Annotated in this window: 60 protein-coding genes and 2 tRNA genes (1 of these 62 only partly in view); 14 read left to right on the forward strand and 48 right to left on the reverse strand. The window is 66.2% G+C overall.

Annotated features, from left to right (window positions below):
* Positions 1–328: 328 nt before the first annotated feature.
* Positions 329–595, reverse strand: coding sequence for a hypothetical protein (locus tag ABD719_RS06625; protein ID WP_344692599.1), 267 nt, complete (start codon positions 593–595; stop codon positions 329–331).
* Between the two features lie 74 nt (positions 596–669).
* Entirely contained in the window at positions 670–930 is a 261-nt protein-coding gene (locus tag ABD719_RS06630) for a hypothetical protein (protein WP_344692600.1), read from the reverse strand.
* 178 nt (positions 931–1,108) lie between these two features.
* Between ABD719_RS06630 and ABD719_RS06635 the strand changes: the two genes are divergently transcribed.
* Complete coding sequence (locus ABD719_RS06635; RefSeq protein ID WP_344692601.1) at positions 1,109–4,135, forward strand: TonB-dependent receptor; 3,027 nt, start codon at positions 1,109–1,111, stop codon at positions 4,133–4,135.
* Between the two features lie 87 nt (positions 4,136–4,222).
* Positions 4,223–4,621, forward strand: coding sequence for an MAPEG family protein (locus ABD719_RS06640; RefSeq protein ID WP_344692602.1), 399 nt, complete (start codon positions 4,223–4,225; stop codon positions 4,619–4,621).
* Positions 4,622–4,627: 6 nt separating this feature from the next.
* On the opposite strand, the gene ABD719_RS06645 is transcribed toward ABD719_RS06640, so the two are convergent.
* The 8 genes from ABD719_RS06645 to ABD719_RS06680 form a co-directional block, all read right to left on the reverse strand.
* Positions 4,628–5,410, reverse strand: coding sequence for a metallophosphoesterase family protein (locus ABD719_RS06645; protein WP_344692603.1), 783 nt, complete (start codon positions 5,408–5,410; stop codon positions 4,628–4,630).
* Between the two features lie 46 nt (positions 5,411–5,456).
* Positions 5,457–6,551, reverse strand: a complete 1,095-nt coding sequence (locus ABD719_RS06650) for a catalase family protein (protein WP_344692604.1) — start codon at positions 6,549–6,551, stop codon at positions 5,457–5,459.
* A gap of 27 nt (positions 6,552–6,578) precedes the next feature.
* Positions 6,579–7,388 (reverse strand): PIG-L family deacetylase, encoded by an 810-nt coding sequence (locus tag ABD719_RS06655; RefSeq protein WP_344692605.1) that lies wholly within the window; start codon positions 7,386–7,388, stop codon positions 6,579–6,581.
* Complete coding sequence (locus tag ABD719_RS06660; protein ID WP_425567125.1) at positions 7,385–8,683, reverse strand: Xaa-Pro dipeptidase; 1,299 nt, start codon at positions 8,681–8,683, stop codon at positions 7,385–7,387. Before ABD719_RS06660 ends, ABD719_RS06655 begins: the two co-directional genes overlap by 4 nt.
* A 64-nt stretch (positions 8,684–8,747) precedes the next feature.
* Entirely contained in the window at positions 8,748–10,151 is a 1,404-nt protein-coding gene (locus tag ABD719_RS06665) for a hypothetical protein (protein WP_344692606.1), read from the reverse strand.
* Between the two features lie 363 nt (positions 10,152–10,514).
* Positions 10,515–11,909, reverse strand: coding sequence for a dihydrolipoyl dehydrogenase (gene lpdA, locus ABD719_RS06670; RefSeq protein WP_344692607.1), 1,395 nt, complete (start codon positions 11,907–11,909; stop codon positions 10,515–10,517).
* Between the two features lie 39 nt (positions 11,910–11,948).
* Positions 11,949–12,362, reverse strand: coding sequence for an acyl-CoA thioesterase (locus ABD719_RS06675; RefSeq protein ID WP_192123638.1), 414 nt, complete (start codon positions 12,360–12,362; stop codon positions 11,949–11,951).
* Between the two features lie 8 nt (positions 12,363–12,370).
* A complete protein-coding gene (locus ABD719_RS06680) occupies positions 12,371–13,747 on the reverse strand; it encodes a pyruvate dehydrogenase complex dihydrolipoamide acetyltransferase (RefSeq protein WP_344692608.1) in 1,377 nt (458 codons plus the stop codon).
* Positions 13,748–13,881: 134 nt separating this feature from the next.
* Here ABD719_RS06680 and ABD719_RS06685 point away from each other — a divergent pair, with 134 nt between their 5' ends.
* Together ABD719_RS06685 and ABD719_RS06690 are read left to right on the forward strand one after the other, a co-directional pair.
* Positions 13,882–14,337 carry a universal stress protein gene (locus ABD719_RS06685; RefSeq protein WP_344692609.1) on the forward strand — a complete coding sequence of 152 codons (456 nt, stop codon included), beginning with the start codon at positions 13,882–13,884 and terminating at the stop codon, positions 14,335–14,337.
* A gap of 125 nt (positions 14,338–14,462) precedes the next feature.
* Entirely contained in the window at positions 14,463–16,970 is a 2,508-nt protein-coding gene (locus tag ABD719_RS06690; protein WP_344692610.1) for a PhoX family protein, read from the forward strand.
* 153 nt (positions 16,971–17,123) lie between these two features.
* Here ABD719_RS06690 and ABD719_RS06695 read toward each other — a convergent pair whose 3' ends face one another.
* The 29 genes from ABD719_RS06695 to rpsL form a co-directional block, all read right to left on the reverse strand.
* The gene (locus tag ABD719_RS06695; protein ID WP_344692611.1) at positions 17,124–17,939 is read right to left on the reverse strand and encodes a PEPxxWA-CTERM sorting domain-containing protein; all 816 of its coding nucleotides are present in this window, start codon (positions 17,937–17,939) and stop codon (positions 17,124–17,126) included.
* Positions 17,940–18,035: 96 nt separating this feature from the next.
* Positions 18,036–18,560, reverse strand: coding sequence for a methylated-DNA--[protein]-cysteine S-methyltransferase (locus ABD719_RS06700; RefSeq protein ID WP_344692612.1), 525 nt, complete (start codon positions 18,558–18,560; stop codon positions 18,036–18,038).
* A 5-nt stretch (positions 18,561–18,565) separates the two neighbouring features.
* Complete coding sequence (locus tag ABD719_RS06705; RefSeq protein ID WP_344692614.1) at positions 18,566–19,210, reverse strand: adenylate kinase; 645 nt, start codon at positions 19,208–19,210, stop codon at positions 18,566–18,568.
* Positions 19,211–19,237: 27 nt separating this feature from the next.
* Complete coding sequence (secY, locus tag ABD719_RS06710; RefSeq protein ID WP_344692616.1) at positions 19,238–20,602, reverse strand: preprotein translocase subunit SecY; 1,365 nt, start codon at positions 20,600–20,602, stop codon at positions 19,238–19,240.
* 181 nt (positions 20,603–20,783) lie between these two features.
* Positions 20,784–21,326 (reverse strand): 50S ribosomal protein L15, encoded by a 543-nt coding sequence (gene rplO / locus ABD719_RS06715; protein ID WP_344692617.1) that lies wholly within the window; start codon positions 21,324–21,326, stop codon positions 20,784–20,786.
* A 95-nt stretch (positions 21,327–21,421) separates the two neighbouring features.
* Positions 21,422–21,598, reverse strand: a complete 177-nt coding sequence (gene rpmD / locus ABD719_RS06720) for a 50S ribosomal protein L30 (RefSeq protein WP_192123658.1) — start codon at positions 21,596–21,598, stop codon at positions 21,422–21,424.
* 6 nt (positions 21,599–21,604) lie between these two features.
* Positions 21,605–22,411 carry a 30S ribosomal protein S5 gene (gene rpsE / locus ABD719_RS06725; RefSeq protein WP_244646339.1) on the reverse strand — a complete coding sequence of 269 codons (807 nt, stop codon included), beginning with the start codon at positions 22,409–22,411 and terminating at the stop codon, positions 21,605–21,607.
* A 2-nt stretch (positions 22,412–22,413) separates the two neighbouring features.
* A complete protein-coding gene (rplR, locus tag ABD719_RS06730) occupies positions 22,414–22,764 on the reverse strand; it encodes a 50S ribosomal protein L18 (RefSeq protein WP_192123661.1) in 351 nt (116 codons plus the stop codon).
* Positions 22,764–23,297: a 50S ribosomal protein L6 gene (gene rplF / locus ABD719_RS06735; RefSeq protein ID WP_344692618.1), complete on the reverse strand. Its 534-nt coding sequence runs from the start codon at positions 23,295–23,297 to the stop codon at positions 22,764–22,766. The genes rplR and rplF overlap by 1 nt, the downstream gene beginning before the upstream one ends.
* Positions 23,297–23,692 (reverse strand): 30S ribosomal protein S8, encoded by a 396-nt coding sequence (rpsH, locus tag ABD719_RS06740; RefSeq protein WP_055845506.1) that lies wholly within the window; start codon positions 23,690–23,692, stop codon positions 23,297–23,299. The genes rplF and rpsH overlap by 1 nt, the downstream gene beginning before the upstream one ends.
* A gap of 9 nt (positions 23,693–23,701) precedes the next feature.
* The gene (rpsN, locus tag ABD719_RS06745) at positions 23,702–24,007 is read right to left on the reverse strand and encodes a 30S ribosomal protein S14 (RefSeq protein WP_192123671.1); all 306 of its coding nucleotides are present in this window, start codon (positions 24,005–24,007) and stop codon (positions 23,702–23,704) included.
* A gap of 55 nt (positions 24,008–24,062) precedes the next feature.
* The gene (rplE, locus tag ABD719_RS06750; protein ID WP_344692619.1) at positions 24,063–24,647 is read right to left on the reverse strand and encodes a 50S ribosomal protein L5; all 585 of its coding nucleotides are present in this window, start codon (positions 24,645–24,647) and stop codon (positions 24,063–24,065) included.
* Complete coding sequence (gene rplX, locus ABD719_RS06755) at positions 24,640–24,957, reverse strand: 50S ribosomal protein L24 (RefSeq protein ID WP_192123675.1); 318 nt, start codon at positions 24,955–24,957, stop codon at positions 24,640–24,642. The genes rplE and rplX overlap by 8 nt, the downstream gene beginning before the upstream one ends.
* Complete coding sequence (gene rplN, locus ABD719_RS06760) at positions 24,957–25,325, reverse strand: 50S ribosomal protein L14 (protein ID WP_192123677.1); 369 nt, start codon at positions 25,323–25,325, stop codon at positions 24,957–24,959. Before rplN ends, rplX begins: the two co-directional genes overlap by 1 nt.
* Before the next feature lie 154 nt (positions 25,326–25,479).
* Positions 25,480–25,752: a 30S ribosomal protein S17 gene (gene rpsQ / locus ABD719_RS06765; protein ID WP_344692620.1), complete on the reverse strand. Its 273-nt coding sequence runs from the start codon at positions 25,750–25,752 to the stop codon at positions 25,480–25,482.
* Positions 25,753–25,764: 12 nt separating this feature from the next.
* Positions 25,765–25,968 (reverse strand): 50S ribosomal protein L29, encoded by a 204-nt coding sequence (gene rpmC, locus ABD719_RS06770; protein ID WP_192123681.1) that lies wholly within the window; start codon positions 25,966–25,968, stop codon positions 25,765–25,767.
* Complete coding sequence (rplP, locus tag ABD719_RS06775; RefSeq protein ID WP_192123683.1) at positions 25,968–26,402, reverse strand: 50S ribosomal protein L16; 435 nt, start codon at positions 26,400–26,402, stop codon at positions 25,968–25,970. Before rplP ends, rpmC begins: the two co-directional genes overlap by 1 nt.
* A gap of 15 nt (positions 26,403–26,417) precedes the next feature.
* Positions 26,418–27,125, reverse strand: coding sequence for a 30S ribosomal protein S3 (rpsC, locus tag ABD719_RS06780; protein ID WP_192123685.1), 708 nt, complete (start codon positions 27,123–27,125; stop codon positions 26,418–26,420).
* Positions 27,125–27,502 (reverse strand): 50S ribosomal protein L22, encoded by a 378-nt coding sequence (gene rplV / locus ABD719_RS06785; RefSeq protein ID WP_192123693.1) that lies wholly within the window; start codon positions 27,500–27,502, stop codon positions 27,125–27,127. The genes rpsC and rplV overlap by 1 nt, the downstream gene beginning before the upstream one ends.
* The gene (gene rpsS / locus ABD719_RS06790; protein ID WP_192123695.1) at positions 27,502–27,777 is read right to left on the reverse strand and encodes a 30S ribosomal protein S19; all 276 of its coding nucleotides are present in this window, start codon (positions 27,775–27,777) and stop codon (positions 27,502–27,504) included. Before rpsS ends, rplV begins: the two co-directional genes overlap by 1 nt.
* A gap of 3 nt (positions 27,778–27,780) precedes the next feature.
* Entirely contained in the window at positions 27,781–28,620 is an 840-nt protein-coding gene (gene rplB, locus ABD719_RS06795) for a 50S ribosomal protein L2 (RefSeq protein ID WP_056530742.1), read from the reverse strand.
* A gap of 4 nt (positions 28,621–28,624) precedes the next feature.
* Complete coding sequence (locus ABD719_RS06800) at positions 28,625–28,936, reverse strand: 50S ribosomal protein L23 (RefSeq protein ID WP_192123697.1); 312 nt, start codon at positions 28,934–28,936, stop codon at positions 28,625–28,627.
* Entirely contained in the window at positions 28,929–29,555 is a 627-nt protein-coding gene (gene rplD, locus ABD719_RS06805; protein ID WP_344692621.1) for a 50S ribosomal protein L4, read from the reverse strand. Before rplD ends, ABD719_RS06800 begins: the two co-directional genes overlap by 8 nt.
* Before the next feature lie 3 nt (positions 29,556–29,558).
* The gene (gene rplC, locus ABD719_RS06810; protein WP_344692622.1) at positions 29,559–30,293 is read right to left on the reverse strand and encodes a 50S ribosomal protein L3; all 735 of its coding nucleotides are present in this window, start codon (positions 30,291–30,293) and stop codon (positions 29,559–29,561) included.
* Positions 30,294–30,539: 246 nt separating this feature from the next.
* Positions 30,540–30,848, reverse strand: coding sequence for a 30S ribosomal protein S10 (gene rpsJ, locus ABD719_RS06815; RefSeq protein WP_066776796.1), 309 nt, complete (start codon positions 30,846–30,848; stop codon positions 30,540–30,542).
* Positions 30,849–31,046: 198 nt separating this feature from the next.
* Positions 31,047–32,240, reverse strand: coding sequence for an elongation factor Tu (gene tuf, locus ABD719_RS06820; protein WP_192124284.1), 1,194 nt, complete (start codon positions 32,238–32,240; stop codon positions 31,047–31,049).
* 85 nt (positions 32,241–32,325) lie between these two features.
* Positions 32,326–34,422, reverse strand: a complete 2,097-nt coding sequence (gene fusA, locus ABD719_RS06825) for an elongation factor G (protein ID WP_192123703.1) — start codon at positions 34,420–34,422, stop codon at positions 32,326–32,328.
* Between the two features lie 98 nt (positions 34,423–34,520).
* A complete protein-coding gene (rpsG, locus tag ABD719_RS06830) occupies positions 34,521–34,991 on the reverse strand; it encodes a 30S ribosomal protein S7 (protein ID WP_192123705.1) in 471 nt (156 codons plus the stop codon).
* Positions 34,992–35,041: 50 nt separating this feature from the next.
* The gene (gene rpsL, locus ABD719_RS06835; protein ID WP_069206815.1) at positions 35,042–35,413 is read right to left on the reverse strand and encodes a 30S ribosomal protein S12; all 372 of its coding nucleotides are present in this window, start codon (positions 35,411–35,413) and stop codon (positions 35,042–35,044) included.
* Between the two features lie 265 nt (positions 35,414–35,678).
* Between rpsL and ABD719_RS06840 the strand changes: the two genes are divergently transcribed.
* From ABD719_RS06840 to ABD719_RS06850, 3 genes are all read left to right on the forward strand, one after another.
* Positions 35,679–35,755 (forward strand) — tRNA-Trp (locus tag ABD719_RS06840).
* Between the two features lie 251 nt (positions 35,756–36,006).
* Positions 36,007–37,347, forward strand: a complete 1,341-nt coding sequence (locus ABD719_RS06845; protein WP_344692623.1) for an MFS transporter — start codon at positions 36,007–36,009, stop codon at positions 37,345–37,347.
* A 40-nt stretch (positions 37,348–37,387) separates the two neighbouring features.
* On the forward strand, positions 37,388–38,533 hold the full coding sequence (locus ABD719_RS06850) for a glycoside hydrolase family 68 protein (RefSeq protein WP_344692624.1): 1,146 nt from the start codon (positions 37,388–37,390) through the stop codon (positions 38,531–38,533).
* 14 nt (positions 38,534–38,547) lie between these two features.
* Here ABD719_RS06850 and ABD719_RS06855 read toward each other — a convergent pair whose 3' ends face one another.
* From ABD719_RS06855 to pgsA, 5 genes are all read right to left on the reverse strand, one after another.
* Complete coding sequence (locus ABD719_RS06855) at positions 38,548–39,573, reverse strand: LacI family DNA-binding transcriptional regulator (protein ID WP_344692625.1); 1,026 nt, start codon at positions 39,571–39,573, stop codon at positions 38,548–38,550.
* Between the two features lie 209 nt (positions 39,574–39,782).
* Positions 39,783–42,200 carry a zinc-dependent metalloprotease gene (locus ABD719_RS06860; RefSeq protein WP_344692626.1) on the reverse strand — a complete coding sequence of 806 codons (2,418 nt, stop codon included), beginning with the start codon at positions 42,198–42,200 and terminating at the stop codon, positions 39,783–39,785.
* 77 nt (positions 42,201–42,277) lie between these two features.
* Positions 42,278–42,730 (reverse strand): molybdenum cofactor biosynthesis protein MoaE, encoded by a 453-nt coding sequence (locus tag ABD719_RS06865; RefSeq protein ID WP_344692627.1) that lies wholly within the window; start codon positions 42,728–42,730, stop codon positions 42,278–42,280.
* Positions 42,727–42,984: a molybdopterin converting factor subunit 1 gene (gene moaD, locus ABD719_RS06870; protein WP_344692628.1), complete on the reverse strand. Its 258-nt coding sequence runs from the start codon at positions 42,982–42,984 to the stop codon at positions 42,727–42,729. The genes ABD719_RS06865 and moaD overlap by 4 nt, the downstream gene beginning before the upstream one ends.
* 5 nt (positions 42,985–42,989) lie before the next feature.
* Positions 42,990–43,541, reverse strand: coding sequence for a CDP-diacylglycerol--glycerol-3-phosphate 3-phosphatidyltransferase (gene pgsA, locus ABD719_RS06875; RefSeq protein ID WP_344692629.1), 552 nt, complete (start codon positions 43,539–43,541; stop codon positions 42,990–42,992).
* Between the two features lie 119 nt (positions 43,542–43,660).
* On the opposite strand from pgsA, the gene ABD719_RS06880 reads away from it, so the two are divergent.
* The 4 genes from ABD719_RS06880 to ABD719_RS06895 all read left to right on the forward strand — a co-directional run bounded on the left by ABD719_RS06880 (position 43,661) and on the right by ABD719_RS06895 (position 47,376).
* Entirely contained in the window at positions 43,661–44,959 is a 1,299-nt protein-coding gene (locus ABD719_RS06880) for an MFS transporter (RefSeq protein WP_344692630.1), read from the forward strand.
* 114 nt (positions 44,960–45,073) lie between these two features.
* Positions 45,074–46,183 (forward strand): DUF47 family protein, encoded by a 1,110-nt coding sequence (locus ABD719_RS06885; RefSeq protein WP_344693069.1) that lies wholly within the window; start codon positions 45,074–45,076, stop codon positions 46,181–46,183.
* A gap of 13 nt (positions 46,184–46,196) precedes the next feature.
* On the forward strand, positions 46,197–47,198 hold the full coding sequence (locus ABD719_RS06890; protein ID WP_344692631.1) for an inorganic phosphate transporter: 1,002 nt from the start codon (positions 46,197–46,199) through the stop codon (positions 47,196–47,198).
* A gap of 101 nt (positions 47,199–47,299) precedes the next feature.
* Positions 47,300–47,376, forward strand: a tRNA-Pro gene (locus ABD719_RS06895).
* Positions 47,377–47,694: 318 nt separating this feature from the next.
* Here the strand turns inward: ABD719_RS06895 and ABD719_RS06900 are convergent.
* The gene (locus ABD719_RS06900; protein ID WP_344692632.1) at positions 47,695–49,122 is read right to left on the reverse strand and encodes a phospholipase D-like domain-containing protein; all 1,428 of its coding nucleotides are present in this window, start codon (positions 49,120–49,122) and stop codon (positions 47,695–47,697) included.
* Positions 49,123–49,228: 106 nt separating this feature from the next.
* On the opposite strand from ABD719_RS06900, the gene dinB reads away from it, so the two are divergent.
* Positions 49,229–50,317 (forward strand): DNA polymerase IV, encoded by a 1,089-nt coding sequence (gene dinB / locus ABD719_RS06905; RefSeq protein ID WP_344692633.1) that lies wholly within the window; start codon positions 49,229–49,231, stop codon positions 50,315–50,317.
* Positions 50,318–50,323: 6 nt separating this feature from the next.
* Here the strand turns inward: dinB and ABD719_RS06910 are convergent, their stop codons facing one another.
* The 3 genes from ABD719_RS06910 to glmU all read right to left on the reverse strand — a co-directional run bounded on the left by ABD719_RS06910 (position 50,324) and on the right by glmU (position 54,577).
* Positions 50,324–52,153: a putative bifunctional diguanylate cyclase/phosphodiesterase gene (locus ABD719_RS06910; RefSeq protein ID WP_344692634.1), complete on the reverse strand. Its 1,830-nt coding sequence runs from the start codon at positions 52,151–52,153 to the stop codon at positions 50,324–50,326.
* Between the two features lie 47 nt (positions 52,154–52,200).
* The gene (locus ABD719_RS06915; RefSeq protein ID WP_344692635.1) at positions 52,201–53,118 is read right to left on the reverse strand and encodes an ROK family protein; all 918 of its coding nucleotides are present in this window, start codon (positions 53,116–53,118) and stop codon (positions 52,201–52,203) included.
* Positions 53,119–53,191: 73 nt separating this feature from the next.
* Complete coding sequence (gene glmU / locus ABD719_RS06920; protein ID WP_344692636.1) at positions 53,192–54,577, reverse strand: bifunctional UDP-N-acetylglucosamine diphosphorylase/glucosamine-1-phosphate N-acetyltransferase GlmU; 1,386 nt, start codon at positions 54,575–54,577, stop codon at positions 53,192–53,194.
* 62 nt (positions 54,578–54,639) lie between these two features.
* On the opposite strand from glmU, the gene ABD719_RS06925 reads away from it, so the two are divergent.
* Positions 54,640–55,326, forward strand: coding sequence for an HAD hydrolase-like protein (locus ABD719_RS06925; RefSeq protein WP_344692637.1), 687 nt, complete (start codon positions 54,640–54,642; stop codon positions 55,324–55,326).
* Positions 55,326–55,545, forward strand: the start of a protein-coding gene (locus tag ABD719_RS06930; RefSeq protein ID WP_344692638.1) for a sensor histidine kinase. The gene runs 998 nt beyond the window's last position; the window shows 220 of its 1,218 coding nt (coding positions 1–220); the start codon lies at positions 55,326–55,328; its stop codon lies off the right edge, out of view. The genes ABD719_RS06925 and ABD719_RS06930 overlap by 1 nt, the downstream gene beginning before the upstream one ends.

Below are 55,545 nucleotides of genomic sequence, written 5' to 3' on the forward strand. Positions count from 1 at the left end.
GAAGCGCAGCCATCGCACCGGTGTTCGTGTTGACGGACATTGCCATGTGAAATCTTCCTTCTGGAAAGAACGGCTGCTTCTGCGGCCGTGGACCAAACCGGCGGTCCCCCGGCGCGTCGCCTCAAAGGCAACCCGCGCTTCCTTCATGGCGCCATTTCCCTAACAACGGGCAAACACCGGCGTTTTATTGATGGTTAACAACCCATCAATGATGCTTTCTGTAACTTTAACCATTTGGAAAAAGCAACACTCTCGACTGTGAATACGATATGCTGCCCCCCTGTCAGACGAACATAACTATACGCACTCCTGACAAGCCATGCGTCGATCATTCGTCCTCGGAGACGGCCCGTTCCGTCATCTCCATGAACGCCCGGGCTGCGTCCCGATCTGCCGGGTCTGCAAACGCGACATCGAGATCGGGTGCGGCGCCCAGCATGAACATCAGGGTCCATAGCGCAAAACAACGCGACCGGTCCCTTTCCAGCCCGAGATCGACCCGCATATGCTCAAGTCCCGCGGCGAGCGCCGCCGGTGGCACGACGTTCAGGTCGGCAGTGCCGAAATAGCGGCGGATCTGGTCATCGAGGTTCATCCGCCCGGCCTAGCCGATCGCGGCCGGGCCGCAAAAACGACGGTGACGCCGTCGTCCTGACGACCGCGCGATCATTACCGCGTTCCAAATCCGGCCGAATGGCGGTTGCCGTCGTCATTACGATCGCGCCCGGCAAGCACGTTTTCCAATTCGGCGATCGTATGCGGCACATCGAGATGCTGCCCGCCCAGATACAGGCGAAGTCCTTCGCCTTCCGGCACCGCATGCGTCAATTTATCGATATCGACCAATGCCTTGCCCGCAGGCAGCATCTCGATTTGTAGGAAGCGCATCGCCGTTCTTCCTGACATCGGACAGCCGTTACGGCCGTCCATCAACTGTCGAACGTCTGTCATCGCCGTATAGCTTCATCATCAGCCACCGCGACGTTTATGCATCACCGCTCAAATTGCGTGACAGCCTATCATATGCCGAGTTGTCGTTCCTGATCGCCTGTGCCTATCATGCGATGAACGGTGTCGGAAAAGCATCGGTACACAGGAGGAGGACTTCATGGCTGGCCTACACGCCTATCGCCCATACATGCTTGGCAGCGTATCGCTGACCGGCCTGATGGTTGCACTGATCTCACCGATGCCAGCGCTGGCCATGGTGTTGCAAGACACCGCCCAGGCTGCCCCCGCCCGACAACCGACGCCGCAGCCTGGTGGCGCCGTCCCGGCCAACACGGAAGGGCCAACGACCGATCCCAGCGGCAGCGCCGGCAATCCCCAGACGGTGGACGCGGCCGCGACCGGCGAAGGCCCGGACATCATCGTCACCGGCTTCCGGGCCAGCCTGAACAGCGCGCTCAACGCCAAACGCAATGAAACCTCGGCGATCGACGTCATCAAGGCGGAGGATATCGCCGACTTCCCCGACAACAATCTTGCCGAATCGCTTCAGCGCGTACCCGGTGTGTCGATCAACCGTGTCGGCGGCGAGGGACGCGCGATCACGGTGCGTGGCCTGTCGGGCAGTTTCACCCGCGTGCGTGTGAACGGGATGGAGGCACAGGCGATCTCGGGCGCGACCACTTCCGATCGCGGTATTAACACCGGCCGCGGCTTTGATTTCAACGTGTTTGCGTCCGAGCTGTTCAACAATCTCGTCGTCCGCAAGACCGCTGATGCCGAGACGATCGAGGGATCGCTGGGCGCGACCGTCGACCTGAACGTCGCGCGCCCGTTCGATTACAAGGAACCCACGCTCGTGCTGAGCGCACAGGCGGGGTACAACTCGCTGGCGAAGAACGTCGATCCGAAGCTGACCGGCGTCGCCTCGCGCACCTGGGATACGGGGATCGGCCGGATCGGTGCGTTGGTGTCTGCGGCGTTCAGCAAGCGACGTTACTACGAGGATCAGTTCGGATCGGGTGGCTGGAACCCGGCGACGACGGATGGCGGCTTCTGCTCGCCGGTCGGGGTGACACCGGTATCGCCCGCGCTCAATGCCGCGCAGGGCACCGATGCCGCCAATTGTGCGACCGGCGTGGCGCGACCGGCGGCGGGCGATCCGTTGTACGGGCAGGTCAATCGTTCCACCGTCTTCCTGCCGCGCCTGCCCCGATACGGCCGGTTCAACCACAACCAGCAGCGGCTGGGGGTGACCGGATCGCTGCAATGGGAGCCGACCGACGGGGTGGAGATCGGTGTCGACGCGCTGTTCTCCGACTTCAAGGTGAAGCGCGAGGAGAACTGGCTGGAAGGCTTCTCCTTCGCCCGCGCGATCGCCTCACCCAATTTCGGCAAGCCGCAGACCGCGATCCGCGAGGCGGTGTTGCACCCGGCGGGAACCAGCGGCACGCAGGGGATCAATTTCGGCCAGCAGGTGTCCGACATCGCTTACGGCGTGTTTGACGGCGTCGATGTGCGGTCGGATACGCAACATGACCGGTTCCGCAGCAAATTCAGCCAGTACACGCTGCACGGCAAGTTCGACATCACCGACAATCTGGTCGGCTCCGCGCTGCTCGGCATCGCGAAGACCGACTTCAGGCAACAGGATCAGACGACTTTCCTGTTCGGGCGTAACAACACTCGCCAGACGATCGATTTCCGCGACAGCCGCAATCAGCCGACGATCGGCTTCGGCTTCGACGTGACCGATCCATCGCAGTTCACGCTGGCGCCGGGCAGCGCCGAAATCCGTGCCACGCCGTCGACGCTCGACAACAAGAACCGGACGTTTGAATACAACCTCGCCTGGAAATTCGAGGACGGCTTCACACTGAAGGGCGGCCTTCATTACGACAAGTTCGATTTCCTGAATCGTGTCTATCAACGGCCCAACAACTTCACGGTACCGACGCTGTCCGCCAGCGAGTTGGCGGGGCTGACGAAACTGGTGAAGGATTTTGGCGACGGGATGCGCGATGGGGTGTTCCCGACCTCATGGGTCGCGATCGATTACGGCGCCTTCGCTAAACAATATGGCCTCGACAATTATACCGGCACCTTCGCACTGATCGAGAATCTCGGTGCGTCGCGGCGGGTGCATGAGAAGATATTCTCGGCATTCGGCCAGCTCGATTTCGACCTCAATCGCTGGGGCCTGCCGATCCGGGGCAATGCCGGCCTGCGCTATGCCAAGACCGATCTGACCTCGACCGGCTATTCCAGCGGCATCGCCCGGTTCGTGACCGCCGGCAACAAATATGACGACTGGTTGCCGTCGATCAACCTCGTCGGCGACCTGACCTCCAACCTGCTGGTACGGGCGGCGTTCGCGAAAGTCATCACCCGGCCCGAACTCGGCTTTCTCAGCCCCGGCGCCAGCGTGACGATCAGCGGCACGCCCAGCGTGAACGGCGGCAATCCCGCGCTCGATCCGATCCGCGCCAGCACCTACGACGCGTCGCTGGAATGGTATTTCTCACGCAACTCGCTGTTGTCCGTCGCGGTCTTCTACAAGGACATCAATTCCTACATCCAGAACCAGGCGCAGCAGTTGACGTTCAACCAGACCGGGCTGCCGGTCGAACTGATCGCCAATAGCGGCCTCGATCCCAACGTCACGCTGTTCACCGTCAATCAGGCGCGCAACACGCCGGGCGGGCCGCTGAAGGGGGTGGAGGTCAATTACCAGCAGGCGTTCAGCTTCCTGCCGGGACCGCTGGCCAATACCGGCGCGCTGTTCAACTACACGCACGTCCAGTCGAAGATCACCTATTTCCTCGCCGCCAGTGCCGCCAACACCACCAAGCGCGATCTGCTCGGCCTGTCACGCGATGCCTTCAACGCCACCTTCTATTACGAGGACAAGAAAGCGAGCGCGCGTATTTCGGGATCGTATCGTGGGCCGTATATCATCGCCCTGCCCGCCAATAATCCGCTGCAGGATCTGGAGGGGGTCGACAAGAGCCTCGTCTTCGATCTGTCCGCCTCCTATCAGGTGACCGACAAGATCAAGCTGACCTTCGAAGGGCTGAACATCTTCGACCGCTTCTATCGCCAGTTCATCGATTCGACCCGCGACAGCACCTTCGTCTACAGTCACACCGGCCCGCAATTCTATGCCGGGGTACAATATCGGTTCTGACGGCTGACGGGAGGGCCCATGCCCTCCCGATTGTCGGAGCCGCAAAGGGCATGGGGCGTTGGGCCTGCGTCATACGAAGGAACACCCATGCCGACCCTGCCCAACGAACTCGTGCTGCTCGGCTGGTCGACCATATTACTGGTCGTCTACATCATGACCGAGGGTCAGACAGCGACGCGTGATCGGGGACTCGGCTGGAATGCCGGGCCGCGCGACGGCAAGGCGAAGCCGCTGGGCGTGCTGGCCGGGCGGGCGCAGCGGGCGCTGCGCAATTTTCAGGAAACCTATCCGGCGTTCATCGCGCTGGCCCTTGCACTCGCGGTCAGCGGTCGCACCGGCGGTCTGGGCGAGGCGGGCGCGTGGACGTGGTTCGCCGCGCGGATCGTCTATCTGCCGCTGTACCTGCTCGGCGTGCCCTATCTGCGCAGCCTGTGCTGGACGGTATCGGTGCTGGGCCTGATCCTGATGCTCGTCCGATTGCTGTAACGCCAATCAGGCGGGGCGGCCGGCAGCGGTCGTCTCGCTGATCGAATGGCGGGGCTGGTCGTCCTGCGTCCGTACGATCGTTTCGAACCGTGTACCGTCGATCCGGATTTCGTTGAAGGCAGGCGGGCTGTTGCGCACCCGCTTCGACAGGGTACCCGCCCCGATCATCCGGATTGTCCAGCCTGCCCGGTCGACCGGCACGTCGAACGGATCGTGGACATGGCCCGTCAGCACCGCATGGGCGCCGGCGGCCGCGAGATCGGCAAGGGCCACATCGCCGCCATGCGTCTTGGCCGTGCCCTTCGTCCCCCCCTCGATCAGGGGATGATGTGCCGCGACGAAGATCAGGTTGCCCGCCGGCGCCTTCTCGATCAGCGCCAGCGCGGAGCGGAGCGACCGGGGGCTGACATGGCCCTTCGACCAGTTCCATCGCCACTGTGCCCGTGCCGTCGTCTTGAGCGGGACGATGGTGACGCCGGCCAGTTCCAACGGCCGCTCGATCATCTTCTCGATCGCGGCATAGCGCGAATAGGGATTGAGGAAGCGGCGAATCGGGTCCCAGTAATAGGGGATATCGTGGTTGCCGACCTCGACCGTGACGGGCGCGGCGAGACTTTTCAGCCAGGCACCGCCCGCCTCGAACTCCCGCGTGCGGGCACGCATCGTCAGGTCGCCCGTCATGATGACCGCATCGGGGCGTTCGGCCTCGACGCGTTCCTTGAACCAGGCGATCGCCTGTGGGTCTTCCTTGCCGAAATGGACGTCGCTGACGTGGAAAAGAACGGTCATCGCGCCTTACTTCCCGCTCGGCGCGATGCCGTCAACCCGGCCGGCATCAGGGCAGGTCGGCGAGAGCGGCAGGCTGATGGATCGGACAACCGTTGAATTGCCCCCGGTATTCGGCGGAATGGGCGTAGGTATCCTTGCGCGCCCGGTTGACGTTGCCGAGCGGGCGGTGCGCGGCGATACCATGCCAGATGCTGTAGGACAGCGCATCGTCGACCGCGTCGGAGCCGCCATGTTCCCATGACAGTTGTGGTGGCACGTCGAGTGTGGCGACGGTCTGGAACGGACTGTCTTCCTGCTTCCATTCCTTCGTCGGATCCTCGACCGGCATCGTATCCAAATCGCGGTTGAGCTGAACCCGCAATTCCCAAGTGCCGCCCTGTTCGATCAATACCTCGCGCACCACCTCGCGCAGCGCATCGGGGCGATCGGTGGTGGAGACGATATCACCGGTCAGCCGGGTCAGCGCCGGGCTGACCGGGGCCAGCTGGAATTTGGCGACATGATCGCCGTAGCGGAACGGCGTCTGGCTGAAATAGGTCTCGCCGAGTGGATGGACGTTGGCGGCCCCACCCATCTGCTTCAACGTCGCCGATTCCAGCCCGACCGCCTCCAGCGTCGCCTCGAACGCGCGGAGCACGCCGGACAGCAGCTTCTTGCCGCCTTCGGCCTTGTCGGTAGTGCCGGCCAGCAGCTTCAGGTTCTTCGAGAACGCCTTGGCGTCCGGTGCGGCGAAGACGGGCGCGTTGACCATGATGAAGTCCTGCGTCGTATCGCCTTCCGATCCCGGCAGTCGCTCCCCCTCTACCCCGATCACCTTCAGCGCCAGTCCGCGCGGCAGACCGATCGAATCGTCGAGGATGTCGCCGGGATTGGTCGAGAGGCGGATAATGGCTTCGTACCGGCCCGGCGCGGCGAACAAGCCCTGCGCCAGTTCCGGGGGCAGGCCCTCCGCAACGGTCAGCGTACCCTTGGCGATGCCATGCGCCTTGGCGTGAACGGCGCGGACGGCATGGCCATAATCCTGCGAGGTGGTGTCGAGGATCGACTGGAAGGATTCGTTGAGTTGGCCGATCACCTCGGCCTCATCCGGCTGGACGGTTTCCACCGCAGGATCGAACCGGACCGGGGGGTTGATGGCCATCAGGATTCCTTTCGTTTTCGAAAGGAGTTAACGGCCGCCCCGACCCCGTGTTCCGCGAACCGAAGCAATCGCCGCCGCCGCGTGCTGCCGCCAGCGATCGCCGGTGATGGCCCAGCCGAACCGGTCGTACAGGCAGGCGCCTGGCGGGGGCGGCGCGGCGAAATCATGATCGGGGGCGGCGCGCCACCGCTCGACGCGGGGCCGCCAGTCCTCGAACACGCCTGCCTGACTGGCATGCGCGGCCAGTGCCGCCTCGATCCGCGCGGCCTCTGCCGCATTAAGGGGCCGGACGTGTTCGGGATGTGCTGCATCAGGCCAGAATTCCGCCCAGATCCGCTCATCCCCGCGCAGGTGATAGCTGGGAAACTCGACCAGCGCCGGTGGCGGATCGAGACGATCGACCGCCAGCCGCACCGCGCAGGCGACTGCATCGTGATCGGGATGCCCACCCTCATAGGCATGGGTCGCGACCAGCGCGACGCCGGCCAGTTCATCGACGAGCCGATCGGCGATCGCGGCGATGCGCCGCACCGCATCCTGATCGGCAATGCCATGCCCGATCCTGCGGGGCCGTGCCGCCAGCGCGACCAGCGCGGCATCGACCTCGATCGCCCGCGCCGCCGCATAATCCACCCGCGTCGCGAAGCCGAGGCGCCGGGCATCGGTCATATCGCGGGGCGCGCTGTCAGTGACGTGGATCAGCAACGCATCGTCGGCGCGACCGAGCAGCGAGCCGGCAAACAGTGTCTCGTCATCGGCATGGGCGACGACGATCGCGACCGGTTCGGCGATGCGCCCGCCCCCGGCCAGCCGCACCGCCCATTCGTCCGCCGTCATCGGACGGATACGCCGCCCTTGATGACCGCGACGGGACGTTCGAGGACCCGGACATCGGCGAGCGGATCGCCATCGACCGCGACCAGATCGCCCCAGCGACCGACCGCGACCTGCCCGACATCGTCGCGGCCCAGCGCCAGCGCGGCATCGCTGGTGGCGCTGCGGATCGCCTCGATCGGGGTCATCCCCCATTCGACCATCTTGGCGAACTGCAACGCATTCTGGCCTGCGGGGAAGACCGCGCCGTTGTCGGTACCGAACACCATCTTCACCCCGGCGCGGTGGGCGTCGCGGAACGTTTCGCGCTGCTTGCGGCCGATCTGGCGTTCCTTTTCGAGCGACTCCTCATGCACGCCGTTCTTCGCGCCCTCGGCGAGGATGTAATCATCGTCATAGATATCCATCGAGAACCAGGCGCCACGCTCCTTCGCGAGTTTGAACGCGGCGGCATCGGCCAGGCTGGCATGTTCGATCGTATCGATGCCCGCGCGCAGCGCCTCCGTGATGCCGGCGGTGCCGTGCGCATGGGCGGCGACCTTCATTCCCAGCAGATGCGCCTCGTCCGCCACCGCCTTCATCTCGTCATAGCTCATCTGCTGCGCGCCGGGCGCGTCGGTGCGGGACAGGACGCCGCCGGTGGCGCAGATCTTGATGACCTGCGCGCCGTATTTCTTCTGGGTGCGAACCAGCCGGCGATACCCGTCGACCCCGTCGGCAACGGATGGGTTGCGGACGCCCTCGAAACTGGGGGGGAGTCCTTCGCTGCCGTCGCAATGCCCGCCGGTCGCGCCCAGTGCATAGCCGGCCGGCACGATGCGGGGACCGGGGACGTAGCCGGCATCGATCGCCTGTTTCAGCCCGACATCGTTGTAATCGGTCGAGCCGACGTTGCGGACGGTAGTGAAGCCCGCCGCCAGCATCGCCCGCGCATTGGCGACGCCGACCGCCTGCCAGAAGCTGTCGGTGTAATCGAGCCGGCGATAGCCGCTGATCCGGGCATCGGCATCGAGATGGACATGCATGTCGATCAGGCCGGGCAGCAGCGTCCTGCCTGGCAGGTCGATCCGTTCCGCACCCTGCGGGATGACGGGGCGGGCGCCGCCCCGGCCGGTGACGGCGGCGATGCGGCCGTCGGTGATGACGATCACCGGATCGTCGACCACGCGCCCCTTGTCGACATCGACCAGGCGGGCGGCGGTGACCACCACCGTCTTCGCCACCGCCGGCGCGGCCGCCATCCCCATCACCGTCACGCCCGCCAGCGCCATCAGCAGCGCCGCCATTTTCCGCGTCATTCGATACCCCTTTGCGATCGTTCGCGATCATGTCGCAGCCGCCCCCGATCGCCAAGCCCCATGGTCAGGCCATCCAGTCGGCATAGCTTTGCGGCGGCGGCGGCAGGACGATCCGCGCGATCCCGCCGATCGCGATCACCCCGGCCAGCACGGCGAGCAGCACGATCCGCCAGCGCCAGCGCCCGCGCCATGGCGTCCGGCCCAGCAGCACCAGCGCCAGCGCGGTCGCGACCATCGGCCACAGGTGATAGCGCAGATCGGAGGCGATGCTGACGACGGCGAAGCTGGCCTCCAGCGCCAGTGCGGACGCCAGCAGCGCCCGGGCGATCACGGCAGCGGGACCCGCAATCCGCCAGCCCGCGACGATCGCGATAGCCGCGACCGTGATCCACGCGATCGGCCACCCCGCCGGGGTTTCGGCGAGCCAGCCGGCCAGCCGTTCCCATTCGGTAGCCATGCCGCGCGGCTCCGCCAGTCCCAGATCGTTCGGCTCCGACCCGCCGGGCGGCGCGGCGCCGGGCCAGCGGAACGGCACCCACCAGCGATCGGTGGAGTTGAGATGCGCGAGCCGGTGCGCGGCGAAGGCGAGCGGGTGCGACACCGCCGCCATGACGAGCTGCCCGTACAGCGCGCCAGCGGGCCGTCGCCACATCCGCACGGTGGCCGGTCCGCAGCCGGGCGCATCGCCGAGCCGGTCCCAGAAGAACGGCGTGACGCAACGATGCGCGACCAGCGCCCGCCCCTCTGCCGCAGTGAAGCCGGTGGCGCTTCCGTCCGTCCGCGCCGCGATGCCGGCCAGATCGTAGAATGGCTGGGTCTTCTCCACCCCGCTCGGCATCGCGCCCAGCAGGCGGTGGTTGATGGCCGGCGACAGCACCAATGTCGCCGCGACGACCGTCACGACGATGGCGAGGCGACGGATCGGGCCGGTCACCGCCAGTCCGGCGAGCAGCGGCGCGATGGCGAACACCATATTGGCGCGGGCCAGCAGCGCATAGAGCAGGATCGCAGCGACGATCGCCCGCGCCGGCCACGGCACCGTCCGGCCCGACAGCCGGTACGCGACGACGATGCCGACCGCCGCGACCAGCGCCGCGATCGCCTGCGCATCCTTCAACACCACGCCCTGCCAGCCGAGAAAGGGTGGCCACCAGCCGATCGCCGCGATCGCCAGCGCCGCCTGCGGACGCCCATGGCGAAGTAGCGCGGCGGCGATCAGGGCCAGCCCGATCACGTAACCGCCCAGTTGCAGGATCAGCATCGGCCCCGTCCCCGGCCCCAAGATCGCGATCAGGACCGACCAGAGCCGCGCCATGACCGGCGGATGCCAGTCGTCGTAGCGACCGTTCAGCGCCTGACCATATTGCAGGACGCTGTCATATTCGGCGATACCGGGCCAGAACAGCGCGAGCGCGGCAGCGAACGACAGGATCGCGGCGGGCGGGACGAGGCGGCGCGGGTCGCGCATCATGGTGCCGGATCGGACCTACCGGGACGACGGTACCGATCCCCCGAGCGTGGAAAGTCACATCGGAAAGTCACGAACGTCTCATCCTACAGGGGGTGTTCGCGACCGATTCCGGTGGTGTCCGGTGGTGAGAAAGAGCGGTCCTGTTTCGATAGCGTGGAGCGGCGGTGTAGGACACCCCCGGAGCGGAGCGGACCCGCGCCAAGCAACTGGGACGGCCTGTTCGTGCCATGACGGGAAAAGCCCGAAACCCTCCCCCTGCGTCTCGGTCTTCACGACAGCAGATGCCGGAAGGAACACGGCGTGACAACGGGGGGGGACGGGACGGGACGGCACGACGCCACCCCGCCCCGCCGTACCGCATCAGATATGGATGGCCCGCCCGTAGGCGCCCAGCACGCTCTCGTGCATCATCTCGCTCAGGGTCGGATGCGCGAAGACGGTTTCCATCAGTTCCTGCTCGGTCGTCTCCAGCTGGCGCGCGACGACATAGCCCTGGATCAGCTCGGTCACTTCCGCGCCGACCATATGCGCGCCGAGCAGTTCGCCGGTCTTGGCGTCGAACACCGTCTTCACGAAGCCTTCGGCCTCGCCCAGCGCGATCGCCTTGCCGTTGCCGATGAAGGGGAACTTGCCGACCTTCAGCTCGTAGCCGGCTTCCTTGGCCTTCGCCTCGGTCATCCCGACCGACGCGACCTGCGGGCGCGAATAGGTGCAGCCGGGGATGTTGCCCTTGTCCATCTGGTGCGGGCTGCCGCCGGCGATCTTCTCGACCGCGATCACGCCCTCGTGGCTCGCCTTGTGTGCCAGCCACGGGGCGCCGGTGACGTCGCCGATCGCCCAGATGCCGTCGACATTGGTCTGTCCGTAGCCGTTGGTCTTGATGTGGCCGCGATCGGTTTCGACGCCGAGCGCCTCCAGCCCGATCTCCTCGGTGTTCGGCACGATGCCGATCGCGACGATGACATGGCTGAACTCGGTCGTCTCGACCTTGCCGTCCTTGCCCTTGATCGATGCCTTCACCGACGATGCGCCCGGCTCGATCTTCTCGACGCCGGCGCCCTTCAGCAAGGTGATGCCCTGCTTGGTCAGCGCCTTGTCCATGAAGGCGGACACTTCCTCGTCCTCGACCGGCAGGATGCGCGGCAGCATCTCGACGATGGTCACGTCGGCGCCCATGTCGTTGTAGAAGCTGGCGAACTCGACACCGATCGCGCCCGATCCGATGACCAGCAGCTTGGTCGGCATCTCGGTCGGCACCATCGCGTGGCGATAGGTCCACACCCGCTTGCCGTCCGCCTTGGCGAAGGGCAGGTCGCGGGCGCGCGCGCCGGTAGCGACAATGATGTTCTTCGCCTCCAGCTCGACGGTCCTGTCGCCCTGCTTCACCGACAGCTTGCCCTTGGCGGTGATCGTGCCGACGCCCTCGTGGACGGCGACCTTGTTCTTCTTCATCAGGCCCTTGACGCCGGCATTCAGCTGGCCCGCCACCTTGCGGCTGCGATCGACGATCTTGCCGAGGTCGAAACCGGGCTTCTCGCACGACAGACCGTAGGAATCGGCATGGGTCATGTAATGATAGATTTCCGACGTGCGCAGCAGCGCCTTGGTCGGGATGCAGCCCCAGTTGAGGCAGATGCCGCCCAGCCGCTCGCGCTCGACGATCGCGGTCTTCAGCCCCAGTTGCGCGGCGCGGATCGCGGCGACATAGCCGCCAGGGCCGGAACCGAGGATGATGAGGTCGTAGGTCTCAGCCACGTGGGGTCTTCCTTCTCAGCGTCCGGCGTTCGCCGGCAATTACGGATTGGGGGCGGGATCGACCGCGGGCACGCGCCGCGGCTGGCGATCCTCGCCGATCGCGACGAAGGTGAACTTGGCCTCCGTCACCTTGTAACTGCGGTCGTCGTGACGGGCGCGGCGCCAGCTTTCGACCTCGATCGTCATCGACGTGCGGCCGACCTTCGCCAGCGTGGCATAGACCGACACCTCGTCACCGACGACGACCGGGCGGTGGAAGGTCATCCCCTCCACCGCGATCGTGACCGCGCGACCGTGGCTGTGGCGCGACGCGACCGAGCCGGCGGCCGAATCCATCATGCTCATCAGCCAGCCGCCGAAGATGTCGCCATAGGGATTGGTATCCGCCGGCATCGCGATCACGCGGACCGCCGGCAACCCTTCGGGCGGCATCTCGTCGGGATGGACGTCCATCGCCGGGATCAGGCGAGCATGCCGAGCGGCCGCTCGACCAGTTCCTTGAACATCTTCATCAGCTCGGCCCCGTCGGCCCCGTCGATCGCGCGGTGATCGAAGCTGCCGGTCGCCGACATGACGGTGGCGACGCCCAGTTCGCCATCGACGATATAGGGTCGCTTCTCACCCGCGCCGATCGCCAGGATCATGCCCTGCGGCGGGTTGATGACCGCCTCGAACTGCTTGATCCCGAACATGCCCATGTTGCTGATCGAGGCGGTACCGCCCTGGAATTCCTCCGGCTTCAGCTTGTTGTCACGGGCGCGGGCGGCGAGGTCCTTCACCTCCGTGGAGATCGCGGACAGCGACTTGGTGTCGGCTTCCTTCACGATCGGGGTGATGAGGCCCGACGGCGTCGACACCGCGACCGAGATGTCGGCGCGCTTGAAGGTGACGAGCTGGTCCGGCGTGAACATCACGTTGCACTTCGGCACCGCCATCAGCGACACCGCCAGCGCCTTCACCAGCAGATCGTTGACCGACAGCTTGACGCCACGGCTTTCCAGCGAGGCGTTCAGCTCGCCGCGCAGCTTCATCAGCGCGTCGAGGCGCACGTCCACCGTCAGGTAGATGTGCGGCACCGTCTGCTTCGATTCGGTCAGGCGGCGCGCGATCGTCTTGCGCATGTTCGACAGCTTGGCCGTCTCGTGCGGGATATCGGGGATCGCGGCGGGCTTGGCCGCCGGTGCGGGCGTGGCGGCGGCAACGGGCGCGTCGGCCGCAGCAGCCTGCGTCGCGGGCTTGGCGCCGGGCTTGGCATTGTCGACGTCCGCCTTGACGATGCGGCCATTGGGGCCGGAGCCCGACACGGCGGCAAGATCGAGACCCTTGGCCTCCGCCAGCCGGCGGGCGAGCGGGCTGGCCTTCACGCGGTCGCCCGCACCCTTTGCGGGGGCGGCGTTCGCGGTACCGGCCTTGGCAGGACCGGCATCGGCGGGGCGGCCGTGATCCTCGGCCTGTGTCTCGGTACGGGGGGCGGCATCGCCCTCGTTACCTTTGGCGTTGGGATCGGCGGGGTCGGGGCTGCCCTTGAACTGCGTATCGGCGGGCTGCGGCGTTTCCGCCTTCGCGGCCGGCGCGTCGACCGCGGATGCGTCCTCGCCCTCCTCGACCAGGATCGCGATGACGGTGCCGACCTTCACATTGTCGGTACCCTCGGCCACCAGCACCCGGGCGACGACGCCTTCGTCGACCGCTTCGAATTCCATCGTGGCCTTGTCGGTTTCGATCTCGGCCATGATGTCGCCGGACTTGAGGGTATCACCCTCTTTCACCAGCCATTTGGCCAGCGTGCCCTCTTCCATCGTCGGCGACAGCGCGGGCATCTTGATCTCGATCGGCATGAATGTCCTCGGGCGTTCCGTATCAGGCCGCTTCTCTCGCGCCCCCGCTCGCCCCGGTCAACCCCGCGCGCTTGCATGACCGCCGATCGACCGGCAGACAGGAGCGGCAAGGGCCGCGATTTGGGGGAGCGCACATGCGGATATATCTGGTGGTGATCGATGAAAGCCCCGAAGCCGAGATCGCGCTCCGCTTCGCCGCGCGGCGGGCGGTGAAGACCGGGGGCGGCGTGGAGATACTGGCGCTGTTGCCCCCGCAGGAGTTCATCGCGTTCGGCGGGGTGCAGGCGACGATCGAGGAGGAGGCGCGCCATCAGGCCGAAGCGCTGGTCGAACGCGCGGCGGGGGCGCTGTTCGTCGAATCGGGGCTGACCCCCGCGATCACCGTGATGGAGGGCGAAGGGCCGAAGGTGATCCGCGACGTGATCGCGGGCAACGGCCAGATCGCGGCGCTGGTGCTGGGCGCGGCGGCGTCGGGCGCACCGGGCGCGCTGGTCACCGCCTTCACCGGCGCGGACGCGGGTGCCCTGAGGGTGCCGATCATGGTCGTACCCGGATCGCTCAGCCCGGAGGAGATCGACCGGCTGAGTTGAAGCCGGTCCGGCCCTGTCGCCATATCGTCTTCATATCGCCACGGACCTGTCTTCATTTCGCAACGCCCGCGTCATCGTGAGCGGCCAATGCCCGGAACGCTACTCTTCCGGGGAACCTTTCTGCGATGACCGATTTCTTGACGGCTTCCGGCTATGACGATGGTGATATCGACACCAATCGATCCGCCAACCCCCATATGAACGAGCTGATCGCCAGCCGTTATTCGCGGCGGCAGACGCTGCGCGGCGGCCTGTCGGCGATGACGGCGGCGGTGTTCGGGGGCATGTTGCTGACCGGCTGCGACGACGACGAGGGCGGCGACACGGTGACGGTCGGGGCGAGCGGCACCGGCACCGTCACCGCCGGGCGCACCGTGACGCTGACCGGCACCACCAGCGGCGCCGTCGCGAGCAGCGTCGCCTGGACGCAGGTGAGCGGCCCGACCGTGACGCTGGCGAATGCCGCCACCCAGACCGCGAGCTTCACCGCCCCCGGCGTGGCGACCGCAACGCCGCTGGTGTTCCGCTTCACCGCCAACAGCAGCGACGGCACCCCCAGCATCGCGGACACCACCGTGACGGTGCAGCCGGCGGTGCTGGGCTTCACCGCCGTGCCCAAGAGCCTGGCGGATGTGGTGTCGGTGCCCGAGGGCTATGCCGTCACCGTGCTGTACCGGCTGGGCGATCCGATCGCGTCGAGCGTCGCGGCCTATGCCAATGACGGCACCGACGTGAACTTCGCCCAGCGCGCGGGCGACCATCATGACGGCATGAGCTATTTCGGGCTCGCCGCGACGGGCAATACCCCGGACGCCAACAGCAGCAGCCGCGGCCTGCTGGTGATGAACCACGAGAACATCACCGAATCCTACCTGCACCCGAACGGTCCGACCAACCTGGCGAACGGCCCGCGCCCGGCGGCCGAGGCGATCAAGGAGATCGAGGCGCACGGCGTGTCGGTGATCGAGGTATCGCGCAGCACGGCAGGCGCCTGGACCTATAACCAGGCATCCGCGCTCAACCGCCGCATCACCCCCAATACGCCGATGTCGTTCAGCGGCCCGGCACGCGGCACGCCGGTGCTTCGTACCCGCCAGTCGCCCGACGGCACCACCGGCCGCGGCACCATCAACAACTGCGCCAACGGCACGATGCCGTGGCACACCTATCTGACCTGCGAAGAGAATTGGGCCGGATATTTCCGTCGTGCCAATGGCGATGTGGCGGCACGGGTTGCAGCCGGACGGGGTAAGGAGAACGCCTCGCTCGCCCGCTACGGGATTGGACCCTCTTCATCGGCTGCCGGTCGTCTGGGTAACTATCTCTGGTCGACCGCGACGCCGACCGATGCCAGCAGCACCGTGTTCGCCCGCTGGAATGCCAATGTCGTCGCCGACGCGCCGACCGACGGCACCGGCGATTTCAGCCACGAGCCGTTCCAGCTCGGCTGGGTGGTAGAGATCGATCCGTTCGACCCCGCCTCCACGCCGCGCAAGCGCACCGCGCTCGGTCGCATGAACCATGAAGGCTGCGAAATCGGCCGCACCATCGCCGGGGTGAAGCCCGCCTTCTACATGGGCGACGACGCGCAGAACGAATATCTCTACAAGTTCGTCTCCGCGACGCCATGGTCGGCGGCGGACGCCAATGCCACCAACCGGCTGTCGATCGGCGACAGATATCTCGACAGCGGCACGCTGTACGTCGCCAAGCTGAACGCGGACGGCAGCGGCCAGTGGCTGCCGCTGGTGTTCGGGCAGAACGGCCTGACCGCTTCAAACGCCACCTACCCCTTCGCCGATCAGGCGGACGTGCTGGTCAACACCCGCCTCGCCGCCGACGTGCTGGGCGCGACGCGGATGGACCGGCCGGAATGGACCGCGGTCAACCCGGCGACGGGCGAGATGTACCTGACGCTGACCAACAACTCGTCGCGTACCACCACGGGCACCAACGCGGTCGATGCCGCCAACCCGCGCGCCTATACCGATCCCAAGGTCGATGGCCGCGGCCCCAGCACCGGCAACGTCAACGGCCATGTCATCCGCCTGCGCGAGGCGGGCGACACGTCGGAGGCGACCAGCTTTACCTGGGATATCTATGCCTTCGGTGCGGGCAGCGACCTGGATCCGACCAACATCAACCTGTCGGGGCTGGATGCGACCAACGACTTCTCGTCGCCCGACGGGCTGTGGTTCGGCCTGAACAGCAACGCCACCGGCCAGGGTACGCCGGTGATGTGGATCCAGACCGACGACGGTTCCTATACCGATGTCACCAACTGCATGATGCTGGCCGCGATCCCCGGCAGGGTCGGCGACGGCGGCACCCGCTCCGTCACCAGCACGCTGAATGGCACTGCCACGGTGACCACGCGGATCGGCAAGGCACCGGGCGCGACGCTGCGCCGTTTCCTGGTCGGGCCGAAGCAGTGCGAGATCACGGGCATCCATTCCACCCCGGATGGCCGCTCGGTATTCGTCAACATCCAGCATCCGGGCGAAGGCGGCAGCCCGACCGCGATCAGCAGCAGCTGGCCCGCGAGCCAGGCCGGTACGGTGGCCACCCCGTCGCGCCCCCGCTCCGCCACGATCGTCATCACCAAGACCGATGGCGGCCTGATCGGGCTGTAATCGACATCATCCGATGACGGCAGGAAAGCCGCCCCCTCTCCCCGGCGGAGAGGAGGCGGCTTTTTCGTTTCCGGACGACTCGCGCGTGACCGGCGCACAAAAAAAGGGGCCGCGTACCCGGCGGTACGCGGCCCCTTTCCCTGACCCCCGCGATCAGGCGAAGGCGACGACCGCCCGACGACGGCGCAACGCCGCGCCCGCCAGGCCGAAGCCGGTCAGCATCAGTGCCCAACTCGCCGGCTCGGGCACCGCCGATACCGGCGCCGCGAGGACCGAGACGTCGTCGATCGCCAGCCCGTCATCGGCAAAACTGGCATCCAGATCGACCCAGCGGAAGGCGAAGGTCGAACCGGCCGCGATGTCGAGGTTGGAGATCGTCGCGGAGATCGCGGTGCGGTTGGCGGCAAGGTTGCCGTTGAGCGCGCCCACCGTCGTCGACACGGAGGGCGAAACGAACGCCAGACCGTTCACGGTGGTCCACGACCCCGTGTCGAGGCCGCCCGCCGCGAGCCGGTACTGGAACGCCAGACCGTCCGTCTGCCGCGGGGTGTCGCCACGGCGCCACTGTTCACCGGTGTACGACACCGTCAGCGAATCGATCACCGAACCCAGCGCGTTGGTGAACAGCGCACCGATATAAACAGGCTGGAGGTTGCCGCTGGTCAGGCTGCCGAGCGCCCGCTCCGTACTGCCGGTCGACCCGAAGCTGTAGACGTTGCCGCCGTTCGCGCTGCCGGTGCCGACCGCATAGGTCTGGTTCGCGTTGCTGCCGTTCTCGCTGACCTGCCAGCCCAGGGGCAAGGCGGTGCCGGTGGCGCCGGTGCTGGCCAGCGTGTCGAAATTCTGCGTGTAGGTGGTCGAACCCAGTGCGATCGGCGCAGGATTGTTCGGATAGACGGTGGCACCGGCGGTGCCGGCCAGCGCGGTGCCGGCGATCGCGACGGCAAACGCCGCAAGACGAATGTTCATGCTAACCCCTTTGGTGACGCGGCCCTGCGACCGCGATCAAGGTAATTAGACATTAACCGTGACGCTTCGGCGTCACCCGTCTTGATGCGGGTCAGGTCAGCCGAACGGCAGCGCCGGCATACCCGACTCGAACGACAGCAGATATTGCTTGGCGGTCAGGCCACCCGCGAATCCGGTCAGCCGGCCACCGCTACCGATGACGCGGTGGCACGGCACGACGATCGACAGGGGATTACGGCCGTTGGCGGCACCCACCGCCCGAACCGCCGCAGCGCTGTCGATCTGCGCGGCGATGGCGGCATAGCTGCGCGTCTCGCCATAAGGGATCGTCTGCAAGGCGAGCCAGACCCGCCGCTGGAACGGTGTACCGTAGAATGCGAGCGGCAGGTCGAAGTGCCGCCGACGGCCGGCGAAATAGGCGGCGAGCTGGATCGCCGCTTCCGCCAGCACCGGCTCTGTCGGATGGTCATACAATGGCGGCAGGCGGACCCGGCCGGCACGATCATCCGGCCACAACACCGCGACCAGCCGGCCCTGATCGGCGACCAGCGTCAGCGCACCGACCGGGCTGGCGACCGTCCGCGCCGGCAACGATACTGCCGGCGCGTGACGATCGCCCATCGGGGTCACGCGTCGAGGATCGCCGCGATCTGGCCGCCGACCACATCCATATCAGCCATGCCATCGACCCGACGGACGAGATTGCGGCTTTCGTAGAAAGGCAGGATCGGCGCGGTCTTCGCACGATATTCCGCCATCCGCGTCGATACCGTCTCGGCATTGTCGTCAGGCCGGCGCTTGAACTCGGTCGACCCGCAGACATCGCAGACGCCATCGGTCGCCGGCTGCTTGAACCGGTCGTGATAGCCCGTACCGCAGCTGGCGCAGGTGTAACGGCCGACGATCCGCTCGATCAGCGCCGCCTCGTCTACGTCCAGTTCGATGACATAATCGAGCTGCTGGCCGCGTTCGGTGAGCAACAGGTCGAGTGCCTCGGCCTGTGCCGCGGTGCGGGGGTAGCCATCGAAGATGGCACCGCTGGCGACACCCTCGTCCAGCCGTTCGCCGATCAGCGCGGAGACGATGGCATCGGATACCAGTTCACCCGCATCCATCACCGCCTTCGCCTGCATGCCCACCGGCGTGCCCGCCTTCACCGCGGCGCGCAGCATGTCACCGGTCGACAGCTGCACCATGCCACGTTCGGCCACCAGACGGGCCGCTTGCGTACCCTTGCCCGCGCCCGGCGGCCCCAACAGGATGATGTTCATTCCGGCTTCTCCCCTGATCCGCCGCGCTCAGCGCAGGCGGCCGCCCTTCAGCTTCGCCTTCTTGATAAGGTCACCATATTGGTGCGCCAGCAGATGCGACTGGATCTGCGTGACGGTATCCATCGTCACGTTGACGACGATCAGCAAGCTGGTGCCGCCCAGATAGAACGGGATCGACAAGGCCGACACCAGATATTCCGGCAACAGGCAGATCACCGTCAGATACGCCGCACCGATCACGGTGATCCGCGTGAGCACGTAATCGAAGTAGTTCTCGGTATTCTTGCCGGGGCGGATGCCGGGCACGAACCCGCCATAGCGCTTCAGATTGTCCGCCGTCTCTTCCGGATTGAACACCACCGCGGTGTAGAAGAACGAGAAGAAGATGATGCCGGCGGCATAGAGCGCCATGTACACCGGGCTGCCGTGCTGGAGCCACTGGTTCAGGCTGATGATGAAATCACCCCAAGCGCTTTCGCCCGCCACGCGCTGTCCCGCGAACTGCGAGATGGTCAGCGGCATCAGCAGCAGCGACGAGGCAAAGATCGGCGGGATCACGCCTGCGGTGTTGATCTTCAGCGGCAGGTGGCTGCGATCGGCCTGCATCCCGCGCTGCGTCTGCCGCTTGGGATACTGGATCAGGATGCGACGCTGCGCCCGCTCCATGAAGCAGATGAACAGGATCAGGCCCACGACGGCGATGACGATCCCGATCAGCTTGATCGGATCGAGGCTGCCGGTGCGGCCACCCTCCAGCAGGTTGACCAGCGTGGTCGGCAAATGCGCGACGATGCCCGCCATGATAATGAGCGACACGCCGTTGCCGATACCGCGGCTGGTGATCTGCTCACCCAGCCACATCAGGAACATCGTGCCGCCGATCAGACTGACGACCGCGTTGATGCGAAACAGCATCCCCGGCTCGATCACCGCCTGCACGCCGTTCGACGCGCCCAGCGCCTCAAGACCCACGGCGATGAAATAGCCCTGGATGGCCGTCAGCAGCACCGTGCCGTAGCGGGTGTACTGGTTCAGCTTCTTGCGGCCGCTCTCCCCCTCCTTCTTGATCGCGGCGAGCTGCGGCGACAGCGAGGTCGCGAGCTGCACCACGATCGAGGCGGTGATGTACGGCATCACGCCCAGCGCGATCAGCGACATGCGGCTGAGCGCACCGCCCGAAAAGGTGTTGAAGAAATCGAGCACACCGCCCGTCGTCCGCTGGCTGAGCAGCCCGAGCGCGGTCGGGTCGATACCCGGCAGCGGCACGAAACTGAGCAGACGGAACACGATCAGCGCGCCGATCGTGAACCACAGCCGCTTCTTGAGGTCGGTCGCCTTGGCGAACTTCGCCAGGTTGATGCTTTGCGCCATCTGGTCGGCTGCGGATGCCATTCGATCACATGTCCTGGAAACAAGAGCGGCGGGTAAGCGTTCTACCGCCCCCGCCGCTCATATAGTCGTCGTGCGAGGCTTGTCTAACCTCGGCGGACATAATCCGTCCCGGCGATCGCCGGCATCCAGTTCGGGCGGCCCGATGCTGGAACCCGGCACGGGCCGGGACGGAGCATGGGGTTCACGCCTTGAACGACGCTTTGTGCGCCGCGCGCTCCTTGTACTTCACGCCCTTCTTGGCGGCGGCCTTCTCGGCGGCGGGCACGACGTGGATCACGTCGACCTTGCCACCGGCCTTCTCGACCGCCTCGATCGCGCCCTTCGACGCGCCGGCAACGGTGAACGACAGCACGGTGGTCAGTTCGCCCTTGGCGAGCAGACGCACACCGTCCTTGCCGCCGCGCGCCAGATTGGCGGCCTTCAGCGCCGTATGGTCGAGCGTCGCGCCGGCCTCGATCTTGCCGGCATCGACCGCCTTCTGGATCGCGCCGAGGTTCACCTCGGCATAATCCTTGGCGAAGATGTTGTTGAAGCCGCGCTTCGGCAGCCGCATGTGCAGCGGCATCTGACCGCCTTCGAAGCCGGCGATGGACACGCCCTCGCGGCTCTTCTGGCCCTTCTGGCCGCGCCCGCCGGTCTTGCCCTTGCCGGAACCGATACCGCGTCCGACGCGGATCTTGGACTTGCGGGCACCCTGGTTGTCGCGGAGTTCGTTGAGCTTCATGATATGCACTCGCTTTCGCTTTTGTCGCGCTGATGGAAAGAAGAAGGGGGCCGTCTAGCCCCCTTCCCCGTATTTGTCACCGATGAAGAGAGGGCTCAGCCCTGCACTTCGACCATGTGCTGCACCTTGCGGATCATCCCGCGGACCTCGGGGCTGTCCTGCAGCTCCGACACCTTGTGCATCTTGTTGAGCCCCAGGCCGATCAGCGTCGCGCGCTGATCACCGGTGCGACGGATCGGCGATCCGGTCTGCTTGATCTTGATGGTCGCCATCGCCTGTTACTCCACCAATGCCGCGGCTTCGACCTCGGCGGTCTGTGCCGTAGCACCCGCGCCGCGGCCGAGCAGGTCGGCGATCTTCTTGCCACGACGCTGCGCGACGGACTTGGGCGAAGTCTGGTCGCCCAGCGCCTCGAACGTCGCACGGATCATGTTGTACGGGTTCGACGTGCCCACCGACTTCGTCACCACGTCGGCGACGCCGAGCGATTCGAAGATGGCGCGCATCGGGCCACCGGCGATGATGCCCGTGCCCTGCGGCGCCGAGCGCAACGTCACGCGGCCGGCACCGAAGTGGCCGTTGGCGTCATGATGCAGCGTGCGGCCATCCTTCAGGGGAACGCGGACCATCGCCTTCTTGGCGGCTGCCGTCGCCTTGGAGATGGCTTCCGGCACTTCACGCGCCTTGCCATGACCGAAGCCGACCCGGCCCTTGCCGTCGCCCACAACGACCAGCGCCGCGAAGCCGAAGCGCTTGCCGCCCTTCACCGTCTTCGAGACGCGGTTGATGTGAACCAGCTTCTCGATCAGCTCTTCGCCGCCGTCGTCTGCACCGGGACCGCCACGACCGCGATTGTCGCGACCGCCGCGACCGCCATCACGACCGCCACGATTGCCGCCGGGACCACCGCCACGGTTGCCACCGGGGCCGCCGCGACCGCCACCGGGACCACCGCGACCGCGACCACCGCCGCCACCGCCCTGATAACCGCCGGTGTTACCCTGCGGCGCATTGCCCTGGGGCTGCGCGTCCTGCTGCGGAGCGCCTTCAGGCGAACCCGCCTGCTGGTTGTTCTCGTCAGCCATTCTCAGAACTCCAATCCGGCTTCGCGCGCGGCTTCGGCCAGCGCCTTCACACGCCCGTGGAACAGGAAGCCGCCACGATCGAACACGACCTGCGTCACGCCGGCCGCCAGGGCCGCTTCCGCGACGCGCTTGCCGACCTCGGATGCCGCGGCGACGTTGGCGCCCGACTGGTCACGCGCGGTGAGCGTCGAGGCGGCAGCGACCGTGTGGCCCTGCTTGTCGTCGATCACCTGCGCATAGATGTGCTTGCCGGAGCGATGCACGGAGAGCCGCGGCCGGGTGCCCGAACGCGCGCGCAGCGCAGTGCGGTTGCGCCGACGGCGCTTCTCGAAGAGTGTCATACCCTTGGACATTACTTCTTCTTCCCTTCCTTGCGGAAGATGAACTCGCCGTCGTACTTGATGCCCTTGCCCTTGTACGGCTCGGGCTTGCGCCAGCGACGGATCTCGGCGGCCAGCTGGCCGACCTTCTGCTTGTCGGCGCCCGAAATCTCGATCGTCGTATTGTCGGGCGTCTTGACCTCAAGACCCTCCGGCACGGCGACATCGACATCGTGGCTGTAGCCGAGCTGCAGCTTCAGGTTGCGGCCCTGTGCCGCAGCACGGTAGCCGACGCCGGTGATGAGCAGCTTCTTGGTGAAGCCCTCGGTCACGCCGGTCACAAGGTTCTGGACCAGCGTGCGCTGCATGCCCCAGAACGCGCGGGCCTGCTTGCTGTCGTTGGCGGGCTGCACCGAAATGCCGCCATCCTCGATTTCATAGCTGATCTCGTCGCGCATCGCGAGGGTCAGGCTGCCCTTGGGCCCCTTCACCGTCATGCGCTTGCCCTCGATCGAGGCGGTGACGCCTGCCGGTACGGAGACCGGCTTCTTGCCGATACGGCTCATCAGAAGACCTCCGCGAGGACTTCGCCACCGACATTCTGCTCACGCGCTTCCGCGTCAGACAGAACGCCGTTCGGCGTCGAGACGATGGTGATGCCGAGGCCGTTCATGACCCGCGGCAGTTCCTGCGAACCGGAATAGACCCGGCGGCCGGGCTTCGAGACGCGCGCGACATGCTTGATCGCGGGCTGGCCCTCGAAATACTTGAGCTCGATGCGCACGCCAGCGGCGGGGCCCATCTGCTCTTCGGAATAGCCGCGGATATAGCCTTCGCGCTGCAGCACATCGAGCACGCGGACGCGCAGCTTGGACGCTGGCGAGAGGACGGAGTCCTTCTTCGCGCGCTGGCCATTGCGGATACGGGTGAGCAGGTCACCCAGGGGATCGGTCACTGCCATGATAATTCCTTACCAGCTCGACTTCGTGACGCCGGGGATCAGGCCCTTGTTGGCCAGATCGCGCAGCATGATACGGCTGAGCCGGAACTTGCGGTAATAAGCGCGCGAACGGCCGGTCAGTTCGCACCGGTTACGGATGCGCGTCGGGTTCGCATTGCGCGGCAGTTCGGCCATCTTCAGGCGCGCGATGAGACGATCGGTCTCGTCGAGCGACTTGTCGTTGGCCATCGCCTTCAGCTTCGCCAGCTTGGGAGCGTACTGCTTCACCAGCTGCTTGCGACGCTCGTTCTTGTTGATCGAACTCAGTTTCGCCATGGACTTAAGCTCTTCCTTGAAAGCCCTCTCCCGCATCGGGGAGAGGGGGTAGATGTCAGGCCGCCTTCTTCTCTTCGGCGGCTTCCTCGATCGGGAACGGGAACCCGAACAGACGGAGCAACTCGCGCGCCTCGTCGTCCGTCTTCGCCGTGGTGGTGACGATCACATCCATGCCACGCACCTTGTCGATGCGGTCATAGTTGATCTCGGGGAAGATGATCTGTTCCTTGATGCCGCAAGCATAGTTGCCGCGCCCATCGAAGCTCTTGGCGTTCAGCCCGCGAAAATCGCGGACGCGCGGCAAGGCGATCGTGATGAAGCGATCGAGGAACTCGTACATGCGCTCACGGCGAAGGGTGACCTTCACGCCGATCGGCATGCCCTCACGCAGCTTGAACTGCGCGATCGACTTCTTCGCCTTGGTGATGACGGGCTTCTGGCCCGCGATCAGCTCCATTTCGGACGCGGCCTGCTCGACGCGCTTCTTGTCCTGCGTCGCCTCGCCAACGCCCATGTTCAGGACGATCTTGTCGAGACGCGGAATTTCGAGGACGTTCTTGTAGCCGAACTTCTCGACCATCGCCTTGACGATGGTTTCCTCGTAAATGCCCTTCATCCGGGGCTTGTAGGCATCAGCCATCGATCTTCTCCCCGGTCTTGACCGCGACGCGGACCTTCTTGCCGTCCTGCGTCTCGAAACGAACGCGCGTCGGCTTGCCGTCGGCGGTCACGTGCGCAACCTTGCTGACGTGCAGCGGCGCCTCGATCTTCTCGAGACCGCCCTGCGGGTTCGCCTGGGTCGGCTTGCGATGACGGGTCGCGACGTTCACGCCGCCCACGATCACCTTGCCATCCTTCGGCATCGACTGGGTCACGGTGCCCGTCTTGCCCTTGTCCTTGCCGGACAGGACGACGACCTGGTCACCCTTCTTGATCTTCGCGGCGGCCATTACAGCACCTCCGGCGCAAGCGAAATGATCTTCATGTGCTTCTTGCCACGCAGCTCGCGCACGACCGGACCGAAGATACGGGTGCCGATCGGCTCCTCGTTCTTGTTGACCAGGACGGCGGCATTGCCATCGAAGCGGATGGTCGAGCCATCGGCACGATGGATGTCCTTGGCGGTGCGGACGATGACGGCGCGATGCACGTCACCCTTCTTCACCTTGCCACGGGGTGCTGCTTCCTTGATGCTGACGACGATGACGTCGCCCACGGTAGCCGTGCGACGCTTCGAGCCACCCAGCACCTTGATGCACTGCACCCGCTTCGCGCCGCTGTTGTCAGCGACGTCGAGATTGGATTGCATCTGGATCATAGATCCATATTCCTTCTCGCTATGGGGTGGATTCCGACCCAGCCCCGCCTCAAAAATAACGACCCCCGGCGCGAACTTCCGATGAAGTCCGGCACCAGGGGGAGCGGCCCCTTAACCGCTCCGGTGGCGGGGCGCAAGGGCCCCGCCCTCCGGCTTACGCGTCGACGTCGACCCGGTCGGGCGTCGCGTGCGTGTTGACGCGATCGAGAACCTTCCACGTCTTCAGCTTGGAGATCGGGGCGACCTCCTCGATGCGAACGGTCTCGCCGGCCTTGTACTCGTTGCCCTCGTCATGGGCATGATACTTCTTCGAACGGCGGATGATCTTGCCGTAGAGCGGGTGCTTAACCTTGCGCTCCACGTTCACCACCACGGTCTTGTTGCCCTTGTCGGACACGATCAAGCCGGTCAGCACGCGCTTTGGCATGTGCTCGTTTCCTTACTTGGCCGGCACGGCGGCGGACCGCTGTGCCTGCATGGTCTTGATGCGTGCGATGTCGCGACGGACCTCGCGGACGCGGCTCGGCTTTTCCAGCTGGTTCGTCGCCGCCTGGAAGCGGAGATTGAACTGCTCGCGCTTGAGCTGGCCGAGCTGTTCGGACAGCTGGTCGTCGCTCTGGCCGTTGAAATCGGTCTTGGCCATTACTCGCCTCCGAGATGCGAGGTGTCGCCGAGGCGGGCGACAACCTTTACCTTGATCGGCAGCTTCATCGCCGCCCGCTCGAACGCCTCAGCGGCGATCTTGCCCTCGACGCCGTCGAGCTCGAACAGAATCCGGCCCGGCTTCACGCGTGCCGCCCAGAACTCCGGCGAACCCTTACCCGAGCCCATGCGGACTTCGGCAGGCTTGCCCGAGACGGGGACGTCCGGGAAGATACGGATCCACAAACGCCCCTGACGCTTGATGTGACGCGTGATCGCGCGGCGGGCCGCCTCGATCTGGCGCGCGGTGATCCGCTCCGGCTCCATCGCCTTCAGGCCGTAGGACCCGAAGTTGAGCGAGAAACCGCTCTTGGCGTCACCGGAAATCTTTCCCTTGAACGCCTTGCGGAACTTTGTCTTTTTCGGTTGCAGCATGTCTGTTCCTGCCCCTTAGCGGCGATCGTCGCGCGCAGGGCGCACGCCGGAGGTCTGGGCCTCCATCATCAGCCGATCGGTCGCCATCGGGTCATGGCCGAGAATCTCGCCCTTGAAGACCCAGACCTTGACGCCGCAAACACCGTAGGAGGTGTGCGCCGTGGCTTCCGCATAATCGATGTTGGCGCGCAGCGTATGCAGCGGCACCCGGCCCTCACGATAGCTCTCGGACCGGGCGATTTCCGCCCCGCCGAGACGGCCACCGCAATACACCTTGATGCCGTCGGCACCCAGACGCATCGCGGACTGCACCGCACGCTTCATCGCGCGGCGGAACGCGATACGGCGCTCCAACTGGTCGGCGATGCCCTGCGCGACCAGACGCGCATCGACTTCGGGCTTGCGGATCTCGACGATGTTGAGCGAGACGTCGGACGAGGTCATCGCCCCGATCGTCTTGCGCAGCTTCTCGATGTCGCCACCCTTCTTGCCGATGATGACACCGGGACGGGCCGCGAAGATCGAGATGCGGGCCAGCTTGGCCGGACGCTCGATCACCACCTTGGAGATCGCGGCCTGCGGCAGCGTCTTCATGATGAAGCGGCGGATTTTCAGATCCTCCAGCAGCAGCCGACCATAGTCGGCGCCTTCGGCGAACCAGCGGCTGTCCCAGGTGCGGTTGATCTGCAGCCGCATACCGATCGGGTTGCTCTTGTGACCCATTATGCTTCTTCCTGCTCGCGCACCACGATGCGCAGACGGCTGAACGGCTTCAGGATGCGCGTCGACTTGCCGCGACCGCGGGTCGCGAAACGCTTCATCGTGATCGACTTGCCGACCGACGCCTCGGCGACGACGAGCGCGTCGACATCGAGGTTATGGTTGTTTTCGGCATTGGCGATGGCCGAGGCCAGCACCTTGCGTGCGTCGATCGCCATGCCCTTGGTCGAGAAGGCGAGGATGTTCAGCGCATCCGATGCCTTCTTGCCGCGGATAAGGCCGGCAACGAGGTTAAGCTTCTGGGCCGAGCCGCGAATCTGCGTACCGACCGACAGTGCTTCCTTGTCGCCAACCCGACGGGGAGCTGCTTGCTTGGACATCAGCGCTTGCCCTTCTTGTCAGCGGCGTGGCCGGGGAAATAGCGCGTCGGCGCGAATTCACCCAGCTTCATGCCGACCATATCCTCGTTCACCGTGACGGGAACGAACTTGCGGCCATTGTACACGTTAAACGTGAGTCCTACGAACGACGGCAGGATGGTGGAGCGACGCGACCAGGTCTTGATCGGAGCGCGGCCACCGGAGTCCTGCGCGGTTTCGGCCTTCTTGAGAAGGCTCAGTTCGACGAACGGGCCTTTCCAGACTGAACGAGCCATGTGTTAGCCCTTCCTCTTCGTCGAATGACGCGACCGGATGATCATCTTGTCGGTCGACTTGTTATGACGGGTGCGCGCACCCTTCGTCGGCTTGCCCCACGGCGTGACCGGATGACGGCCGCCCGAGGTCCGGCCTTCACCACCGCCGTGCGGATGGTCGACCGGGTTCTTGGCGACGCCGCGGGTCAGCGGACGCTTGCCCATCCAGCGCGAACGCCCGGCCTTGCCGAGGTTCTGGTTCTGGTTGTCCGGGTTCGACACCGCACCGACCGTCGCCATGCACTCGCCATGGATGTAGCGCTGCTCGCCCGAGTTGAGACGAACGATCACCATGCCGCGGTCACGACCCACAACCTGCACATAGGTGCCGGCCGAACGGGCGATCTGGCCACCCTTCATCGGCTTCATCTCCACATTGTGGACGATGGTGCCGACCGGTACCTGACCCAATTCCATGGCGTTGCCCGGCTTCACGTCGGTCTTCTTGGCCGCGAGCACCTTGTCACCGACCGCAAGACGCTGCGGCGCGATGATGTAGTTCTGCTCGCCGTCCGCATAGGACACCAGCGCGATGAACGCCGTGCGGTTGGGATCATATTCCAGCCGCTCGACGGTGCCCTCGGAGTCCCACTTGCGACGCTTGAAGTCGATGAAGCGGTACTTCTGCTTGTGACCGCCCGCGATGCCGCGGCTGGTCACATGGCCCTTGTTGTTGCGGCCACCGGTCTTGGACTTGCCCTCGGTGAGCGCCTTGACCGGCTTGCCCTTCCAGAGCTGCGACTTGTCAACCAGGACGAGGCCGCGCTGCGCGGGCGTCGTCGGGTTATATTGCTTGAGCGCCATGGTCTCAGATCCCCGTCGTCACGTCGATCGACTGACCGTCGGCGAGCGTGACGATCGCCTTCTTCATGTCCGACCGCTGGTAGGGCGCACCCTTCCACTTCTTGGTCTTGCCCTTCTGGACGATCGTGTTCACGCCCAGGACCTTCACGTCGAAGAGTGCTTCGACGGCGGCCTTGATCTGCGGTTTGGTCGCGTCGCCCGCGACCTTGAACACGACGGCGTTGTGCTCGGAGAGCAGCGTCGCCTTCTCGGTGATGTGCGGCGCGACGATCACGTCGTAATGACGGTTGTCGACAACCTTCTGCGGCTTAGCCATTGAAGCGCGCCTCCAGCTTTTCGACCGCAGCGCGGGTCAGCACCAGCGTGTCGGCCTTGATGATGTCATAGACGTTGGCACCCACGGCCGGCATGACGTCGACCTCGTGCAGGTTGCCCGCGGCCAGCGCGAAGCTGTTCTCGACGATATCGCCGTCGATCACCAGCGCACGCTTGCCGAAGCCCAGCTTGGCCAGATCGCCCTTCAGCGTCTTGGTCTTGCCGCCCTCGACGGTCAGGCTGTCCATGACGACCAGCGACCCTGCCTTGGCATGGCTCGACAGCGCCATCTTCAGGCCCAATGCGCGGATCTTCTTGTTGAGACCCGGATTGAAATCACGGACGCGGGCGCCGTGCGCCTTGCCGCCGCCGATGAAGACGGGGGCGCGACGATCGCCGTGACGGGCGGTGCCGCCACCCTTCTGACGACCGAACTTCTTGCCGGTGCGGGCGACGTCGGCACGCTCGCGGGTGCCGCGCGCAGTTTCGCGGCGCTTTTCCAACTGCCAGGTGACGACGCGGTGCAGGATGTCGGCGCGCGGATCGAGGCCGAAGACCTCGTCGTTGAGCTCGATGTCCTGCGCGTCGGTACCGGCGAAGGACTTGACGGTGACCTTCACTTCTTAGCCCTCCTGGCCGGTGGTAGCTTCCGGCGCGGGTGCGGCGTCAGCAGTGTTCGAATTGGCGACCTTCAGCCCGGCGGGCATCGGGGCGTCGGCATGGCGCGAAACCTTGACCGCGTCCTTGACGAGCAGCCAGCCACCCTTCGAGCCGGGCACGGAGCCCTTCACGAAGATCAGGCCACGCTCGGCGTCGGTGGAGACGATTTCCAGGTTCTGCTGCGTACGGTTGCGGTCGCCCATATGGCCGGCCATCTTCTTGTTCTTGAAGACCTTGCCCGGATCCTGACGCTGACCGGTCGAGCCGTGCGAACGGTGCGACACCGACACGCCGTGCGTCGCGCGCAGACCGCCGAAGTTCCAGCGCTTCATGGCGCCGGCAAAGCCCTTACCTTGGGTACGACCCTGGATATCGACATACTGGCCCGCGACGAAATGGTCGGCCGACAGTTCGGCGCCAACGTCGAGGAGGTTGTCCTCGGTGACGCGGAATTCGGCGACGAACGCCTTAGGCTCGACTTCGGCCTTGCCGAAATGGCCACGCTGCGGCTTCGCCACGTTCTTGGCCTTGGCGACGCCTGCGCCAAGCTGGACGGCGGTATAGCCGTCGGTATCAGTCTCGCGACGGGAAACGACCTGCAGGCCGTCCAGCTGGAGAACGGTGACCGGCACGTGCCGACCGTCATCCTGGAACAGGCGGGTCATCCCCAGTTTCTTCGCGATCACGCCGGTACGCATGATCCACACTCCTCGCAGAGGCACATCCGGACCATTCCGAATGTGCGTGGGGGATATCAGCCAGGCAGATGCCCCGTTGATATCCGTCAGCCCAGAAATGCGAAGCGTGCCCCCGTCCCGGGCTGGTCGTCCTTGCGATGAAGCGAAGAACGTGACGGGAGACGCTGTCCCGGCGGCCGAAGCCACCGGCGGTATCTCAATTGCCATAGCACCGCAGGACCAAGGTCGACTGCGGTGGAGCGGCGCTTACGCCAACTTGATCTCGACGTCAACGCCAGCGGCGAGGTCGAGCTTCATCAGCGCGTCGACGGTCTGCGGGGTCGGCTGCACGATATCGAGCATCCGCTTGTAGGTACGGACCTCGAACTGCTCGCGCGACTTCTTGTCGACGTGCGGGCCACGGTTGACCGTGAACTTTTCGATGCGCGTCGGCAGCGGAATCGGACCGCGGATGAGCGCGCCGGTACGGCGTGCAGTGTCGGCGATGTCGCCGGTCGCCTGATCGAGCACGCGATGGTCGAACGCCTTCAGACGAATGCGGATGTTGCTGTCCATGATCCCTACCGATGCGAAAGAGCGGGGCGACTCGCAAGGCCATCATTCCCGAACGTCGGAAACGACGACCGAAGGGCCGCCTCTTGCTGGTTTAAAATCGAATGTCGAAAGGCAGCGGAGAAACCGTCACGCCTCTATTAAAAGCAAAAGGGCGACCCCGGTTTCCCGGAGCCGCCCCTTCCAAGGCTTGCGCCTATATTACTTGGTGATGCCGCTGACAACCCCTGCGCCGACCGTCCGGCCACCCTCGCGGATGGTGAAGCGCTGGCCGACGTCCATGGCGATCGGTGCGATCAGCTTGATGCCGAGCGCGACGTTATCGCCGGGCATGACCATCTCGGTGCCCTCAGGCAGTTCGACGGTGCCGGTCACGTCCGTGGTGCGGAAGTAGAACTGCGGACGGTAGTTGGCGAAGAACGGCGTGTGACGGCCACCCTCGTCCTTCGACAGCACGTACACTTCCGACGCGAAGTCGGTGTGCGGCTTGATCGAACCCGGCTTGCAGAGCACCTGGCCACGCTCGACCTCGTCACGGGCGACGCCGCGGATCAGCGCACCGACGTTGTCGCCGGCCTGGCCCTGGTCGAGCAGCTTGCGGAACATTTCGACGCCGGTGACTGTGGTCTTGCGGACGGTCGGGTGAATGCCGACGATCTCGACTTCCTCGCCGACCTTGACGATGCCGGTCTCGACGCGGCCGGTGACGACCGTGCCACGACCCGAGATCGAGAACACGTCCTCGATCGGCATCATGAACGGCTTGTCGAGCGGACGCTCGGGCTGCGGGATGTAATCGTCGACAGCGGCCATCAATTCGATGACGGCATCCTTGCCGAACTTGTCGTTCGAACCCGACAGCGCGCAGGTCGCCGAACCCTTGATGATGGGGATATCATCGCCCGGGAACTCATACGAGCTGAGCAGCTCGCGGATTTCCAGCTCGACCAGCTCGAGGATTTCCTCGTCGTCGACCAGATCGACCTTGTTCATGAACACAACCATCGCCGGCACGCCGACCTGACGGGCGAGCAGGATGTGCTCGCGGGTCTGCGGCATCGGGCCGTCGGTGGCGGACACGACCAGGATCGCGCCGTCCATCTGCGCCGCGCCGGTGATCATGTTCTTCACATAATCGGCGTGGCCCGGGCAATCGACGTGGGCGTAGTGGCGGTTCGTCGTCTCGTACTCGACGTGCGCGGTCGAGATCGTGATGCCGCGCTCACGCTCTTCGGGTGCCTTGTCGATGTTGGCGAAATCGACGGCGGTACCGCCGGTCGTCTCGGCCAGCACCTTGGTGATGGCGGCCGTGAGCGAGGTCTTGCCGTGGTCGACGTGGCCGATGGTGCCGATGTTGAGGTGCGGCTTGTTCCGCTCGAATTTTGCCTTTGCCATTTTCCTACCTTCTGATTCGAATTCGGTGCCGCCGGGGCCACGCGAACGCGGCCCCATAACGGTTGATCGTCGGTTACGCCAGCGCTTAGGCCAGCTTCGCCTTCACTTCGTCGGCGACGTTCGTGGGAACCTCGTCGTAATGCGAGAACTGCATCGAGTACTGAGCCCGGCCCTGCGTGAACGAACGCAGCGAATTCACATAGCCGAACATATTGGCCAGCGGCACCATCGCTTCGACCGTCTGCGCGTTGCCGCGGCTGTCGGTACCCTGGATCTGGCCACGACGGCTGTTCATGTCGCCGATCACGTCACCCAGATAATCCTCCGGGGTAACAACCTCAACCTTCATGACCGGCTCGAGCAACGTAATGCCCGACTTCTGTGCCGCTTCACGCATCGCACCACGGGCACAGATTTCGAACGCCAGCGCCGACGAGTCGACGTCGTGATACGCGCCGTCATACACCACGATCTCGAAATCGATGATCGGGAAGCCGACCAGCGAACCGCTCGCAGCAGTTTCGCGGAAGCCCTTCTCGATCGCGGGCAGATATTCCTTCGGAATGTTGCCGCCCTTGATCTCGTCCTTGAAGATGATTCCCGACCCGCGCTCGCCCGGCGTCAGCTTCACCTTCACGCGGCCGAACTGGCCGGTGCCACCCGACTGCTTCTTGTGCGTGTAGTCGATGTCGACCGGCTTCTTCAGATATTCGCGATAGGCCACCTGCGGCGCACCGACGTTCGCCTCGACCTTGAATTCCCGCTTCATGCGGTCGACCAGGATTTCGAGGTGAAGCTCGCCCATGCCCTTGATGATGGTCTGACCCGATTCGGGGTCCGACGACACGCGGAACGACGGATCCTCGCGCGCGAGACGATTGAGCGCGACGCCCATCTTCTCCTGGTCGGCCTTGGTCTTCGGCTCCACCGACAGCTCGATCACCGGCTCCGGGAACTCCATGCGCTCCAGGATTATCGGTGCGTTCTGCGCGCACAGGGTGTCACCCGTGGTGGTATCCTTAAGGCCCGCCAGCGCGACGATGTCGCCCGCGAACGCTTCCTGGATGTCCTCACGGCTGTTCGCATGCATCAGCAGCATGCGACCGACCTTTTCCTTCTTGTCCTTCACCGAGTTGGTTACCTGCGACGCGGCTTCGAGCTTGCCCGAATAAATGCGCGCGAACGTCAGGGTGCCGACGAACGGATCGTTCATGATCTTGAAGGCCAGCGCCGAGAACGGCACGTCGTCCGAGGAGGGACGTTCGTCCGGCGTCACGCCGTCGAGCTTCAGACCCTGGATCGCGGGCACGTCGAGCGGGCTGGGCAGATAGTCGACCACGGCATCAAGCAGGGGCTGCACGCCCTTGTTCTTGAACGCCGAACCGCAGACCACCGGCACGAACGCCATGCTGAGCGTACCCTTGCGGATGAGCTTCTTCAGGTCGGCGACGCTGGGCTCGTTGCCATCGAGATAGGCTTCCATCAGGTCGTCGTCCTGCTCGACGGCCATCTCGATCAGGTCGCTGCGATACTTCGCGGCCTTCTCGGCCATGTCGGCGGGGATGTCCTGATATTCGAACTTCGCGCCCAACGACTCTTCGAGCCAGATGATCGCGCGGTTCTCGACCAGATCGACCAGACCCTTGAAGCCGCCTTCCATGCCGATCGGCAGGTACAGGACGGCCGGACGGGCGCCCAGACGCTCGATGATCGAATTGACGCAGAAGTAGAAGTCGGCGCCGGTGCGATCCAGCTTGTTGACGAAGCACATGCGCGGCACGCCGTATTTGTCGGCCTGACGCCACACCGTCTCGGACTGTGGCTCCACGCCGGCGACGCCGTCGAAGCACGCGACCGCACCGTCGAGCACGCGCAGCGAACGCTCGACTTCGATCGTGAAGTCGACGTGGCCGGGGGTATCGATGATGTTGATGAGGTGCTCTTCGCCCTTGCCCTCTTCGGCGCGCCACTTGCAGGTGGTAGCAGCCGACGTGATCGTGATCCCGCGCTCCTGCTCCTGCTCCATCCAGTCCATCGTCGCGGTGCCTTCGTGCACTTCGCCGATCTTGTAGGACTTGCCGGTATAGTAAAGGATACGCTCGGTCGTCGTCGTCTTGCCGGCGTCGATGTGGGCCATGATGCCGATGTTGCGGTAACGGTCGAGCGGATGGCTGCGGGCCATGGTCGGTGCTTCCTTAGCGATGTGGGGAGCCAGGCACATGACCGGCTCCCCACGATATAGTCCAGAACGGGGCTGCTTCCAACCCTGTCAGCGCGGCCTTACCAGCGGTAGTGCGAGAAGGCGCGGTTCGCCTCGGCCATCCGGTGCGTATCTTCGCGCTTCTTCACCGCGTTGCCGCGGTTGTTCGAGGCGTCGAGCAGCTCGCCGGACAGACGGGCGGCCATCGTGTTCTCGCTGCGGTTGCGCGCGGCGGTGATGAGCCAGCGGATCGCCAGCGCCTGCGCCCGCTCCGGGCGGACCTCGACGGGGACCTGGTAGGTCGCACCGCCGACGCGGCGCGAACGCACCTCGATGCCCGGCTTGATGTTGTTCAGCGCATCATGGAACACGCCGATCGGCTCGCGCTTGGCGCGCTGCTCGACGGTTTCCATGGCACCGTAGACGATCAGTTCGGCCACGGCCTTCTTGCCGTCCATCATGACCGAATTCATGAACTTCGACAGAACCTCATCACCGTACTTCGGGTCGGGCAGGATGATACGCTTTTCGGGGCGACGACGACGTGCCATTTCAAATTCCTTCTAAACTTCAGCCATTGTGACGAAACGCGTTCGTCGGCTTACTTCGGACGCTTGGCGCCGTACTTGGAACGGGACTGCTTGCGGTCCTTCACACCCTGCGTATCGAGCACGCCGCGCAGGACGTGGTAGCGGACGCCGGGAAGATCGCGGACACGACCGCCACGGATCAGGACCACCGAGTGCTCCTGCAGGTTGTGGCCTTCACCCGGGATGTAGCTGATGACTTCGCGCTGGTTGGTCAGGCGAACCTTTGCCACCTTGCGCAGTGCCGAGTTCGGCTTCTTCGGGGTCGTCGTGTAGACGCGGGTGCAGACGCCGCGCTTCTGCGGATTCGCTTCCATCGCAGGGACCTTCGACTTGGCCTTCTGCGGATCGCGGCCCTTGCGGACCAGCTGGTTGATCGTGGGCATTGAAGCCTTCACCTTTCAGATGGTTACTTTGCTGGAGCCATCACGCCGTAGAATACAAAAAGAGCCTGCCAGCGACGCTATCGCGCCACCCGAGGCCCCATTCCATTCCAGCAATGTTCAAGCACCACCGGAGACTGACCCCGATGAGCATCGCGGCTATACGCCCCCATGCCCACACGGTCAACCGTCGCGGCGCGTTGATGACGGCCCCGCCACATCGGCGCTTGCCGAACCGCGCGGATGCCGGTAATGGCGCGATCCGCACAGGGGTGTAGCTCAGTTGGTTAGAGCGTCGGTCTCCAAAACCGAAGGCCCTCGGTTCGAGTCCGAGCTCCCCTGCCAGCCTTTCCGCAACGCACCGGCACGAGCCGTGCCTGCCGGATCATCGCAAAGCGACATCTTCCTTTTCCGATGCCTTCGGGCACGTCCAGCCGTTTGACGATGGCCGGGCGGCGCTGTTGCCCGCCGACATGACGTTCGAGACAGCCATCCATGCGCCGGATATAGTTGCCTCCGGCATTGCAATCGATTGTTGCAATGCCGGAAAAAACGATGGATAACTGCGACAAAGCATAATGTGAGGGGATCGGGCGATGACGACGACGGGGGTTAAGCCAAGGCTGTCGCTGGTCCGCATCCTTGAGATGAACCTCGGCTTCCTCGGCCTCCAGTTCAGTTTCGGCCTGCAACAGGGCAACATGACGCCGATCTACAGCTATCTCGGCGCGTCCGAGGCGGCGCTGCCGGTGTTGCAGCTGGCGGGGCCGATCACCGGGTTGCTCGTGCAGCCGCTGATCGGTGCCCTGAGCGACCGGACCGATTCGCGCTGGGGACGGCGGACACCCTATTTCATCTTCGGCGCGATGCTGTGCGCGATCGGGCTGTTCTTCATGCCGCTCAGTTCGTCGCTGCTGATGGCGGTATCGATGCTGTGGATCCTTGACGGCGGCAACAACATCACGATGGAGCCATACCGCGCCTATGTCTCCGACCGGCTGGACGAGAGCCAGCACCAGATCGGCTTCCTGACGCAATCGGCCTTTACCGGGCTGGCCCAGATGCTCGCCTTTCTCACGCCATCGTTGCTGGTGTGGTGGGGCATGGATCAGGACTGGGTCGACGCGCACAACATCCCCTATACGGCGCGCATCGCGTTCATGGTCGGGGCGTTCCTGAGCCTGACGACGATCCTGTGGTCGATCTGGCGGGTCCCGGAACTGCCGCTGACACCGGAGCAGCGCGCGCATATCGCCGCCCAGCCCACCGGGTTCGGCGCGACGTTACGGGAGATCGGCGGCGCGATCCGCGACATGCCGATCGCGATGCGCAAGCTGGCGCTGATGAGCCTGTTCCAATGGTATGCGATGGCCGCCTACTGGGCCTATGTGATCTATGCCATCGGCCGCTCGGTCTATGGCACCGATGTGCCGACCTCGTCGGGCTTCCATTCCGCCGTGCTGACCAATGGCGAGATGGCGGCCTTCTACAACGGCGTCGCGTTCGTCGCGGCCTTCGCGATGGTGCCGCTGGCACGGCGGATCGGGGCGGCCAGCCTGCATGCCGTGTGTCTGGTCATCGCCGGCGCGGGGATGCTGTGGCTGCCGCACATCACCGAGAAATGGATGTTGTTCCTGCCCGCGATCGGAGTCGGGCTGGGCTGGGCGAGCATCATGGGCAACCCCTACGTCATCCTCGCCGGTTCGATCCCGGCGGAGCGGACCGGCGTGTACATGGGCATCTTCAACATGATGATCGTCATCCCGATGCTGCTGCTCGCGGCCACCCTGCCCTTTTACTACGCGCCGCTGATGAACAGCGATCCGCGCCATGTGCTGACGCTGTGCGGCCTGTTGATGTTCTGCGCCGCCGCGGCGGTGTGGTCGGTGCGGGAACGCAATACGCAGGGCCTGCCCGTCGGTGCGGTGGCGGAATGAGCATGACACCGACCAATATGATGACGGGAAATTGACGACGATGGCATCCGGCCCGAACGATATGGTGACGAGCGCCGCCCATTGGTCCCCCGACGCCGCGCGCGCCGCCAGCAATCAATCTGCAGCCGCGCTGCCGGTGATCGGCGCCGCCGATATCCGCCCGATCGTACCGGGCCACGACCTGTGGGACATGTGGCAGATCGCCCGCACCGATGGATCGACCGTGATCGTGGGCGGGCGCAGCTGGTGGTTCTTCCTCGCCACCCCGCAGCTCGACGATCCGGAGGCGCGCCACGACCGTGCCCGGATGCGGCTGACCAGCCACGGCGCGGACGGCTGGCGCGATCATGGCTGGGTGTTCGCCCCGGGCTTCACGCCTGGCAGCCGCGAATGGTCGGGCTCGGCGGTGCTGGAGGACGACGGCGTCACGCTGACGATGTACTTCACCGCGGCTGGTCGCCTGGATGGGCCGCCCAGTTTCGAACAGCGGCTGTTCGAGACGCGGGCACGTTTCGCGGTGACGGACGGCAAGCCCATCCTGGAAGGCTGGACGACCCCGGTCGAGTCGGTTGCGGCCGACGGCCACGGGTATGCGGTGGCGGCGGAGGTCGAGGCACCGGCCCATGGCATCAAGGGCTTTCGCGATCCCGGCTATTTCCGCGATCCCGCCGATGGCAGCGAATATCTGCTGTTCGTCGGCAATGCGGGCTGGACCGATACATGGCCGAACGGCGTCATCGGCGCGGCGCGGCGGGATGGCGATGACTGGACGCTGCGTCCGCCCATGGTCGACGCGCTGGGCGTGAACAATGAACTGGAACGGCCGCATATCGTGATGCGGGACGGCCATTATTATCTGTTCTGGTCGACCCAGGCGCGCCGCTTTGCCGGGGGTATTGGTGCGCCGACCGGGCTGTACGGCATGGTCGCGGAGAACATGACGGGGCCATGGCGGCCGATCAACGGTACCGGGCTGGTCGCGGGCAACCCGCCGGCCGAGCCGTATCAGGCCTATTGCTGGTGGGTGACCGGCGAGGGCGAGGTCATCAGCTTCGTCGATTATTGGGGGCTGGACGGTGCGGGCCTGCCGGCGGACCCCGCCGGGCGCCGTGCCCGGTTCGGCGGCACCGCGGCACCATGGTTCCGGCTGGCGTTCGAGGGCGACCGGGTGACGATCGCCACCTGAACACCCGCCTGCGATCAGGCGGTATCGCGCTCGATCAGGGTCGGCGTCATCTCCACCGAGGGGGCGTCCTCCCCCGCCATCCGCCGGAACAGCGCATCGACCATCGCCTGCGCGCCGACCACCAGGTCCTGCCGCACCGTCGTCAGCCGCGGGACGGTCTGTTCGGCGAGCGGCAGATCGTCGAACCCCGTGATCGCCATGGCCTCGGGCACCCGGACGCCACGATCGACCAGCGCGCGGACCGCGCGGATCGCGATCCCGTCCGACGCGGCGGCAATGCCGTCGATATCGCCGATCGCCCGGTCGAGATGGGCGGCGATCTCGGCCGCCATGATATCGGAAGCCAGATGCGTATCGAGCTGGACGGGCGGTTCGATACCGGCCGCTGCCGCCGCATCCTGCAAGCCCAGATAGCGCTGCTGCAACTCGATCGACCGGACCTCGCCCAGGAAAGCGATCCGCCGGCAACCCCGTGCGATCAGCCGCTCTCCGGCCAGCCGCCCGCCCAGCCGGTTGTCCACCCCCACGGCGCAATGGAGCTGACCGGGCAGGTGGCTGCCCCATGCCACCATGGGCCGGTAATGGCGCGCGACCCGCTCGATCACCTCGAACTGGTCGGACTGGCCGATCAGCAGCACGCCGTCGAGCAGCCCCGATTCGACGATCCGTTCCAGCCAGTCCTCGGCATCGGGGATGATGCGTGACAGCATCAGATCATACCCGCTTTCCGTCACCGCATCGGCGAGATGCGCGAGGATCGTCATGAAAAAGGGGTCGGACAGATGCTGCCGCCGCTCATGCCCCAGCGGAATGACCACGCCGATCACATTGGTCCGCTGCGTCCGCAGCCGGCGCGCCATCTGGTTGGGGCGGAAGCCGTGCTGCGCCGCGAGCGCCTGAATCCGCTCGCGGGTTTCCGTGTTGACGATCGACTTGCCCGCCAGCGCCCGCGACACGGTGCCGGCAGAAACGCCGGCGATGCGCGCCAGTTCGCTGATGTTGCGCACGCGGGGCGGGTTATTCGAAAATAGGTCGCTCATGATGTCTTTTCGCCGCCATATATCGGGTTGGCAATGCCGCATCGCATCATTGCTTGCGGGGGGAACCGGTGGTCGGTGACAAATCGAGCGCCGCCGCCGGCCCGTGTCCCACCGCGGGCGGTGAGTGAGTCCGGCGAACACGCCCGCCGTCGCTGCGGGTGCCAGGGGCCCGCCCCCTCACAGGCCGGCAAAAGTGTCACACCCCCGGCTCAGTCGCCAAACCAGCCGCTGTCGCCACCGATTGGCATCCCCGGGGGGATGGCAGGGACCTTCTGCCGCTTGGCCAGCTCTCGCGTCAGCCGGTCGTCATCCGCGAGCAGTCCGGCAACGTGGCGGCTCCATGCTCCGTCCTCACCCGTGCCGCCCTTGCCAAGCGTCGCACCGATCGTGCGCAACCGGTCGCCCAGCAATGCGGCGACATCGGGCGAGATCGTCTCGTCCTGCACCGCATCGGCCATCGACAACAGGGTGCGATAGGCGATGCGCCGGCCCACCGCGTCACGCCGCGAACCGATCGTAGCGGCGGCCAGCCGGTCGAGCAGCGTTTCCACCCCCGGCAGGCCGGGATCGCGGCGATGCTGTTCGTACAGCCGCGCCAGCCGCGCAGGGGCCAGCAACGAATCGAGCGTGATCTGCGCGGCGACATCGGCCGCCACCAGCGGGTCGAAGGCGGCGGCCCCCGCGTTGCGGAACACTTCCTGATCGAATTGCACGTCGCTGCGCCCGTTCATCGGTGACGACAGGGGCATCACCAGCGCCGCCGGCACCGTCAGCGCTTCCGTCGACAGCGTTGCCAGCAACGCGTCGATCGCCGCATTCTGCGCGGCGGCGGGCACGGGGATGGGCGCCGGGTGATTGTCGCCCGCCACCGCATAGGCATAATCGATCCCGCCCACGAGCTTGCCGACCGCATCGACATCGTAGCGATGGAGCAGCCACACCGGCACGAACTTGCGCCGCAGATCGGACAGCGCCTCCCCCGGCCGCAGCACGCGCGGGCCGAACCGGCCGATCGCCAGCCGCCGTACGGTCAGCATATGGTTGAGCGAGGCGACCGGATCGGGGCCATCGTCCCACATGCTGCCCCATGGACTGGGGGCGTCCGACGCGCGCCCGTCGATATCGGTGATGAAGCGCACGCCCTTCGCCTGGATTGCCAGTGCCTTGGTGGCTGCCGCCGCATCGGGGTCACGCCCCGGTGCGGGATCGGCGTAGAGCCAGTCGACGGTGAAATCGTCCCACGCACCCCCGCCGGGCGCATAGGCGTCGGACAGGTCGATCCGGCCATCGGTCAGTTTGATACGCGGCCCCGGATAATCCATCACCGTGGAGCGGTTCTGCGTGCTGCCGGCGAAATTGTGCATGAAGCCGATCGCATGGCCGACCTCATGCGCGCCGAGCTGCCGGATACGGTCGAGCGAGACGCGAACCGGATCGCTGGCGCTGCCGCTGTTGCTTTCGCCGGCGCCGACCAGCCCTTCGAAGATCGCCATGTCCTGCCGCACGCGCAGCGCGCCGATCACGACATTGCCCTTCACGATCTCGCCGGTGCGGGGGTCGGCGATGCCGCCGCCGTACGACCAGCCGCGCGTCAGCCGGTTCGACCAGTTGACCATGTTGTAGCGCACGTCGAGCGGATCGGCCCCCTCGGGCAGGATTTCCGCGCGGAACGCATCGACCAGCCCCGCCTTGTCGAACGCCGCCGCCCAGTAATTCACGCCTTCCTTCAGCGCGGTACGGATCGGTTCGGGGGCGGCGCGATCGATATAGAAGACGATCGGCTTCTTCACCCGCGACCGCGCGGCGGCGGGATCGACCTTTTCCAGCCGGAACCGGTTGGCGAACTGCTGCACCACGTCCTGCCCCAGCGGGGTACCATAGTCGTAATATTGATTGCCCCCCGCCCCCGACCGGATATCGAACCGGCGCGGCACGAACCCCGGTGCCGGCAGGCGAACGAAGCTGTGATGGACGGTGAAGCCAAGCTGGCGCGGATCGGGGGCGATCCTCCCCACCTCACGCCCCGGCATATCCGACTGATAGGTCTGAAGCGCGTCGATCTCGATATTGTCAGGGAATACCTTCACCGAGGCCGGGTCGGCGGCACTGAGCGAGTCGACCAGCCGAAATCCCTTGCCCGCCGCCGGCCCGGTATTCAGCGCGTCGGCGATTCCCATCGTGTCGCGGGTCAGGAACGGTGCGAGATCGACCGTCAGCGCGCCACCCGGATCGGTCGACACGATATCGAGCATCGCGACGATCGTGGTCGGGAAACTGGTTCGCCCCCCAGCCGCGACGCCGGCATCGCCGGTGGCGCGGAACTGGTGGTTCTCGAACGTCACCGCCAGTTTTCGGCCGACGCGGCGGAAGGCGACGATCTGCTCCGGCCCCAGCATCCCGCGATCGAGCCGCAAATTGGCCGATCCCAGCCCGGTGCGCAGCGACGTGGCGTAAAGGAAGCGGCCGGACACGCCGTCACCATCGGGCGCGGGCAGCGTGATGAGGATACGGCCCTCGGTCGGCAGCGTCTTCACCGGCAACAGCACCGTCTGCTGCGCCACGACGGGCAGCGAATACCCCGTCAGCAATATCGCCCCGATGGCCTTGGCCCAGATCGTCCCGCGCATCGCCATCCCCCTATGTTGCCGTGCAGCGACGGCAGCATGGGGGAAGTCGCTGATTACGGCAACATTACCGGATCAAATCATCGCCAGCGGTTGGCGGCAGCGGTATCGGTGTCGCGCGCCTCGACCCAGGCGGCCGATTCGCCCCGTATTTCACGCTTCCAGAACGGCGCATCGGTCTTCAACCGGTCGATCAGATAGGCACAGGAATCCAGCGCGGCACCGCGATGCGGGGCGGCCGCCGCGACGAATACGATCCGTTCGCCCGGCCGCATCGGGCCGACGCGGTGGACGATCGTCACCGCGCCCAGCGACCAGCGCGTGGTCGCCTCCTGCGCCAGCACCGTCAGCGCCGCTTCGGTCGCGCCGGGATAATGTTCCAGTTCCAGTACGTCGACATCGCCCGCCGCCCCGGCATCCGCCCGGACCAGTCCGGTGAAGGTCGCCACCGCCCCGGCACCCGACGCCTGTTCGACCAGCGTCATCTCCGCCGTCAGGTCAATCGGCGTGGACGCCACGACGATACGGATCATCCGCCCGTCACCGGCGGAAAGATCGCCACCTCGCGCGCGCCGGTGATCGAGGCATCGGGCGTTACGAACGCCTGATCCACCGCGGCACGCAGCCGCCCCCGCTCGGCCAGCGCATCGGCATGGCCGGCGCTGCGCATCGCCAGCCAGTCGACCAGCGCCGCGACGGTGGTGACGTCGGCAGGCGGATCGACCAGTTCCTCCCCCGTCCCGACCCGCTCGCGCACCCATGCGAAATAGAGCATCCGTATCGCCATCGCGGTCAGTCCATGTGCCTCAGGCCGACGCGGAGATAATCCCAGCCGGTGATCGCGGTCAGCACCGCTGCGCCCCACAAGGCCGCCAGTGACACCGGTCCGATCCACGCGACCGAGGGGATCGCGGGTGCCAGGATCAATCCACCCAGCGAGACGAGTTGCAGCGTGGTCTTCCATTTCGCCAGCTTCGACACCGGCATCGACACGTGCAGCGGCGCGAGGAATTCACGCAGGCCCGACACCGCGATCTCGCGCAGCAGGATCACCAGCGCCGCGATCAGGTGCAGCCCGGCGATGTCGCGCGTGCCGACCAGCATCAGGATGACCGCGGCCACCATGATCTTGTCCGCGATCGGATCGAGGAACACGCCCAATCGCGATACCGCGCCATTCGATCGCGCCAGATAGCCGTCGAAATAATCGGTGATGCCCATCAGGCAATACAGCGCGAACGCGATCGCATAGCCCGCCGCCCATTGCGGCCACCACAACAGGCCCACCAGCAGCGGCACCGCGACGATGCGCGACAGGGTCAGGAGATTGGGCAGCGTCAGCATGCGTTTACCTCCTACCGTGCCAAATCGCCGGCGGGAACCGCTATTAAGAAGATTGGCTTCATCGGCCGGTCTGGGCTAGACCCCCCGCCTGTTCGCCACCACCGAGGCCGCCCGTTGTTATGATAAATGCGCTCGGGCTACTGAAGCAACGTCGCTTCCTGCCCCTGTTCACGACGCAGTTCCTCGGTGCCTTCAACGACAATCTCTTCAAGACGTCGATGGTCCTGTTCGCGACCTATACCGTGTTCAACGATGCCGGGCAGGAAGCGAACTTCAACGCACTGGCGACGGGACTCGGCATCCTCCCCTTTTTCCTGCTGTCGGCGCTGGCCGGGCAACTGGCCGACAGTCACGACAAGGCGCGCATCATCCGGCTGGTGAAGACCGCGGAGATCGGGATCATGGCGATCGGATCGGCCGGGCTGATCGCCGCGAAGCTGGGCCACGTCACCGCCGGGCTGGCCCTGATGCTGGGCGCGGTGCTGCTGCTCGGAATCCATTCCACCTTTTTCGGACCGATCAAATACGCGATCCTGCCGCAACACCTGCGCCCGTGCGACGTGCTGGGCGGCACCGGGCTGGTCGAGGCGGGGACGTATCTGGCCATCCTGCTGGGTACCGTCACCGCCGGCTTCCTCGTCCGCCTGCCCGTGGGGTGGACGATCGGTGCGGTGATCGGCTTCGCGGTGATCGGGTTGTTCGCGGGCCGGCAGGTGCCCCCCGCCCCGCGTGAGGGGCCGCTGCTGCACCTGAACTACAACCCCTTCACCGCATCGTGGCGGCTGATCGCGGCGACGCTGCATATTCCCCGGCTGTTCCTCGCGATCTGCGCCATCAGCTTCTTCTGGACGATCGCTTCCGTCCTCATCATCGTGTTTCCGCCGCTGGTGAAGAACGTGCTGACCGCCGACGAACAGGTCGCCAGCGCCGCGATCGCGGTGTTCTCGGTCGGCGTCGCGCTCGGTTCCGTCATCATCAACACGATGCTGAAAGGCAATATCTCCGCGCGCTATTCGCCGATGTCGGTGATCGCGATGGGCGGGTTCGTCGTCCTGTTCTCGATCCTGTCGCGGAACTGGACGCCGGCGGCAGCGGGGCAGCTCTATGGCTGGACGGGCTTCCTGGCGCAGCCGGGCGCGGTACCGATCCTGCTCACGCTGCTGGCGATCGCAGTGACGGGGGGGATGTTCGTGGTGCCGCTCTACGCTTTTCTGACCACGACGGTCGAACGGGACCAGACCGCGCGCACCGTCGCGGCGAACAACGTCGTCAACGCCGGCGCGATGACGCTGGGTTCGGTCGCGGTGCTGGGCATCACCGCACTGGGCGCGACGCCGGAGAACATGCTGCTGCTCGTGGCGGGCATGTGTCTGGTCTCCGCGTGGATCGCCCAGCGCCTCCACCGCGCCTGCGACTGAGCGGATATACCCGTTCCTGCCGCTACGGCATGGCTGCCGTGCGAAACGAGCGTTCGCGATGCCTGTGTTAAGTTATTGAAAGTCGGTGGTTGGTAGGGCAGCTTGCCCGCCATGCTGCATCAGGTCGGTGCCTTGCCCTATCGGATCAGGACCGATGGCGCCGCAGAGGTGATGCTGATCACTTCGCGCGATACCCGTCGCTGGGTCGTGCCGAAGGGCCATCCGATCCGCGGACTCGCCCCCCATATGGCCGCCGCACAGGAGGCGTGGGAGGAGGCGGGCATACGCGGCTACCCCTGCGCGACGCCGCTCGGTGCGTTCGATTACGTCAAGCGGCGGCGGCGCGGGCCGGTCGATGCGACGGTCACCGTCTATCCGCTCGCCATGGTCGGGCAGGATGCCGACTGGCCCGAGAAAAGCGAGCGCGATACTCGCTGGTTCGCGCTGATCGATGCCGCCGCTGCGGTGGACGAACCGCAATTGCAGGCGTTGATCGCTGGCTTTCGGCCGCCACCTGCGCCATCGACATTCGCTGAACGAATGCTCCCGGCGATCCGTACCGGGATTAGGAGGCGTTTTCCGATGCTTGGCTGGTTCCAGTCACTGATGCCCAAACAGGGGCGATTCTTCGAACAGTTCGAGGCGCATGCCGCGACGCTGGTCGCCGGGGCGGATGCGCTCGCGCGGCTGCTCCACGGCGATGGCCGGATCGAGACACAGATCGCCGCGATCGTCGCGCACGAGCATGCGGCCGACGACATCACCCGCGACGTGTTGCAGGATGTGCGCCGCGTGTTCGTGACGCCGTTCGACCGCAGCGCGATCATCGAGCTGATCGGGGTGATGGACGATGCGATCGACCAGATGAACCAGACCGCCAGTTCCATCACGCTCTACGGCGTGACCAGCTTCGAGCAACCGATGCGCGACATGGCGGGAATCATCGTCGAGGCGGCGCGGATCACCGCGGAGGCGATACCGCTGCTCCGGTCCGTCAATCGCAACGGCGACCGGCTGAACGAGCTGACCGCGCGGATGATCCAGATCGAGGGACAGGCGGATACGATCCACGAGGGCGGCCTGCGCGCGCTGTTCCAGCAGCATCAGGATCAGCCGATGCAGTTCATCGTCGGGCGCGAGATCTACAGCCATCTGGAACGCGTGGTCGACCGGTTCGAGGATGTCGCCAACGAGATCCAGGGTCTCGTGATCGACCACGCCTGAGGGGGCGCGAACCATGATTTCCATGACCCTGCTGGTGGCGCTGGTCGCCTTCGCGCTGCTGTTCGATTTCCTGAACGGGATGCACGACGCCGCGAACTCGATCGCTACCGTGGTGTCGACGCGCGTCCTGAAGCCGCAATGGGCGGTGGTATGGGCGGCGTCGTTCAATTTCCTCGCACTGTTCGTATTCGGCGAGCATGTCGCCAATACGGTGGGCAAGGGTATCGTCGATGCCATGGTCATCGATGCGACGGTGATCTGGGGGGCGCTTTGCGGCGCCGTGTTCTGGAACGTGCTGACCTGGGTGCTGGGTATCCCCTCGTCCTCCAGCCATGCGCTGATCGGCGGATTGCTGGGCGCGGGCCTGGCTAAGGCGGGGTTCGACGGTATCGTGTGGAGCGGCATCGCCAAGACGGTGGCGGGCATCTTCGTGGCGCCCGCCGTGGGCATGGCGCTGGCGCTGGTACTGGTGCTGGTGGTCGCCTGGACCAGCCTGAAACTGACCCCGATCGGCGTCGACCAGCGATACCGCAAGCTCCAGCTCGTCTCCGCCGCCGCCTACAGCCTGGGGCATGGCGGCAACGATGCGCAGAAGACGATGGGGATCATCGCGGTGCTGCTCTACAGTCAGGGAAAGCTGGGCGACACCTTCTACGTGCCGCTGTGGGTGGTGCTGTCCTGCTATGGCGCGATCGCGCTCGGCACGATGTCGGGCGGCTGGCGGATCGTCCACACCATGGGTTCGAAGATCACCCGGCTGACGCCGGCGCAGGGATTCTGCGCGGAGACGGGCGGCGCGATCACGCTGGCGATCGCCAATGTCGGCGGCATTCCGATCTCGACCACCCACACCATCACCGGCGCGATCGTCGGCGTCGGCGCGGCGCGGCGGCTGTCGGCAGTGCGGTGGAACGTCGCCTCCAACATCGTCATCGCGTGGTTCGTCACGCTGCCCGCCGCCGGACTGATCGGCGCGGCCGTCTATTGGCTGACGCACGCGATCGGATCGATGTAGCGATCATGTTGATTGGCGCTTGCGCCCCTGCCGGCTGCTGGGTATAGGCGCGCCTCCAAGCACCGGCAGGCACCCGAAACGGCGCCCGCCCGGTACTCCGTCGGGGAGTAGCTCAGCCTGGTAGAGCACTGTCTTCGGGAGGCAGGGGCCGGAGGTTCGAATCCTCTCTTCCCGACCATTTACCGACTTATGACTGGCGGCATGTCCATGCTGCCGCAAGCGGTATCAGCGACGGCTTCGGCCGGTTTGCCCCTTTCCAAAGCCTGATGACATCGGTCGAACCAGATGTCTGTCATGGCGAGCGCAGCGAAGCAATCCAGGGCGTCCTGATCCGGCACTGGATTGCTTTGCTGCACACGCCATGACGGATTGGGTCAGACCAATGTCGTCCTGCTATAAGCATATCGCTCCACCGTCGCGGATCCCATGGATCGCGCCGCGCCGTTGCCATGCAGGCCGGGCGTGACATGGCATACCGCGCCCGGCCGCGATCCGCCTATTTGCGTCGCCGCAGGCCGAAACGGCGGAACAGTCCACGCTGCGACAGCGCCTCGAACATTTCCTCCGGTCCTTCGGGGTCGAGCACCTCGTTGTCGGCCAGCCATTCCTCGACGGCGGTCAGATCGGGCACCTCATAGGGCACCAGCGTCTTGCCGCGTCCGCGGAACCGTTCGATCGTCGCGATCAGCGATCCCGTTTCAGCGACCGCCTCCGCCACCTCGCCATGCGTCATCCCCAAATGCTCGGCGATCAGGTCGTCGCGGATCGACAGCACGCGGGCGCGCTCCGCCTCGGTATGCGCCTCGATCGCGAGATCGCATTCGGTGTCGAGCCGGAGCGAACGGTTGTTCATGTTGCTCGACCCCAGCCGGAACACGCGATCGTCCGCGATCAGGATCTTGGCGTGGCAATAGATCGGCGTACCGCCCGCCGTATAGGGATGGTACATCCGCAGCCGCCCGTGCCGGTCGCGACGGCGCAGTGCCTCCATCAGCCGCGCGCGCGCGGTATCCATTGCCAGCGGCTCCAGCCACCCCTGCGCGGTGACGGGGTTGATGATGACGATTTCCGGCCCGTCCGCCTCGTCCAGCCGCCGCGCCACCGCCTCCGCGATCCTGCGCGAGGCGAAATACTGGCTCTCGATATAGAGATGCCGCTCGGCCGAGGCGATCTGCGACATGAACAGCGCCTCGCTCTCGTGCACCGGCGGCTGGTCTGGCATTTCCGGAAAGGTCCGCGCGATGCCGACGTCGATGCCCTCGAAATCCACCGTCAGCCCTTTGGGCCAGCAGGGTCCGCCGGGTTCCACCGGCGTCATCGGCTTGCCGCCCGCCGCCGTCCAGCGATCGCGGAACAGCGTGCCGAGCGTTCCCGCGATCGGCCCCTGCACCGCGCTGATCGCGTCGTGCCATGGCTTGTAGGGCTGGCCGCCGGGGCGCAGCCGCAGCGGCTGGTCGTCCAGATGCTCGCGCGTGTCCCAGCGATCCCCGGTCATGTCGATGCCACCGCAAAAGGCTAGGCAATCGTCGATGATGACGATCTTCTGGTGATGCGAGGCGCCGGTGGGATGATGCCCGTCCAGCTTGGTGTGGATGCGCTTGTGCATCATCCATTTCAGCACCGTGAACGCCGTCGCGCCGCGCCCCAGCGACTTGATCGCGCCCAGATCCCAGCGCAACAGGAACACCTCCAGATCGGGCGAAGCCTGCACCAGATCGTAGATGAAGGTGCCCAGCGTGCGCCCTCGCCCCTTCACGTCGTGGTCGAGCACGATGCGCGCATCGAAGTCCCAGCCGATCAGCAGGATACGCTTGCGGGCCTGAGTCATCGCCTGACGCGCGATCCGGAAATAATCCGCCGCGTCGACGATCACGCTCATCCGGTCCGCACGCACCACCTGCCAGCAATCGACGCCTGTCTTCATTGTCGCGCTTTCCCTTTTCGACGCTCCTCATGGCGGAGCGGCAGATCGCTGGCAAACGCGAACACCCTCGCACCGGGTCCCGCCGCCCCCTATGTAGCGTGCCGTGATGTCGGACGCGCGGCCCCGCAAGATCATCCATGTCGACATGGACGCCTTCTACGCATCCGTCGAACAGCGCGACGATCCGGCGTTGCGCGGGCGGCCGGTCGCGGTCGGGGGCAGCCGGGCGCGCGGCGTCGTGGCGGCGGCCAGTTACGAGGCGCGGGTGTTCGGCGTCCGCTCGGCGATGCCCTCCGTCACCGCGGTCCGGCAATGCCCCGACCTGATCTTCGTGCCACCGCGTTTCGATGTGTACCGCGCCGTGTCGCAACAGATTCGCGCGATCTTTGCCGATTATACCGATCTGATCGAGCCGCTGTCGCTGGACGAGGCGTATCTCGACGTATCGGAGGATCGCCATGCGCTCGGCTCGGCCCAGGCGATCGCCGCGGCGATCCGCGCGCGCATCCAGGACGATACCGGTCTGACCGCCTCGGCCGGGGTCAGCTACAACAAGTTCATCGCCAAGCTGGCGTCCGATCAGAACAAGCCCGACGGGATGTGCGTGATCCCGCCCCATCGCGGCGCGGCCTTCGTCGCCGGATTGCCGGTCAAGCGGTTCCACGGCGTCGGCCCGGTCACCGCGCGGCGGATGGAGGCGCTGGGCATCCTGACCGGGGCCGATCTGGCCGTCCACCCGCTCCCCTTCCTCCAGCGGCATTTCGGCAGCCATGCCACCTATCTGTACGGTGCGGCCCGGGGCGAGGATCATCGCCCGGTGCGGGCGCATCGTCAGGCGAAGTCGATCGGGGCGGAGCGGACCTTCGAGCGCGACCTTAGCGAGCCTGCGCCGCTGCACGACGCCCTGGCCGTGGTTGCGGCGGCCGCCTGGGCCCGGATCGACCGGGCAGGCGCGCAGGGGCGCACCGTGACGCTGAAACTGCGCCGTGCCGATTTCGCGACGATCACCCGTGCGCGCTCGGTCCCCCGCCCCGTCGTCGACGAAGCCGCGTTCCTGGCGATCGGGGCGGACCTGCTGGCGGCGCAACTACCGGTGCCCGGCGGCGTCCGCCTGCTCGGCCTGACGCTGTCCGCATTGGGCCACACGGCAGGCGATGCTTCCGACGACGGGGTACAACCGGCACTGCCGTTCTGACGCCGGTCAGCCGGCCCGCAACTCGTCAGCCGCCGCCCCGACGAAGCGGGCGCCGGCCAGCATACGGGCGCGGGCCGCATCGACCGGGCGGCACAGGCCGAAACCCTGGAGATATTGCGCCCCCGCGATCCGCAGCGCCTGAATCTGCACATCGGTTTCCACGCCCTCCGCAGCGACGTCCAGCCCCAGCGCGCGGCCGAGCTGGATGATCGAATGGACGATCGCCGCCGCCTCGCGGTCCCGGCCCATCCCGTCGATGAACGACCGGTCGATCTTCAGGCAATCGAGCGCAATGGTGCGGATGTTGTAGAGACTGGAATAGCCGGTACCGAAATCGTCGAGCGCGACGCGGAATCCCATCTGGCGCAGCGAATGCAGCGTATCTGCCACCTGCCCCGTCCCGTCGAAGATGGCGCGCTCGGTAATCTCGATCTGGACGCGGCCCGGCGTCACTCCCGCTGCACCGGTCTGATCGAGCAGCCGCTGCGCGAACTGGTGCCGGTGGAACTGGCGTGGCGTGAAGTTGATCGAGACATATTGGCCCGGCCATTCCTTCACGCGCCCCAGCGCCTCCGTCACTACCCAGTCGCCCAGTTCATGGATAAGATTGGATTCCTCGGCGATCGGCAGGAATTCCGCCGGCCCGATCGTCGCGCCGAAATCCTCGCTGTGCCAGCGCAGCAACGCCTCGAACCCCACGATCTCCAGATCGGCCTTGGCGACGATCGGTTGATAGACGAGGCTGAGCGCCTGATCCGGGATCGCGCGAATCAGCCGCCGTTCCATCCGGCGACGCAGACGGATGCTGTCGTCCATCGTCTCGTCGAACCGGCGCGCGATACCGCGTCCCTGCCGCTTGGCCTCGTTCAGCGCGAGATCGGCGCGGCGGATCACGTCGATCGGCTCGCGCCCGTCGCCACCCTCCACCACCACCAGCCCGGCGCTCGCCCCCGCCTGCACGCCATGGCCATAGACCTGAAGCGGCACGGAACAGGCCGCGATCACCGTCTCGCAGGCGGCCACCGCCGTGGCATCGTCGGGGGTATCGAACAACAGACCGAACTCGTCGCCGCCCAGCCGCGCCACCAGCGCACCGGCGGGCGCGGCGCGGTGGAGGATGGCGCAGATCTCACGGATCAGCGCGTCGCCGGCCAGATGGCCGAGCGTATCGTTGACGCGCTTGAACCGGTCGAGATCGATCATCGCGGTCGCAAAGGTGCCGGGCGCCCGCGTTCGTTCCTCCAGCGCGCGCTGGAAGGCCAGGCGGTTGGGGGCATCGGTCAGCGAGTCGTGAAAGGCGGTATGCACCGCGCGGCTCTCGTTCGCGGCCAGCTCGGCTTTCTGCTCCTGCAGGAGCGCGACCTGTGCCAGCAACTGGCGATGCGTCACGGCCATGTCGCGATCGCGCCGCCACCGCGCGGCCAGCGCGCTCGCGGTCTGCAGCAGTTCGGTCGCCGAGAATGGCTTGGCGATGAAGAACAGCCGGTCGACCGGTCCCGCGGCGCGGGCGATCTCGGCCAACGGTACATCGCCGGCCCCCGTCACGATGACGATGTTGGTTGCGGGATCGATCCGGCGCAGCCGCCGCGCGGTTTCGCGCCCGTTCATGGGCGCCATGTTGAGGTCGACGAAGGCGACGGCGTAATCCTCGCCCGCCATCGCCGCGCGCTTGGCCTCCGCCACCGCATCGCCGCCGCGTTCGGCATGGAACAGGCGAAACGACCCATCCCCCGCGCTGCCGAGGATGCGTCGATAGCAGTCGTGCAGCACCGCGTCGTCGTCGACCACCATGACGCGTACTGCCTCGGCCGACGATTCGTCGGGGCCTTGCTTCATCGCGTCCTGCCTGTCGACCATGATCGCCAGATACTAAGGCATAGTAATTAACGCGTGGTAAACGATGCCTGCAACTGTGCCTCCAGCGCCTGTGCGCCCAGCACGATCGCGCCGAGCGGCCCGGCATTGCCGCCCAGTGCGGGGGGGACGACGAACGTATCGGCATCCGCGACTTCCGGCAGGGCGACATAGCCACCCAAGCTTTTCGTCATCGCCGCCCGGACCCGCGGGAACAGATGATCGGTGCCTACCATCACGCCGCCGCCCATCACGATCCGCCGCGGCACGCCGGTCAGCACCAGGGCGTGGAGCAACTGTCCCAGCGCATGCGCGACCATATCCCAGGCGGGATCGTCCGCGGCCCATTGGTCGCCGGACACGCCGGTACGCGCCTTCAACGCCGGCCCCGCCGCCAGCCCTTCCAGACAGGCCCCGTGGAACGGGCAACTGCCGATCCAGTCGTCGCCGGGAAAGCGGACCGGGCGGAGATGACCGAACTCGCTGTGGGTCAGCCCGTCGACCGGCCGCCCCCCCGCGATCAGGCCGACGCCGATGCCGGTGCCGACCGTGGCATAGGCGATGTCCTCCAGCCCCTTCGCCGCGCCCCAGCGTGCCTCCGCCAGCGCCGCGCCGACCACGTCGGTATGGAACCCGGTCGGCACGCCCGCGAACCTGCGCAGACGCTCGCCGACATCCTGATTGGCCCAGCCCGGCTTGGGGGTAGAGGTGATGTGACCATAATCATGGGCATGCGGATCGATCGATACCGGCCCGAAACTGGCGATGCCCAGCGCGGAGAAACCACGCCAGCGGTCCAGCACCGCCTCGATCGCGCTCAGCGTCTCCTCGGGCCGGGTGGTGGGCAGCTGGACGCGATCCTCGATCGCATCGGGGCCCCGCGCCAGAATGCAGATGCACTTGGTGCCGCCCAGTTCCACGCCGGCCACCAACGGTGCTTCAGTCATCGCGCTCTCCCTTTTCGCTCGCCCCGCCGCTACGCCTCAAATCGATTGTTGGCGATAAATTTCGTGACGGCCGTCAGCGTGCGGCCTTCTTTGCCTGCATCAGCGCGCGGAAGCGGGCCGCCCAGCCGGATCGGCTTTCCTGCCGCCCGCGCGCCAGCGCCAGCGCATCGGGCTCGACATCGCGGGTGATGACCGATCCCGCCGCCACGATCGCCCCCGCCCCGATCGCGACCGGCGCCACCAGCGCTGAATTGGAACCGACGAACGCCCCCGCCCCGATCGTGGTGCGGTACTTCAGGAAACCATCATAGTTGCAGGTGATCGTACCCGCGCCGATGTTCGCCCCCGGCCCGATATCCGCGTCGCCCAGATAGGTCAGGTGGCTGGCCTTGGCGCCATCCCCCAGAACGGCGTTCTTCACTTCGACGAAATTGCCGACCTTCGCGTTCACGCCGAGCACCGAGCCCGGGCGCAACCGGGCATAGGGTCCGACCTCCGCGCCCGCGCCCACCGTCGCGCGCTCCAGATGGCTGAAGGCATGGATCGTCGCGCCGTCCGCGACGGTGACGCCGGGGCCGAAGACGACGTTCGGTTCGACCGTCACGTCGCGGCCCAGGATGGTATCATGCGCGAACCATATCGTGTCGGGAGCGACCAGCGTCGCGCCGTCCCGCATCGCCGCCGCGCGGCGCCGGGCCTGCCAGCCGGCCTCCACCGCCGCCAGTTCGCCACGGCTGTTGACGCCGGCAACCTCGTGCGCGTCCGTTTCGATCACCGCCGAACCACGACCGTCGGCGGCGGCGAGCATGACGATGTCGGGCAGGTAATACTCACCCGCCGCATTGTCGTTGCCGACCCGCGCCAGCAGTGGCCAGAGATCGGCGGCGCGCACCGCCATCAGCCCCGAATTGCACAGCGTCTCCGCCCGGTCGGCGTCGCTGGCGTCCTTGTACTCCACCATCCGCACGATGCCGCCCTCGGCGTCCGCGATCACCCGGCCATAGGCGCCGGGGTCGTCGGGACGGAAGCCCAGCACGACCGCCGCCGGCGCATCGGCGGCCCGCAACCGGTCGAGCATCCGCTGCATCGTCGCCGCGGTCACCAGCGGCACGTCGCCATAGAGGATCAGCACGTCGCCATCGAAATCCGCCAGCGCCCCCTCCGCCTGCCGCACCGCGTGGCCGGTGCCGAGCTGTTCGGCCTGCAACGCAGTGGCGATGCCGAACGGGGCGACCGCGGCCCCCACCTGATCGCGACCGGCGCCGGTGACGACGACCACGCCCGCGGGCGCCAGTTCGCCGACCGCGGCAAGCAGATGGAGCAGCATCGGCCGCCCCGCGACCGGGTGCAGCACCTTGTGCGTGTCGGACTTCATCCGCGTGCCCTTGCCGGCGGCAAGCACGATCGCCGCGACGGAGCGGGGCGCGGCGACGGAACGGGGCGTAGTCGGCTGGGTCATGGCGCGGTCCGGTGCCACGAAAGCCTTGCCAATGCCATAGGGCCGCTGGCACGCATGCCGCCATGACAGGCTTTCCCTTCACCCTTGTCGGCTTCGACATGGACGGCACGCTGCTCGACACCAGCGGCGATCTCGCCGCCGCCGTGAATCATGCGCTAGCCAGTGCCGGCCGTGCCGAACTGACGGTCGATCAGATCAAGCCGATGATCGGCGGCGGCGCCCGCCACATGCTGGCGCAGGGCATGGCCCGGACAGGCGGTTGCGACGAGGCGGAACTCGATCTGCTGCATCGCCGCCTGCTCGACTATTACGAGGCGCACATGACCGTCCTCACCGCCCCCTATCCCGGTGCGCTCGCCGCGCTCGACGCGCTCGCCGACATGGGCGTCACGGTGGCGGTGGTGACCAACAAGCTGGAAGGCTATGCCGTCACCGTGCTCGACGCACTCGGCCTGACGGATCGCTTCGCCACCGTGATCGGCGGCGACACGCTGGGGCCGGGCCGGGGCAAGCCCGCGCCCGATCCGATCCTGGAGATGATCCGCCGCTGCGAAGGCGACGTGGCCACCACCGCCTTTATCGGCGATTCGGTCTACGACGTGCGCTCGGCGAAGGCGGCCGGGGTGCCGGTGATCGGCTGCAGTTTCGGCTTCCTCGACCGGCCGGCGGCGGACCTTGGCGCGGACGCGGTGATCGATGGTTATGACGAGCTGCTCGCCGCGCTCCGCCGCCTCGGCAGGGGCGTGTGATGCGCGGCATCCTGCCGGCGATCGGCACTGCCTTGGGGGCGGCGGCGTGCGTGTTCGTGGTCGATGGCCGGTGGGAAGGGCCGGCGATCGCCCTGGTCGGCGGGATCGCGGCGGCACTGCTGGCGCGGGGCTGGGACGAGACCGTGCCCTCCGCCGCCCTGCCCGCACCGGCCGCGCCGCCGTTGGACGAGGTGCTGGACGCGGTCGGCGATGCGGTGC

It is taken from the genome of Sphingomonas cynarae (assembly GCF_039537815.1).
GTDB lineage: Bacteria > Pseudomonadota > Alphaproteobacteria > Sphingomonadales > Sphingomonadaceae > Sphingomonas > Sphingomonas cynarae.

Coding starts and splice junctions, on each gene's coding strand:
- rplN (WP_192123677.1), bottom strand. CDS start 25,325: ATGATCCAGATGCAATCCAATCTCGACGTCGCTGACAACAGCGGCGCG.
- ABD719_RS06645 (WP_344692603.1), bottom strand. CDS start 5,410: ATGACCGTTCTTTTCCACGTCAGCGACGTCCATTTCGGCAAGGAAGAC.
- ABD719_RS06860 (WP_344692626.1), bottom strand. CDS start 42,200: ATGCGCGGGACGATCTGGGCCAAGGCCATCGGGGCGATATTGCTGACG.
- rpsJ (WP_066776796.1), bottom strand. CDS start 30,848: ATGGACAGCAACATCCGCATTCGTCTGAAGGCGTTCGACCATCGCGTG.
- ABD719_RS06800 (WP_192123697.1), bottom strand. CDS start 28,936: ATGGCTAAGCCGCAGAAGGTTGTCGACAACCGTCATTACGACGTGATC.
- rplE (WP_344692619.1), bottom strand. CDS start 24,647: ATGGCTGATGCCTACAAGCCCCGGATGAAGGGCATTTACGAGGAAACC.
- dinB (WP_344692633.1), top strand. CDS start 49,229: ATGTCGGACGCGCGGCCCCGCAAGATCATCCATGTCGACATGGACGCC.
- rpsE (WP_244646339.1), bottom strand. CDS start 22,411: ATGGCTGACGAGAACAACCAGCAGGCGGGTTCGCCTGAAGGCGCTCCG.
- ABD719_RS06850 (WP_344692624.1), top strand. CDS start 37,388: ATGGCATCCGGCCCGAACGATATGGTGACGAGCGCCGCCCATTGGTCC.
- ABD719_RS06700 (WP_344692612.1), bottom strand. CDS start 18,560: ATGGGCGATCGTCACGCGCCGGCAGTATCGTTGCCGGCGCGGACGGTC.
- rplV (WP_192123693.1), bottom strand. CDS start 27,502: ATGTCCAAGCAAGCAGCTCCCCGTCGGGTTGGCGACAAGGAAGCACTG.
- ABD719_RS06660 (WP_425567125.1), bottom strand. CDS start 8,683: ATGACGCGGAAAATGGCGGCGCTGCTGATGGCGCTGGCGGGCGTGACG.
- rplC (WP_344692622.1), bottom strand. CDS start 30,293: ATGCGTACCGGCGTGATCGCGAAGAAACTGGGGATGACCCGCCTGTTC.
- ABD719_RS06705 (WP_344692614.1), bottom strand. CDS start 19,210: ATGAACATCATCCTGTTGGGGCCGCCGGGCGCGGGCAAGGGTACGCAA.
- ABD719_RS06865 (WP_344692627.1), bottom strand. CDS start 42,730: ATGATCCGTATCGTCGTGGCGTCCACGCCGATTGACCTGACGGCGGAG.
- ABD719_RS06635 (WP_344692601.1), top strand. CDS start 1,109: ATGGCTGGCCTACACGCCTATCGCCCATACATGCTTGGCAGCGTATCG.
- rpsN (WP_192123671.1), bottom strand. CDS start 24,007: ATGGCGAAACTGAGTTCGATCAACAAGAACGAGCGTCGCAAGCAGCTG.
- rplB (WP_056530742.1), bottom strand. CDS start 28,620: ATGGCGCTCAAGCAATATAACCCGACGACGCCCGCGCAGCGCGGCCTC.
- rpsS (WP_192123695.1), bottom strand. CDS start 27,777: ATGGCTCGTTCAGTCTGGAAAGGCCCGTTCGTCGAACTGAGCCTTCTC.
- rplX (WP_192123675.1), bottom strand. CDS start 24,957: ATGGCCGCCGCGAAGATCAAGAAGGGTGACCAGGTCGTCGTCCTGTCC.
- ABD719_RS06665 (WP_344692606.1), bottom strand. CDS start 10,151: ATGCGCGACCCGCGCCGCCTCGTCCCGCCCGCCGCGATCCTGTCGTTC.
- ABD719_RS06650 (WP_344692604.1), bottom strand. CDS start 6,551: ATGGCCATCAACCCCCCGGTCCGGTTCGATCCTGCGGTGGAAACCGTC.
- ABD719_RS06900 (WP_344692632.1), bottom strand. CDS start 49,122: ATGAAGACAGGCGTCGATTGCTGGCAGGTGGTGCGTGCGGACCGGATG.
- ABD719_RS06640 (WP_344692602.1), top strand. CDS start 4,223: ATGCCGACCCTGCCCAACGAACTCGTGCTGCTCGGCTGGTCGACCATA.
- fusA (WP_192123703.1), bottom strand. CDS start 34,422: ATGGCCCGCAGCCATCCGCTCGACCGTTACCGCAACATCGGCATCATG.
- ABD719_RS06625 (WP_344692599.1), bottom strand. CDS start 595: ATGAACCTCGATGACCAGATCCGCCGCTATTTCGGCACTGCCGACCTG.
- secY (WP_344692616.1), bottom strand. CDS start 20,602: ATGGCATCCGCAGCCGACCAGATGGCGCAAAGCATCAACCTGGCGAAG.
- rplR (WP_192123661.1), bottom strand. CDS start 22,764: ATGTCCAAGGGTATGACACTCTTCGAGAAGCGCCGTCGGCGCAACCGC.
- rpsL (WP_069206815.1), bottom strand. CDS start 35,413: ATGCCCACGATCAACCAGCTGGTCCGCAAGGGCCGCGATCCGCAGAAG.
- rpsH (WP_055845506.1), bottom strand. CDS start 23,692: ATGGCAGTGACCGATCCCCTGGGTGACCTGCTCACCCGTATCCGCAAT.
- ABD719_RS06925 (WP_344692637.1), top strand. CDS start 54,640: ATGACAGGCTTTCCCTTCACCCTTGTCGGCTTCGACATGGACGGCACG.
- pgsA (WP_344692629.1), bottom strand. CDS start 43,541: ATGCTGACGCTGCCCAATCTCCTGACCCTGTCGCGCATCGTCGCGGTG.
- rpsQ (WP_344692620.1), bottom strand. CDS start 25,752: ATGCCAAAGCGCGTGCTGACCGGCTTGATCGTGTCCGACAAGGGCAAC.
- glmU (WP_344692636.1), bottom strand. CDS start 54,577: ATGACCCAGCCGACTACGCCCCGTTCCGTCGCCGCGCCCCGCTCCGTC.
- ABD719_RS06675 (WP_192123638.1), bottom strand. CDS start 12,362: ATGGACGTCCATCCCGACGAGATGCCGCCCGAAGGGTTGCCGGCGGTC.
- rpsC (WP_192123685.1), bottom strand. CDS start 27,125: ATGGGTCACAAGAGCAACCCGATCGGTATGCGGCTGCAGATCAACCGC.
- ABD719_RS06655 (WP_344692605.1), bottom strand. CDS start 7,388: ATGACGGCGGACGAATGGGCGGTGCGGCTGGCCGGGGGCGGGCGCATC.
- ABD719_RS06680 (WP_344692608.1), bottom strand. CDS start 13,747: ATGCCGATCGAGATCAAGATGCCCGCGCTGTCGCCGACGATGGAAGAG.
- ABD719_RS06630 (WP_344692600.1), bottom strand. CDS start 930: ATGGACGGCCGTAACGGCTGTCCGATGTCAGGAAGAACGGCGATGCGC.
- ABD719_RS06695 (WP_344692611.1), bottom strand. CDS start 17,939: ATGAACATTCGTCTTGCGGCGTTTGCCGTCGCGATCGCCGGCACCGCG.
- rplP (WP_192123683.1), bottom strand. CDS start 26,402: ATGCTGCAACCGAAAAAGACAAAGTTCCGCAAGGCGTTCAAGGGAAAG.
- ABD719_RS06910 (WP_344692634.1), bottom strand. CDS start 52,153: ATGAAGCAAGGCCCCGACGAATCGTCGGCCGAGGCAGTACGCGTCATG.
- ABD719_RS06845 (WP_344692623.1), top strand. CDS start 36,007: ATGACGACGACGGGGGTTAAGCCAAGGCTGTCGCTGGTCCGCATCCTT.
- ABD719_RS06690 (WP_344692610.1), top strand. CDS start 14,463: ATGACCGATTTCTTGACGGCTTCCGGCTATGACGATGGTGATATCGAC.
- moaD (WP_344692628.1), bottom strand. CDS start 42,984: ATGGCGATACGGATGCTCTATTTCGCATGGGTGCGCGAGCGGGTCGGG.
- ABD719_RS06880 (WP_344692630.1), top strand. CDS start 43,661: ATGATAAATGCGCTCGGGCTACTGAAGCAACGTCGCTTCCTGCCCCTG.
- ABD719_RS06855 (WP_344692625.1), bottom strand. CDS start 39,573: ATGAGCGACCTATTTTCGAATAACCCGCCCCGCGTGCGCAACATCAGC.
- rpmD (WP_192123658.1), bottom strand. CDS start 21,598: ATGGCGACCATCAAGATCAAGCAGACCGGATCGCCGATCCGTCGCACC.
- rplF (WP_344692618.1), bottom strand. CDS start 23,297: ATGAGCCGTATCGGCAAGAAGCCGGTCTCCGTACCGGCAGGCGTCACC.
- ABD719_RS06915 (WP_344692635.1), bottom strand. CDS start 53,118: ATGACTGAAGCACCGTTGGTGGCCGGCGTGGAACTGGGCGGCACCAAG.
- rpsG (WP_192123705.1), bottom strand. CDS start 34,991: ATGGCACGTCGTCGTCGCCCCGAAAAGCGTATCATCCTGCCCGACCCG.
- ABD719_RS06890 (WP_344692631.1), top strand. CDS start 46,197: ATGATTTCCATGACCCTGCTGGTGGCGCTGGTCGCCTTCGCGCTGCTG.
- rpmC (WP_192123681.1), bottom strand. CDS start 25,968: ATGGCCAAGACCGATTTCAACGGCCAGAGCGACGACCAGCTGTCCGAA.
- tuf (WP_192124284.1), bottom strand. CDS start 32,240: ATGGCAAAGGCAAAATTCGAGCGGAACAAGCCGCACCTCAACATCGGC.
- rplO (WP_344692617.1), bottom strand. CDS start 21,326: ATGAAGCTCAACGAACTCCGCGACAACCAGGGTGCCCGCAAGTCCAAG.
- ABD719_RS06685 (WP_344692609.1), top strand. CDS start 13,882: ATGCGGATATATCTGGTGGTGATCGATGAAAGCCCCGAAGCCGAGATC.